45 protein-coding genes (2 of these 45 only partly in view) are annotated in these 57,671 nt (G+C 61.8%); 19 read left to right on the plus strand and 26 right to left on the minus strand.

All coding sequences use genetic code 11. From position 1 onward, the window contains the following. The 6 genes from ccoO to LCH97_RS08305 form a co-directional block, all read left to right on the plus strand. Positions 1–109, plus strand: the 3' portion of a protein-coding gene (gene ccoO, locus LCH97_RS08280) for a cytochrome-c oxidase, cbb3-type subunit II (protein WP_227304978.1). It extends 506 nt beyond the left edge of the window; 109 of the gene's 615 nt are visible here — the last part of the coding sequence; its start codon lies beyond the left edge, outside the window; it ends in the stop codon at positions 107–109. A gap of 3 nt (positions 110–112) precedes the next feature. Next, positions 113–295, plus strand: a complete 183-nt coding sequence (locus tag LCH97_RS08285) for a cbb3-type cytochrome c oxidase subunit 3 (protein ID WP_147684368.1) — start codon at positions 113–115, stop codon at positions 293–295. Beyond that, a complete protein-coding gene (gene ccoP, locus LCH97_RS08290; protein ID WP_227304981.1) occupies positions 292–1,206 on the plus strand; it encodes a cytochrome-c oxidase, cbb3-type subunit III in 915 nt (304 codons plus the stop codon). Before LCH97_RS08285 ends, ccoP begins: the two co-directional genes overlap by 4 nt. Before the next feature lie 150 nt (positions 1,207–1,356). Next, complete coding sequence (gene ccoG / locus LCH97_RS08295; RefSeq protein WP_227304984.1) at positions 1,357–2,775, plus strand: cytochrome c oxidase accessory protein CcoG; 1,419 nt, start codon at positions 1,357–1,359, stop codon at positions 2,773–2,775. Positions 2,776–2,778: 3 nt separating this feature from the next. Continuing rightward, positions 2,779–3,303 (plus strand): FixH family protein, encoded by a 525-nt coding sequence (locus LCH97_RS08300; RefSeq protein WP_227304987.1) that lies wholly within the window; start codon positions 2,779–2,781, stop codon positions 3,301–3,303. A gap of 10 nt (positions 3,304–3,313) precedes the next feature. After that, on the plus strand, positions 3,314–3,703 hold the full coding sequence (locus LCH97_RS08305) for a YbaY family lipoprotein (RefSeq protein ID WP_227304990.1): 390 nt from the start codon (positions 3,314–3,316) through the stop codon (positions 3,701–3,703). Positions 3,704–3,793: 90 nt separating this feature from the next. Here the strand turns inward: LCH97_RS08305 and LCH97_RS08310 are convergent, their stop codons facing one another. Beyond that, entirely contained in the window at positions 3,794–5,002 is a 1,209-nt protein-coding gene (locus LCH97_RS08310; protein ID WP_227304993.1) for an MFS transporter, read from the minus strand. Between the two features lie 91 nt (positions 5,003–5,093). Between LCH97_RS08310 and LCH97_RS08315 the strand changes: the two genes are divergently transcribed. Further along, positions 5,094–6,776 (plus strand): ABC transporter substrate-binding protein, encoded by a 1,683-nt coding sequence (locus LCH97_RS08315; protein ID WP_227304996.1) that lies wholly within the window; start codon positions 5,094–5,096, stop codon positions 6,774–6,776. A gap of 197 nt (positions 6,777–6,973) precedes the next feature. Here the strand turns inward: LCH97_RS08315 and LCH97_RS08320 are convergent, their stop codons facing one another. From LCH97_RS08320 to LCH97_RS08330, 3 genes are all read right to left on the minus strand, one after another. Continuing rightward, entirely contained in the window at positions 6,974–8,086 is a 1,113-nt protein-coding gene (locus LCH97_RS08320; protein WP_227304998.1) for an alpha-hydroxy acid oxidase, read from the minus strand. A 51-nt stretch (positions 8,087–8,137) separates the two neighbouring features. Further along, the gene (locus LCH97_RS08325) at positions 8,138–8,917 is read right to left on the minus strand and encodes a hypothetical protein (RefSeq protein ID WP_227305000.1); all 780 of its coding nucleotides are present in this window, start codon (positions 8,915–8,917) and stop codon (positions 8,138–8,140) included. Positions 8,918–8,994: 77 nt separating this feature from the next. Further along, positions 8,995–10,383 carry a tryptophanase gene (locus LCH97_RS08330; RefSeq protein WP_227305002.1) on the minus strand — a complete coding sequence of 463 codons (1,389 nt, stop codon included), beginning with the start codon at positions 10,381–10,383 and terminating at the stop codon, positions 8,995–8,997. A gap of 630 nt (positions 10,384–11,013) precedes the next feature. Here LCH97_RS08330 and LCH97_RS08335 point away from each other — a divergent pair. Then, positions 11,014–12,384, plus strand: coding sequence for a peptide MFS transporter (locus LCH97_RS08335; protein ID WP_227305003.1), 1,371 nt, complete (start codon positions 11,014–11,016; stop codon positions 12,382–12,384). A 77-nt stretch (positions 12,385–12,461) separates the two neighbouring features. Here the strand turns inward: LCH97_RS08335 and LCH97_RS08340 are convergent, their stop codons facing one another. The 3 genes from LCH97_RS08340 to LCH97_RS08350 form a co-directional block, all read right to left on the minus strand. Continuing rightward, a complete protein-coding gene (locus tag LCH97_RS08340; RefSeq protein ID WP_227305006.1) occupies positions 12,462–13,139 on the minus strand; it encodes a TIGR01621 family pseudouridine synthase in 678 nt (225 codons plus the stop codon). Positions 13,140–13,211: 72 nt separating this feature from the next. Continuing rightward, positions 13,212–13,658, minus strand: a complete 447-nt coding sequence (locus LCH97_RS08345; RefSeq protein WP_227305008.1) for a GNAT family N-acetyltransferase — start codon at positions 13,656–13,658, stop codon at positions 13,212–13,214. Next, on the minus strand, positions 13,655–14,140 hold the full coding sequence (locus LCH97_RS08350; RefSeq protein ID WP_227305010.1) for an acyl-CoA thioesterase: 486 nt from the start codon (positions 14,138–14,140) through the stop codon (positions 13,655–13,657). Before LCH97_RS08350 ends, LCH97_RS08345 begins: the two co-directional genes overlap by 4 nt. Before the next feature lie 74 nt (positions 14,141–14,214). On the opposite strand from LCH97_RS08350, the gene LCH97_RS08355 reads away from it, so the two are divergent. The 3 genes from LCH97_RS08355 to LCH97_RS08365 all read left to right on the plus strand — a co-directional run bounded on the left by LCH97_RS08355 (position 14,215) and on the right by LCH97_RS08365 (position 16,993). After that, positions 14,215–15,975, plus strand: a complete 1,761-nt coding sequence (locus LCH97_RS08355) for an ABC transporter ATP-binding protein (RefSeq protein WP_227305013.1) — start codon at positions 14,215–14,217, stop codon at positions 15,973–15,975. 93 nt (positions 15,976–16,068) lie between these two features. Next, positions 16,069–16,677, plus strand: coding sequence for a putative metalloprotease CJM1_0395 family protein (locus LCH97_RS08360; protein ID WP_227305017.1), 609 nt, complete (start codon positions 16,069–16,071; stop codon positions 16,675–16,677). 4 nt (positions 16,678–16,681) lie between these two features. Then, positions 16,682–16,993 carry a YciI family protein gene (locus LCH97_RS08365; protein WP_227305020.1) on the plus strand — a complete coding sequence of 104 codons (312 nt, stop codon included), beginning with the start codon at positions 16,682–16,684 and terminating at the stop codon, positions 16,991–16,993. Between the two features lie 39 nt (positions 16,994–17,032). On the opposite strand, the gene LCH97_RS08370 is transcribed toward LCH97_RS08365, so the two are convergent. Continuing rightward, positions 17,033–19,363 (minus strand): cation-translocating P-type ATPase, encoded by a 2,331-nt coding sequence (locus LCH97_RS08370; RefSeq protein WP_227305023.1) that lies wholly within the window; start codon positions 19,361–19,363, stop codon positions 17,033–17,035. A gap of 77 nt (positions 19,364–19,440) precedes the next feature. Between LCH97_RS08370 and cadR the strand changes: the two genes are divergently transcribed. The 3 genes from cadR (at position 19,441) to LCH97_RS08385 (ending at position 21,985) form a co-directional block, all read left to right on the plus strand. Beyond that, entirely contained in the window at positions 19,441–19,872 is a 432-nt protein-coding gene (cadR, locus tag LCH97_RS08375; protein ID WP_227305026.1) for a Cd(II)/Pb(II)-responsive transcriptional regulator, read from the plus strand. 375 nt (positions 19,873–20,247) lie between these two features. Then, the gene (locus LCH97_RS08380; RefSeq protein WP_227305029.1) at positions 20,248–21,153 is read left to right on the plus strand and encodes a LysR family transcriptional regulator; all 906 of its coding nucleotides are present in this window, start codon (positions 20,248–20,250) and stop codon (positions 21,151–21,153) included. Then, on the plus strand, positions 21,137–21,985 hold the full coding sequence (locus LCH97_RS08385; protein WP_227305032.1) for a hypothetical protein: 849 nt from the start codon (positions 21,137–21,139) through the stop codon (positions 21,983–21,985). The genes LCH97_RS08380 and LCH97_RS08385 overlap by 17 nt, the downstream gene beginning before the upstream one ends. 70 nt (positions 21,986–22,055) lie before the next feature. Here the strand turns inward: LCH97_RS08385 and sucD are convergent, their stop codons facing one another. From sucD to LCH97_RS08445, 12 genes are all read right to left on the minus strand, one after another. After that, the gene (gene sucD, locus LCH97_RS08390; RefSeq protein ID WP_017506953.1) at positions 22,056–22,940 is read right to left on the minus strand and encodes a succinate--CoA ligase subunit alpha; all 885 of its coding nucleotides are present in this window, start codon (positions 22,938–22,940) and stop codon (positions 22,056–22,058) included. A gap of 27 nt (positions 22,941–22,967) precedes the next feature. Further along, positions 22,968–24,137: an ADP-forming succinate--CoA ligase subunit beta gene (sucC, locus tag LCH97_RS08395; protein WP_227305035.1), complete on the minus strand. Its 1,170-nt coding sequence runs from the start codon at positions 24,135–24,137 to the stop codon at positions 22,968–22,970. A gap of 178 nt (positions 24,138–24,315) precedes the next feature. Next, the gene (lpdA, locus tag LCH97_RS08400) at positions 24,316–25,749 is read right to left on the minus strand and encodes a dihydrolipoyl dehydrogenase (RefSeq protein ID WP_227305038.1); all 1,434 of its coding nucleotides are present in this window, start codon (positions 25,747–25,749) and stop codon (positions 24,316–24,318) included. A gap of 99 nt (positions 25,750–25,848) precedes the next feature. Beyond that, on the minus strand, positions 25,849–27,099 hold the full coding sequence (gene odhB / locus LCH97_RS08405) for a 2-oxoglutarate dehydrogenase complex dihydrolipoyllysine-residue succinyltransferase (protein ID WP_227305041.1): 1,251 nt from the start codon (positions 27,097–27,099) through the stop codon (positions 25,849–25,851). Positions 27,100–27,153: 54 nt separating this feature from the next. Beyond that, positions 27,154–29,982: a 2-oxoglutarate dehydrogenase E1 component gene (locus LCH97_RS08410; protein WP_227305044.1), complete on the minus strand. Its 2,829-nt coding sequence runs from the start codon at positions 29,980–29,982 to the stop codon at positions 27,154–27,156. 144 nt (positions 29,983–30,126) lie between these two features. After that, a complete protein-coding gene (gene gltA, locus LCH97_RS08415) occupies positions 30,127–31,416 on the minus strand; it encodes a citrate synthase (RefSeq protein ID WP_227305046.1) in 1,290 nt (429 codons plus the stop codon). Between the two features lie 57 nt (positions 31,417–31,473). Continuing rightward, the gene (locus tag LCH97_RS08420; protein ID WP_147684414.1) at positions 31,474–31,722 is read right to left on the minus strand and encodes a succinate dehydrogenase assembly factor 2; all 249 of its coding nucleotides are present in this window, start codon (positions 31,720–31,722) and stop codon (positions 31,474–31,476) included. Further along, positions 31,719–32,423, minus strand: a complete 705-nt coding sequence (locus tag LCH97_RS08425; protein ID WP_017506946.1) for a succinate dehydrogenase iron-sulfur subunit — start codon at positions 32,421–32,423, stop codon at positions 31,719–31,721. Before LCH97_RS08425 ends, LCH97_RS08420 begins: the two co-directional genes overlap by 4 nt. A 20-nt stretch (positions 32,424–32,443) precedes the next feature. After that, the gene (gene sdhA, locus LCH97_RS08430; protein WP_026107609.1) at positions 32,444–34,210 is read right to left on the minus strand and encodes a succinate dehydrogenase flavoprotein subunit; all 1,767 of its coding nucleotides are present in this window, start codon (positions 34,208–34,210) and stop codon (positions 32,444–32,446) included. Then, a complete protein-coding gene (sdhD, locus tag LCH97_RS08435; RefSeq protein WP_147692516.1) occupies positions 34,210–34,554 on the minus strand; it encodes a succinate dehydrogenase, hydrophobic membrane anchor protein in 345 nt (114 codons plus the stop codon). The genes sdhA and sdhD overlap by 1 nt, the downstream gene beginning before the upstream one ends. Beyond that, positions 34,548–34,922 (minus strand): succinate dehydrogenase, cytochrome b556 subunit, encoded by a 375-nt coding sequence (gene sdhC / locus LCH97_RS08440; RefSeq protein ID WP_026107608.1) that lies wholly within the window; start codon positions 34,920–34,922, stop codon positions 34,548–34,550. Before sdhC ends, sdhD begins: the two co-directional genes overlap by 7 nt. Positions 34,923–35,144: 222 nt before the next feature. Then, a complete protein-coding gene (locus LCH97_RS08445) occupies positions 35,145–35,873 on the minus strand; it encodes a GntR family transcriptional regulator (RefSeq protein ID WP_147684422.1) in 729 nt (242 codons plus the stop codon). Positions 35,874–36,084: 211 nt separating this feature from the next. Between LCH97_RS08445 and LCH97_RS08450 the strand changes: the two genes are divergently transcribed. The 5 genes from LCH97_RS08450 (at position 36,085) to LCH97_RS08470 (ending at position 42,661) form a co-directional block, all read left to right on the plus strand. Next, a complete protein-coding gene (locus LCH97_RS08450; protein ID WP_227305050.1) occupies positions 36,085–37,065 on the plus strand; it encodes a malate dehydrogenase in 981 nt (326 codons plus the stop codon). A 108-nt stretch (positions 37,066–37,173) separates the two neighbouring features. Further along, positions 37,174–38,278, plus strand: a protein-coding gene (prfB, locus tag LCH97_RS08455; RefSeq protein WP_227305294.1) for a peptide chain release factor 2 whose coding sequence is annotated in 2 segments (ribosomal slippage) — positions 37,174–37,254 and positions 37,256–38,278 — 1,104 coding nt in all. Because the reading frame shifts where the segments join, the coding sequence is not laid out codon by codon here. Positions 38,279–38,338: 60 nt separating this feature from the next. Beyond that, the gene (gene lysS / locus LCH97_RS08460; RefSeq protein ID WP_227305055.1) at positions 38,339–39,847 is read left to right on the plus strand and encodes a lysine--tRNA ligase; all 1,509 of its coding nucleotides are present in this window, start codon (positions 38,339–38,341) and stop codon (positions 39,845–39,847) included. Between the two features lie 641 nt (positions 39,848–40,488). Further along, positions 40,489–41,421, plus strand: coding sequence for an IS5 family transposase (locus LCH97_RS08465; protein WP_227301451.1), 933 nt, complete (start codon positions 40,489–40,491; stop codon positions 41,419–41,421). Positions 41,422–42,154: 733 nt separating this feature from the next. Then, positions 42,155–42,661 carry a hypothetical protein gene (locus LCH97_RS08470; RefSeq protein ID WP_227305058.1) on the plus strand — a complete coding sequence of 169 codons (507 nt, stop codon included), beginning with the start codon at positions 42,155–42,157 and terminating at the stop codon, positions 42,659–42,661. Positions 42,662–42,820: 159 nt separating this feature from the next. Here LCH97_RS08470 and LCH97_RS08475 read toward each other — a convergent pair whose 3' ends face one another. The 6 genes from LCH97_RS08475 to LCH97_RS08500 all read right to left on the minus strand — a co-directional run. Then, positions 42,821–44,008 (minus strand): diguanylate cyclase, encoded by a 1,188-nt coding sequence (locus tag LCH97_RS08475; protein WP_227305062.1) that lies wholly within the window; start codon positions 44,006–44,008, stop codon positions 42,821–42,823. A gap of 508 nt (positions 44,009–44,516) precedes the next feature. After that, complete coding sequence (locus tag LCH97_RS08480; RefSeq protein ID WP_227305066.1) at positions 44,517–46,589, minus strand: biotin/lipoyl-binding protein; 2,073 nt, start codon at positions 46,587–46,589, stop codon at positions 44,517–44,519. Positions 46,590–46,630: 41 nt separating this feature from the next. Then, complete coding sequence (locus LCH97_RS08485; RefSeq protein WP_227305069.1) at positions 46,631–47,977, minus strand: efflux RND transporter periplasmic adaptor subunit; 1,347 nt, start codon at positions 47,975–47,977, stop codon at positions 46,631–46,633. Between the two features lie 53 nt (positions 47,978–48,030). Beyond that, positions 48,031–48,786, minus strand: a complete 756-nt coding sequence (locus LCH97_RS08490; RefSeq protein WP_227305072.1) for an efflux RND transporter periplasmic adaptor subunit — start codon at positions 48,784–48,786, stop codon at positions 48,031–48,033. Continuing rightward, on the minus strand, positions 48,786–50,300 hold the full coding sequence (locus tag LCH97_RS08495; protein ID WP_227305076.1) for a TolC family protein: 1,515 nt from the start codon (positions 50,298–50,300) through the stop codon (positions 48,786–48,788). Before LCH97_RS08495 ends, LCH97_RS08490 begins: the two co-directional genes overlap by 1 nt. 43 nt (positions 50,301–50,343) lie before the next feature. Next, positions 50,344–57,671, minus strand: the 3' portion of a protein-coding gene (locus LCH97_RS08500) for an Ig-like domain-containing protein (protein ID WP_227305079.1). It continues 2,269 nt past the right edge of the window; 7,328 of the gene's 9,597 nt are visible here — the last part of the coding sequence; its start codon lies beyond the right edge, outside the window; the stop codon is at positions 50,344–50,346.

Raw genomic sequence — 57,671 nt, forward strand, 5'->3', positions numbered from 1 at the left:
CGACAAGGAAATTGCCGAGGCGAAAGCCCAGGTAGAGGGCAAGTCCGAGCTGGATGCGCTGATTACCTACCTGCAAGGCCTGGGCCTTGCACTGAAGAACGCGCGTTAAGCCATGGACTGGACTAATCTGGGGCGCATCCTGTTCACGGTATTCTGCTTTACCGTGTTTATCGTGATTGCATTGGGTGCCTTCGGTAAAAAAGCCAAGAAGCGTTATGACGAAGCGGCCAACCTCGTGATGGACGAGGACGACACGCCAGCAGCGGATAACGCTTCCAACGGAGCGAAGCAATGAGTGATTTTGTGAGTGATTTCTGGGGCGTATATATCGCCGTAGTGGTGATTGTGGGTCTGGTGGGCTTGACCTTCCTGCTGTTCTCGCAATCGAAAACCACTGTCAAGAAAGGTGAAGAAGTTCAGATCACCGGCCATATCTGGGACGATGACCTGGCTGAATACAACAACCCGCTGCCACGCTGGTGGATGTTGATGTTCTATCTGACCCTGATCTTTGCTGCAGTTTACCTGGTACTGTACCCGGGCCTGGGTACCTGGAAGGGTATTCGCGGCTGGACTTCGGTAGGCCAGTACAAAGAAGAGAAAGCCGTTGCAGAAGCCAAATACCAGCCGCTGTACGACAAGTACCTGAAACAGGACATCAAGGCTGTCGCTGCCGATCCGGAAGCACAAGCCATGGGCAAACGCCTGTTCCAGACCTACTGCGTACAGTGCCACGGCTCTGATGCACGCGGTGCCAAAGGCTTCCCGAACCTGACGGACAGCGACTGGCTGTATGGTGGTGACCCGAAAACCATCCACACCACTATCGCAGGTGGCCGTCAGGGCCAGATGCCGGCCTTCGGCGCTGCATTCGGTGAAGAAAAGGTGAAAGACGTTGCCAACTACGCTATGTCGCTGTCCGGCAAGAAACACGATGCCGACCGCGCTGCGCGTGGCAAGGAAACCTTCGCTGCCATTTGCTCGGCCTGCCACGGTGCAGACGGTAAAGGTAACCAGGCGATGGGTGCTCCTAACCTGACCGACAATGTATGGCTGTATGGTGGTACCGAAAAAACCATCATCGAAACCGTTACCAACGGCCGCAACAACCAGATGCCAGCCTGGAAAGACTTCCTGGGTGATGGCAAGGTTCACCTGCTGACCGCTTACGTTTATGGCTTGTCCAATAACGCCAAAGCCCAGTAATTGACCCTGCTCAATACTGCCCGCGCAAGCGGGCAGTATCTTTTGTGCTAACATTTTATTTGTTTGTGAATTGTTTTAGCATCAAGCATGCTTCATAAAGACCCTAGAATAAGCTGGGTGCTTTATGAAGCGTTCTCCAAGGAAAGCCAGATGAGCGACAAGCTGAAAGATATCGGGGTCAAGGTAGAAAAGCCCCAGGGTGAAACGGTTTCGCTGTATGCAGCGCAAAAGAAGATCTACCCGCGCAGCGCAAAAGGTGTATTTGCCAACTGGCGCATCCTGTTTGTGATTGCTACCCAGCTGGTGTATTTCGGCCTGCCATGGCTGCAGTGGAATGGCCGCCAGGCCGTACTGTTTGACCTGGTCAGCCGCAAGTTCTACCTGTTTGGCCTCACCATCATGCCGCAAGACTTTGTCTATCTGGCTGCCCTGCTGATGTGCTGTGCCTTCGGCCTGTTTACCTGGACCACCATCGCCGGCCGCCTCTGGTGTGGTTACTCCTGCCCGCAGACGGTGTATACCGAGATCATGCTGTGGATCGAGGAAAAAATCGAAGGCGACCGCAATAAACGCATCAAACTGGATAAAGAACCATGGAGCCTGCGCAAACTGCGCATCAAAGGCACCTCGCACGGCATCATGATCCTGTTCTCGCTGTGGACCGGCTTTACCCTGGTGGGCTACTTCACGCCGATGCAAGACCTGCTCAAGGCCATGCCTACGTTCAACTACGGTACGTGGGAAACCTTCTGGATGTTCTTCTACGCCGGCTTTACCTACCTGCTGGCCGCCCATATGCGCGAACAGGTATGCATGTACATGTGCCCGTACGCCCGCTTCCAGAGCGCCATGTTCGATGAAGACACGCTGATCATCTCCTACGACGAAAAACGCGGCGAGCCACGCGGCGCGCGTAAAAAAGGCCAGGAGCAAGCCAACCTGGGCGACTGCATCAACTGTGGTATCTGCGTACAAGTCTGCCCTACCGGCATCGACATCCGTAACGGCCTGCAATACGAGTGCATCGGCTGTGCCGCCTGTATCGACGCCTGCGACGAAGTCATGGTGAAGATAGGCAGCCCCAAAGGCCTGATCCGCTACACCACAGAAGCTGCCCTGGAAGGCAAATACCCGGAAAGCGCCATTGTTTCTCGCCTGAAACGGCCACGGGTCGTGATGTACATGCTGGTGCTGTCGGTCATCTTCATTGCCGCCATCGCCTCGCTCAGCATGCGCAAACCGTTCAAGGTGGATATCATTCGGGATCGCGCATCCTTGGTACGTGAAACCAACGACGGCCTGCTGGAAAACACCTACAGCATCCGTATCATGAACGTATCGGAACAAGTGCAGACATTCCGCATCAAAGTGGAAGGTCTGGAAGGAATCAAACTGGTTAGCGAGCACCCGCAAATCCGTGTAGAAGGCATGAGCAACGAGCTGGTGTCGGTACGCGCCCAGGTTGCGCCGGAAATTGCCACCAAAGGCAGCCACGAGATTCACTTCACCATCGAGTCGCTGACCAACGAGGCCAGCATTGAAGAGAAATCCAGCTTTATCGGGGAATAAGGCATGCAAAACCACACCGGGGCCCCGCGCCCCTGGTACAAAGACCGCTGGCCATGGCTACTCATGGCCGGCCCTTTCCTGGCTGTCGTCGCCGGTATCATCACCTTCCGCATCGCTGTTGTAACGGCCGATGACATGGTGACCGACGACTACTACAAGCGCGGCAAGGACATCAATCTGGAGCTGGGCCGCGACAAGGCGGCCATCGAGCTGGGTATCGATGCACAAGCCATGTTCAGTGACGACGGTCAGTCGGTACGCGTCCTGACCACCAGCAAGACACCCCTGCAGGGCGACCTTGTCCTTACCCTGCTGCACCCTACCCGCCAGCAAGACGACCAGCACGTCACCCTGGCCCGTCAGGGCGACAATATCTACCAGGCCCGCATCAATGCCGGCAATGCCAAGCACTGGTATGTGCGCCTGGAAGACAAAGCCGGCAAGTGGCGCTTGCAAGGCGAGTGGCGCCCAGGCGAAAGTGCCATGGTGCAACTGGGCAACCCCAAACTGGAACAGCCAGCACAATGAGGAGCGCAGCATGAGCCGGATCAACCGACGTCATCTTTTACTCGGCCTGGCCACCAGTACCCTGGCAGCCTGCGCCACCCGCCCGGGCATGGGCTATGTCAACGGTAGCGCTTTCTACCTGGAACGCATCGCCTACCCGCAAGACAAGACCACGCTGCGCGTACGTTTGCTGGATGTCACCAGCGGCGCCCCCGCCGTGCTGGCCGAGCAGACACTGGAAAAGGTCGCCACGCCCATCGCCTTCTCGCTGTGCTACGACTACGCCGCCATCAAGCCCGGCCGCCAGTACGCAGTGGACGCCCGCCTGTTTGTCGATGGCGAGCTGCGCATGCAGGCCGCCGAGCCGGTAGCCAACCTGGCCAACAAGCTGGATATCCGCCTGGTGATGGTGGGTCAGTAAGCCCGCCACGCAGCGCAAAAGGCAGCCACCAGGCTGCCTTTTTCATTGTCTGGGCCAAGGCAAGGTTGGCCGCAAGCTGCCCGACCAGCCTCACACCACCCGGTACACCGCGCCCAGCCGGCAACACAGCGCCGCCAGCAAAGACAATACTGCTGCGGCCAACATCAGCTGCGTCAGCGGCCAGCTGCCAGCCAGGGCGCCGGACAACCACAGCGTCAGCGGCATCAATAGCTTGAACAGCGAACCGGTGATGCCCGACACGCGGCCGATCAGCGCCAGCGGCGTGCTTTCCTGCCGGTAGCTCCACACGCAGACATTGCCGCACACCACCACAAAGCTGCTGGCCAGCATCACCAGCCCCAGCAGCCATACCTGCTGCAGCGTGGCCAGCGCCACCATGCCCAGCCCTTCCAGCGCAAAGGCCAGCATTACTACCCGCCCCAAACCCAAGCGCTGCCGCAGCCACGTAACGCTGAAACCGGCGGCAATGCCCCCGACGCCGGCCACGCCGTACAGCACGCCCAGCTGCGCCGGGCTCAGCCCCAAGCTGTCGCGCAGGCGGAACAGCTGCAACACCTCGGCCATGCCGCTGGCGCCATTGGCCAGCACCACCGCCCACGCCAGCTGCCACAGCGGGCGGTTGGCACGCAGCGCCGCCCAGCCTGCGGCCAACTCGCTAGCAAAATGGCGCTCGCCAGCAGCCTGCGGCGGCGTGGCCGGTACCCGCAACAGCGCCAGCGACGACAGCACGAACAGCAGCGCCGGCAGCCACAAGCCCCACGCCAACGAAGCAAAGGCAATCAGCAGGCCAGACAGCATCGGCCCGGTGACGGCAAACAGGTTGAACAGCGTATTCAGGTAGCTGGTGGCCGGCATCAGCAAAGCCGGCGGCACGCTGTGCTTCACCAGGCCAAAGCGGCAGATGGCGGTGATGTAATTGCACAGCATCATCACAAAAGCCAGCGGATAAAACCCCCACACCAGCAGCCAGCCCTGCGCCAGCAAACCGCCCGCCAGCCCCAGCAGCAGCGCCATCACTAGCAAGCTGCGCTGCGCCCAGCGCCGGCAGCACACGCGGTCTACCCACACGCCGATGAACACCGCCAGCAGCAGGTTGGGCAGAAACTCCACCGCGCGCAGCTGGCTCATCGCGTTCAGCGAATGCGTCAGCTCGTACAAGATCAGCGGCAAGGCCAGCTGATAGATCTGGCTGCCCAGTGCCAGAAACAGCGTACTGGCAAACAGCCCCACAAATACCGGCTGCTGCCACAGCCCCCCGCCCTGCCCTGCTTGTTGCATGCTGCACTCCTGATGATCGATATGGCTGGACAGCATGCCGGCAAAAAGCGGAAGCTAAACAGGAGACAAATCAACACGGTGTTCCGCTTTTATGCACAAAGCCCGTCAGTACTACCAGCGCCTGTACCATGCCCGCCACGGCCAGAGCGGCCCGGCGCGGCTGGAACAGGTGGCCGAGCAGCTGTGCTGCAGCCCGCGCCACGCCCGTGCCGTGCTGGCCACGCTGGCCGCGCACGGCTGGCTGCAATGGCAGGCTGGGCGCGGGCGCGGCCAACTGTCGCAGCTGCAGTTCCACACCCACCCGGCCACGCTGGAGGCCGACGCGCTGCAGCAACACCTGGCGCGCGGCGACATCGAAAGCGCCATGCAGCAGCTCACCCCCGCCAGCCGGCAACGGCTGGGCGAGCTGCTGCCTGCCTACCTGGGCGTGCAGCCCGGCAGCGAGCAGCGGCTGCGCATCCCGTTTTACCGGCCGCTGCACAGCCTGGACCCGGTGCAGATCAACCGCCGCACCGAGTGCCACCTGATCCGCCAGCTGTTCGACGGCCTGACCTGCTACCAACGCGACAGCGGCCGCATCGAGCCGGCGCTGGCGCACCACTGGCAGCACGACGCCAGCCTGCAGCAGTGGCGCTTCGTGCTGCGCCCCGGCGTACTGTTCCACCACGGCCGGCCGCTGGAGGGCGAAGACGTGCGCCAGACGCTGTACCGCCTGCGCGACGAGCCCGGCCCGTTCCAGCGCCTGTTCGCCCATGTGCAGTCGGTGCAGCTGCCCGCGCCGCGTGAGGTACACGTCACGCTGTCGCAACCGGATGCGCTGCTGCCGCACCGGCTAGCCGACCATTGCGCGGTGATCCTGCCGCGCGAACGTTGGCCGCAAGCCGACTTTGGCCGCCTGCCCAGCGGCACCGGCCCGTTCCGCCTCAGCATCAACAACGCCCACCGCGCCACGCTGCGCGCCTTCGAGCGCTACTGGCAGGCACGACCGCTGCTGGACGAAGTGGACATCTGGGTGGTGAACGACGACGCCACCCGCGCCCGGCTGGACGTGCGGCTGGGCTACCACGGCCAGACGCCGCCGCAGGGGCAGTACACGCTGCAAGCCGAGCCCGGCTGCAGCTATGTGTGCGCCAACCCGGACACGCTGGACGCCGGCCAGCGTGCCGCCCTCGCCGCCTGGCTGCACCCGGCGCACTGGCCCGCCGACCTGGGCGGCCAACGTGCGCTGGGCATGCTGGCGCAATGGCAGCACTGGCCGGCGCCGCAGGCGGCCCCGCGACCGGCGCTGCCGCCACGCTTGCGGCTGGTCACCTACAAGCTGGCCACCCACATCGGGCTGGCCGAGCACGTGTGTGCCCGGCTGGCCGCCGCCGGCTGCCAGGTCACGCTGCAGGTGCTGGATTTCCCCGAGTTTGCGGCCAACCACTGGCGCCACAGCGCCGACCTGATGCTGACCGGCGAGGTGCTGGGCGACGACCTAGACTACAGCTGCTACCAGTGGTTGGCCGGCGCATCCGGCTTTCACCCCTGGCTTAGCGACGCCACCCGCCACGCGCTGCACACGTGGGTTGGCCGCAGCCAGGCCGAGCCGGACAGCGCCACGCGTTGGCAGCACTACGCCGCCGCCGCCAGCCTGCTGGTGCGTGAGCACGCGCTGATCCCGCTGCAGCACAGCACCATGCGGCTGGAGTTCGACCCGCAGCTGCGCGGTATCGCGCTATCGCAATGCGGCTGGATGGACTTCCGCCAGCTGTGGTTCGACAGCGCGGCGTGAGGCTGCATAGCGGCAAGGTTGGCCGCAGGCGGGTAGCAGCGCATGAGAGCGGGCATGCGGATGACGGCAGCCAGGGGCCGCACCACTCAGGCGGCGGCCATCGCGCAAGCTTGCGGCGCTGGCAAAGCACAAGGGCAAGCCTGCGGCTTGCCCTTGCTGTTATCCACGCGGCCAAGCTTTGCCGCCAGCCACCCGCACTACGCGGCAGGCGGCGCCGGCCACAGGCAGTGCGGGCCGATGTCGGCCAGCGTGCGGCAGCCGGTCAGCGCCATGGTCACCTCCAGCTCTTCGTGCAGCGTACGCAGCAAGTGGGCCACGCCCAGCGCGCCGGCCACTGCCAGCGCGTGGATAAACGGGCGACCGATCAACACCGCGCTGGCGCCCAGCGCCAAGGCCTTGAATACGTCGCTGCCGCGACGGATACCCCCGTCCAGCAGCAGCGGCACGCGGCCCTGCACCACGGCGGCAATCGCAGGCAGTGCGTCCAGCGCAGCTGGTACCGTGTCCAGCACGCGGCCGCCGTGGTTGGACACAATCAAGCCGTCCACACCGTGTTGCAACGCCAGCTCGGCGTCGTGCGGCGACAGGATGCCTTTCAGCAAGATGGGCAAGCGGGTCTGGCTGCGCAGCCAGGCGATGTCGGCCCAGCGCGGAGCGATGGCCATCATGCCGTCGAACACCCCGCTCTGCCCGGCGGCCAGCGCCGGTTGGTACGGCGCCATGCCGGCGAGGTTCACCGCCGCCACGCCGTCGGGCAGGGCAAAGCCGGCACGCTGCTCGGCGTTGCGCACGCCGGCCAGCGGCGCGTCCACCGTCAACACCAGCGCGCGATAGCCGGCGGCTTCGGCGCGCTGCACCAGCTGTGCCACCACGGCGCGGTCGTGCTGCCAGTACAGCTGGAACCACAAGGGCGATGGCGCGGCCGCGGCGATGTCTTCCAGCGCCGTGCTGGCCAGCGTGCTCACCAGCATGCTGCTGCCCATCACGCTGGCGGCGTAAGCGGCGCTGCGCTCGGCGTCGGGGTGTACCAGTTTCTGGTAGGCCACCGGCGCCAGCAAAATCGGCATGGCCAGCTCCAGCTCCAGCCCCGGCAGACGGCAGCGGCTGTGGCCGCCCTGCACGTCGGCCAGCACACGGGGGTGCAGGCGGTGGCGGGCAAAGGCCTGCAGGTTGGCCGCATGGCTCAGTTCGTCGGCGGCGGCGCTATCGATATAGGCGCGGGCGTTGGCCGACATCATGCGCTGGGCGTAGCGCTGGTAGTCGGCGGCGGACACCAGGTCGGCGGGGATATGGTCCAGATGCGGGGTCATGGCGGTAAGGCAGCAGGCAAAGCGCCACCCTACCCCAGATGGGAATAACTATCAATCACTCAATACCGACAGCGGCAGCGGCTGGTCGGTAGCGCAGTCGTACAGCAGGTCGGTGACGCGGCCAGCCGGCAGGCAGCCGTAGCGCTGCGGTGCCACGATCATCAGCAAGCCATGGTCGGCCGGGCGCGGCAGCCAGCGCTCGTTATCGCTGATGGTGACCGCCCCTACGCCAAAGCGGCGCAGCATGGGCAGCGAATAACTCCAGGCCTTGTACTGGCGCATGATGCGGGGAAAGTGGCGGTAGCCGTAGCTGGTGATCTGCGCATCGACACCAATGCGGGCAAAGAAAGCCAGCTCGCGCTGGCGGGCTTCTTTTACCTCGGCGGCAAAACGCTGCCGCGCCTCGGCCTGGCGCTGCGGCGCAAAGCGCGCCAGATAGCTATCGCGCTGGCGGTGTGCCTCGTCCATACCACCATGAAAAGCCAGCACCGCGTGGTAACCCAGCTCGCGCTGGCTGGCGGCGGTAAACACGTAGTTGGCGCAAGACGAATTGCAGTAACGCGGCACGTACACGCGCAAGCGGTGCTGCGCCACCCACTCGCCCAGCGCCAGCCCCAGGTTGAACGCGCCGCCGCTACTGCTGATCACCAGCGTGTGCGGCTTCACCGTCGCCGCATCGTATAGCGTAAACAGGCGCTGGTTGGCCGCCGCCGATAGCTCGCCGTCGTACACCAGCGCGTCGCCCGCGTAAGACAGCGTAACGCTGGTTTGCGCCAGCGCCTTCGCAGCCAGTAATGCGGCCAACAGCGCCGCAATGATCCTGATATGCATGCCCTTGCCTCCTGCCAGCACTATACAAGCACAAGAAAAACCCCGCTGCGTGCAGCGGGGTGTGGGCAGGTAAGGGCTTACAGCGGATGCAGGCGCGCGGTGAAGTGGCGCAGGATAGGCGGCTCGTAATCAAAACCCAGGCCACGGATGCTGCTGGCACGCTGCTGGATGTCGATCAGGCAGTCGGCGATGTAGTCCATGTGGTCGTTGGTGTACACGCGGCGCGGGATGGTCAGGCGCAGCAGCTCGAACGGCGACGGTTCCTGCTCGCCGGTAGCCGGGTTGCGGCCCAGCAGCAGCGAGCCGATTTCCACGCCGCGGATGCCGCCTTCCAGGTACAGCTCGCACGCCAGCGCGTGCGCCGGAAACTGCCCGGCCGGGATGTGCGGCAGCAGCTTTTTGGCGTCCACAAACACGGCGTGGCCACCGGTAGGCGTCTGGATAGGGATACCGCCTGCGGCCAACCTGTCGCCCAGATAGGCAACCTGGCCGATACGGTAGGCCAGATAGCCTTCGTCCATGCCTTCTTTCAGGCCCACCGCCAGCGCGGCCATGTCGCGGCCGGCCAGGCCGCCGTAGGTGACAAAGCCTTCCATCGCCACGCAGCGTACCTGCACGCTGCGGAACAGGTCTTCGTCATCCTTGAAGCAGCACAGGCCGCCGATGTTCACCAGCGCGTCCTTCTTGGCCGACATGGTGAACATGTCACCGTGGCTGAACATCTCGTACACGATGGCCGGTACCGACATGTTGGCGTAGTCCGGGTCGCGCTGCTGGATGAACCAGGCGTTTTCGGCAAAGCGCGCCGCGTCGATGATCACCGGTATGCCGTGGCGGCGCGCCAGCGCGGCCGACTCGCGGATGCTGGCCATGCTCACTGGCTGGCCACCGGCGCTATTGCAGGTCACGGTGATGATCAGGCCGGCCACGTTGGCCGCGCCGTGCTCTTCGATCAGCGCCGCCAGGCGCGGCAGGTCGAAGTCACCTTTCCAGTCGTAGGCAGTGGTGGTGTCCAGCGCCTGCGGCGTCAGCACGTTGATGGCACGGGCGCCGGCAATTTCGACGTGCGCCTTGGTGGTATCAAAGTGATAGTTGGACAAAAACACCGGCTGCTGACTGCCGCAGCGTTTTACCAGCTCGGGGAACAGTATCTGCTCGGCGCCACGGCCCTGGTGGGTGGGCATGGTGTGCGCGTAGCCGAACACCTCTTTCACCGTGGCTTCCAGCTCGTAGAAGTTGCGGCTACCGGCGTAGGCTTCGTCGCCCATCATCACGCCGGCCCACTGGCGGTCCGACATGGCGCCGGTGCCGCTGTCGGTCAGTAGGTCGATGTATACGTCTTCACCGCGCAGCAGGAAGGGGTTCCAGCCGGCAGCGGCCAGTGCCTCGCGGCGGTATTCGGGCGTGGTCTGTTTGATGGGCTCTACCATCTTGATGCGGAAAGGTTCGGGGATGCGTCGTGCCATGTTGATGCTCCATGCCTGCGGCCAACCTTGCAGACGCAGCGGCCACAAACGCACGCCATCAAGGCGTGCACGGGCGACGCGACGGCACACTGCGGGCGCGGCAACAGCGCGCAGCAACGCAGCGTGGCAAGGCCACAGGTGTCGATTGATTGTTTAGATTGGCTTTAAAACAGACGGACAGCCGGGTGGCTGCCAAGGGGCATCAGGCGCGGGGAAAGTCGTTGGCCAGTACAACGTCGAGGTTATACCAGTTAGGCAGCAGGCTGCGGCAAGTGCTGCTTGCTGCGGGGCAAACTAGCGGTTTCATGCACGTTCTCCAGTGTGTCGGGTGGCCGCGCGGGCCACACTGCAGCGTACGCCAGCTGCTGCCAGCCAGCAAGATTTATCGATGTTACAGCGCAGCAATTCGATAACGAAACAGATTGATCCGTACTGGAATAATTACACTATACGAATATGCATAACGAGTAAGTTTCATCTATTTATTACAATATAACGCCATAAATGTTCATTTATGCGCATTTTTCTATTGCATTAACGCCAAAGCATCAGCACAATCCGACCCCTTGCCAAAGTCCGCCATATAAAAACAGGGCTGTGCACCTCACTCACCACTAGAGAAAGACCCTCATGTACCGACAACACCCTCGCGGTCTGTACCTGCTGTTCGTGACCGAAATGTGGGAACGCTTCAGCTACTACGGCATGCGCGCCATCTTCGTGCTGTTCATGGTCAAGGCGCTGATGTTCGACAAGGCCTACGCCTCCGAAATCTACGGCAGCTACACCGGCCTGGTGTACTTTGCACCGCTGCTGGGCGGCTACATTGCCGACCGCTACTGGGGCAACCGCCGCGCCATCGTCAGCGGTGCGCTGCTGATGGCTGCCGGCCAGTTTTCCATGTTCTTTGCCGCCACGCTGTACCAGCAGCCGGCTACCGCCACCCCGCTGATGTTTGGCGGCCTGGCGCTGCTGATTGCGGGTAATGGCCTGTTCAAGCCGAATATTTCGTCCATGGTGGGCCAGCTGTACCCTGCCGGCGACAAGCGTGTGGATTCCGCTTTCACGCTGTTCTACATGGGCATTAACGCCGGCGCGCTGCTGGCGCCGCTGGTGTGCGGCACGCTGGGCGATACCGGCCACCCGGCCGATTTCAAATGGGGCTTCCTGGCCGCCGGCATCGGCATGCTGGTGTCGCTGGCGCTGTTCCTGAGTTTCCGTAACCGCTACCTGGTGACACCGGAAGGCGCGGCCATCGGCCTGCCGCCCAAGCGCCATCATGAAAGCGGCGAGAAAATCCGCCATGCCCCGCTGACGCGCGAAGAAAAAGACCGCCTGGCGGTGATCATGCTGCTGTCGGCGTTTGTGATCTTCTTCTGGTCTGCCTTCGAGCAGGCCGGCGCCTCGCTGACCTTCTTTGCCGAAGAGCAGACCAACCGCCAGCTGCTGGGCTGGACGGTACCGGCGTCGTTCTTCCAGAGCATCAACCCGGTGGTGATCGTGGTGTGCGCACCGCTGTTTGCCTGGCTGTGGCTGACGCTGGGCAAGAAGGGCCTGGAGCCGAACTCGCCGATGAAAATGGCCATCGGCTTGCTGCTGCTGGCCATCGGTTACCTGATCATTGCCTTGGGTGTGACCGGCCTGGAGCCGGGCGTGAAAGTAAGCATGCTGTGGCTGATCAGCCTGTACAGCATCCACACCTTCGGCGAGCTGTGCCTGTCGCCTATCGGCCTGTCGCTGGTGGTGAAGCTGTCGCCGGCACGCCTGGTGTCGATGATGATGGGCGTGTGGTTCCTGTCCAGCGCGCTGGCCAACAAGTTTGCCGGCGTACTGTCCGGCTTGTACCCGGAGCCGGGCAAGCCGCTGCCGGTATTCATGGGCTACACCGTGTCCAACCTGCACGACTTCTTCATGCTGTTCGTGCTGATGGCTGGCGGCGCTGCGCTGGTGCTGTTCCTGCTGTCGGGCAAGCTGAAGAAAATGATGCACGGTCTGGGTTAATCACAAGCCACCTGCAAAAAAGCCGGTTCGCGCACGCGACCGGCTTTTTTCATGTCTGCCTCGACGCGAGCAAACGCTTACAGCACCGGCCACGGCAGGCCGGCCGGCGGGTTGGCCGCCAGGTAGTCGGCCAGTGCGTCTTGCGGCCAACGTTCGCCCCACCCCGGTGGGCACACAAAGCGGTGCGTTTCGCCCGCCAGCGTGAAGGCCAACGCGTAGGCGTGCAGGTAGCCACGGTCGGCGGCGCTGCCACCGTATAGCGCATCGCCCAGGATGGGCGCGCCCAGCGACTTCATCGCCACGCGCAACTGGTGGGTCTTGCCGGTGCGCGGGCGCAGCACGAACAGGCGCAGGCCGGGCGCCAGGCTGTAGCTGAAAAACTGGGTTACGGCAGGGTTGGCCGCGCTCTTGCACAGCTTCCAGGCGCCGCCACGGCCCTTGTCCATATCGCCCTTGATCAGGCCCTGCTTGCGTGCCGGCTTGGCGTCGGACAGCGCCAGGTAGTACTTCTCCACCTCGCGCCCGGCAAAAGCCGCGCCCAGCTCGGCGGCAGCGGCCTGGCTGCGCGCCACCACGATCAGGCCGCTGGTGATGCGGTCCAGGCGGTGTACCGGCCACAGCGCGTCGTCTTGCAGGCCATCGCGCAGCGCATCCATCAGGCCGGGGGCGTCGTCTTCGCGGTGAAAGCTGACGCCCGGTGCCTTGTGAATCACGTAAAACTGCGGGTGGGTATGAACGAGCTGGTAGGCAGACATGGCAGGCTTTCGGTAATGAGGCGCGCATTGTAGGGTAAAGCGGCAGCCATCCCAAGCCGGTACGCTACGGTATCAGCCGGCTCTGGCTTGCGGCCCTGGCCACTCCAGATTGAGAAAATCCGGCTCCATACCGGCGATGTGGTAGCCCATTTCGGCATAAAAGGCGCGCACCGGTTTGTCGTCGCGCAGGCAGCTTAGCGTGACGCGGCCGCTACTGAGGCCATGCAAATGCGCCAGCACGCGCCGCCCCATGCCCTGGCGGCGCCACTGATCCAGCACCACCAGCAAGTGTACATGCAGGCCATAATCGCGGCGCGACAGGCTCAGCAAGGCCACCTCCTGGCCCTGGTGGCGGTACCAGAATAGCGTCCCGGCGGTAAAACTCTGCTCGAAGCCCTGCCGCTGCAACACCGGATCCCAGCCGGCGCAGCGGCTGAGCTTGCCCTGCATACCGGCGCAGTAGATGGCGTAGGCGCGCGGCTTGTCCAGCGCCGTCAGCGGGATCAGGCCGTCATTCATGCATGGCCTGCCTGCTGCATGCGTTGCTCGGCTTCCAGCCGCATCTGCTTGCGGATTTCGGCTTCGCGAAAGCGCTTTTTATGGGTGTCGCTCTCCAGCGCTAGCGCCGGCACCGGCATGGCTTTGCCGTCCGCCCAGGCCACCATGGTGAAGTAGCAGCTATTGGTATGGCGCACGGTACGCTGCTGGATGTTTTCGGCTACCACCTTGATGCCTACTTCCATGGAGGTGCGGCCAACGTGGTTCACGCTGGCCAGAAAGGTAACCATCTCGCCCACGTGGATGGGCTGCTTGAACAGCACCTGGTCTACCGACAGCGTCACCACATAACAGCCGGCGTAGCGGCTGGCGCAGGCGTAGGCCACCTGGTCCAGCAGTTTCAGCAGTACACCACCATGCACGTTGCCGGAAAAATTGGCCATGTCAGGCGTCATCAGCACCGACATGGTGAGCTCGCGCTGGTTAACAGAGTGTTCAGTCATTGCTACTTATTCCCATTTCATTCTTGTTGCATGGCGGCGTACAATCGCCGGTCCCCTCATACCACCCAGATACCATGTCATCCCTGTCACGGCTCTTCCATTATGCCCGCCAGTATCGGCGGGATGCTTATCTTGCCTCGGCATTTTCTGCCATCAACAAGTTTTTCGATATCCTGCCCGAAGTACTGATCGGCGTGGCCGTCGATGTGGTGGTCAGCAAACAGGATTCCTTTCTGGCGCGCCTGGGCATTACCGACAGCTTTGACCAGCTGTTGTGGCTGGGCGGGCTCACGGTACTGATCTGGGCGGGCGAATCACTATTCGAGTACCTGTACCAGCTGCGCTGGCGCAACCTGGCGCAAAACCTGCAGCACGTACTGCGCCTGGACGCCTACGGCCATGTACAAAAGCTGCCACTGTCTTACTTTGAAGACAAGCGTACCGGCAGCCTGATGTCCATCCTGAACGACGACATCAACCAGATGGAGCGCTTTCTCAACGGTGGCGCCAACAGCATCATTCAGGTGGTGTGCTCTTCCATTATGGTGGGTGCCGTGTTTTTTTACCTGGCACCGCAGCTGGCCATGCTGGCGCTGTTCCCGGTACCGCTGATTCTGGTGGGCACGTTCTGGTTCCAGAAACGCATTGCCCCGCGCTATAGCGCCGTGCGCGAAGCCGCCGGGGTGATCAACGGCCGCCTCAGCAACAACCTGCTGGGTATTGCCACCATCAAGGCGTTTACCGCCGAAGCGTTTGAAGCCGAACATATCCGCCAGGCCAGCGAGCACTACCGCCAGACCAACGCAGCGGCCATCCGCCTGTCGTCGGCCATTATCCCGGTGATCCGCATGGCCATTCTGGCCGGCTTCGTGGTAACGCTGGTGTACGGCGGCTGGCTGGCGCTACACGGCGAAATCGGTGTTGGCAGCTACTCGGTGCTGGTATACCTCACCCAGCGCCTGCTATGGCCACTGGTGGGGCTGGCCGATATTGCCGACCTGTACCAGCGCTCGATGACCGCCATCGACCGTGTGCTTGACGTGCTCTCCACACCCGTCTCGATACCGTACGACGGCAGAGCGCTGCCAACCGCTACAGTATCCGGCAGCCTGGCTTTCGAAAACCTGTCATTCGGCTACGGCGACCTCACCGTACTGCACAACGTGTCGCTTACCGTGCCTGCCGGCCGCACCGTGGCTTTTGTGGGTGCCACTGGCTCGGGCAAGAGCACGCTGGTCAAACTGTTACTGCGTTTTTATGAGGCACCGGCCGGGGCGATCAAGCTGGATGGGCACGATATTCGCGAGCTGTCGCTCACCGACCTGCGCCGCCAGATTGGCTACGTCAGCCAGGATGTATTCCTGACCGATGGCAGCGTGGCCGACAATATTGCCTACGGCATGGGCGAGGTTGGCCGCAGCGCCATCGAGGCGGCTGCCCGCGCCGCCGAGGCGCACGAGTTCATCGCCCGCCTGCCGCAGGGCTACGACACCCCGGTGGGAGAACGCGGCCAGAAGCTATCCGGCGGCCAGCGCCAACGCCTGGCCCTGGCGCGCGCCATCCTGAAAGACCCGCGCATCCTGATACTGGACGAAGCCACCAGCGCGGTGGACAACGAAACCGAAGCCGCCATCCAGCGTTCGCTGGACGTGGTATCGCGCGGGCGCACCACACTGGTGATTGCCCACCGTCTGTCTACCGTGCGCCACGCCGACTGCATCCACGTGATGGAGCACGGCCAGATTGTGGAATCGGGCACCCACGCGCTGCTGCTGGCGCAGAACGGCAGCTACGCCGCACTGTGGCGCTTGCAAACGGGCGAGCGGCAAAGCTGAGCTGCCTACACACTGCCCTACTCGGCCTGCTGCTTACAGCAGGCCGTTTTTTATGGTCTATGCTTATAGGCAACAGCGTATCACCCGATAAAAATGAGTATCAGCGCCACCTCTGCGGCCAACTATGGCAGCGCCTACAGCCCCCCAGCCAGCAGGCTGGCGGCTAGCTGCGACCCGGGTTGCCAGTGCAGCCGCTGCCTGGCTAGCAGCATAACGGGCCAGCAAGCCAGCGCCGGTAGTGGCGCCGGCCGCAGCCAGAACGGTACGGCTGCCTTGAGTGAAGAGGAAGAAAAACAGGTCACGCAGCTGAAGGCCCGCGACAGCGAAGTGCGCGCCCACGAACAAGCCCACATGGCTGCCGCCGGCGGTGTCAGCGTTAGCGCCCCTAGCTACAGCTACCAGCAAGGGCCGGATGGGCAGCGTTACGCGGTGGGTGGCCACGTCAACATCGACGTTAGCCGGGGGCGTACGCCGGAAGATACCCTGCGCAAGGCCCAGGCCGTACAGCGTGCCGCGCTGGCACCTGCCGAGCCATCCGGCCAAGATCAGGCCGTAGCGGCACAAGCGCGGCAGATGGCGCTACAGGCCATGGCCGAGCAAGCCGCCGCGCAGCGCGGTAGCAGCCCGCTGCAACAGACTTACCAGCCGCAAGACAGCACGGCCCCCGCCCTGCAAGGTCGCGGCATTGATACACAGGCATGACACCATGCATCACTACCTTTACCTGCTACGCCCCACCCGCCCCGATATGCTGCGCGCCGGTTTGAGCGACCACGAGGCCGAGTGCATCAGCCAGCACACCTGCTACCTGGACGACCTGTGCCTGGCAGGCAAGGTCACCCTGTTCGGCCGCACCACAGCCGATGATGCCCAGGCGTTTGCCATGGTGCTGGTAATGACGGGGATAGAAAGCGAGGCACGCGCCATCATGCAAGCCGACCCGGTGGTAAGCGGCGGGGTGATGGTGGCCGAGCTCTACCCTTTCCGCGTTACCGGCATGCGTGGCATGAAGGTGTAGCGGCCAGCTAGCCAAGCCGCCACACCGCCAGCGCTGGCTCTAGCTTGCTTGCCTTACCCGCGCCAGGCGCAGGCCGTTGAAAATGACCAGCAGGCTGGCACCCACGTCGGCAAACACCGCCATCCACAGCGTGGCCACACCGGCCAGCGCCAGCACAAAGAACAGCAGCTTGATGGCCAGTGCCAGCACGATATTGGCACGCAGCACCGCCATGCTGCGCCGGGCGTGGGCAAACAGCTGCGGCAGCTTGTCGAGGCGGTCTTCCATCAGCGCCACCTGCGCGGTTTCCAGCGCGGTATCCGAACCAGCGGCCCCCATGGCGATACCCAGCTCGGCCTGCGCCAGCGCGGGCGCATCGTTTACGCCATCCCCCACCATGGCCACCGGCCCCTGCTGCGCCAGGCGGCGGATATGCGCCAGCTTGTCGTCCGGCAGCAGGCCACCCAGCGCCTCGGCGATGCCGACCTGCGCTGCCGTGCGGCCAACTACCGCCTGCTGGTCGCCAGACAAAACGGTAAGCGTGATGCCCATCTGCTGCAGCTGTGCTACCGCCGCCACAGCATCGGGGCGCAGCGCGTCGGCCACCAGCAGCAGCGCTTGCGGTGTGCCATCACGGCACAGCCACATCTCGCCACTGCCCTCGGGCACGAGCGGCAACCACGGCGCGATATCCGCCCCCAGCCGCGCCAGCAGGCGGCGGTTACCCAGCGCCCAGCGCTGGCCGTTAACAGTGGCCTGCACCCCCTCACCCGCTGTCTCTTGCAAGCCATTGGCGGCTAGCAAGGGCAAGCCCTTCGCCGCCTGCATAACAGCACGCGCCAGCGGGTGGGTGGAGTGCGCTTCCAGGCTAGCGGCCACTTGCAGCACGGCATCGCGGCCCATATCGGGCTGTAACAGCAATACCTCCTCCACTGCCGGCTCGCCACGGGTCAGCGTGCCGGTCTTGTCCAGCGCCAGGTAACGAATGCGCGCCGCCGCCTCCAGCGCCACGCCGCCCTTGACCAGCATGCCGCGCCGCGCCGCCGACGATAGCGCCGACACCAACGTAACCGGCGTGGCAATCACCAGCGCGCACGGGCAGGCAATCACCAGCAACACCAGCGCCTGGTACAACGCCGCCTGCCAGGTCATCACGCCGGCCAGCGGCAGGCCCAGCGCCAGCAGCACCGCTACCGCCACCACAATCGGCGTATACACCGCGGCAAAACGGTCGATGAAGCGCTGGGTCGCCGCCTTGCCAGCCTGCGCATCGCGCACACTACGGATGATGCGCGCCAGTACGCTTCCGTCGGCAGCCGCGGTGACCTGCACCTGTACCAGCCCCTGACCGTTGATGGCGCCGGCAAACACGGCATCGCCCTCGCCCTTATCCAGCGGCAGGCTTTCGCCGGTAATCGGCGCTTCGTTGAAGTCGCTACGGCCGCTAACAATCACGCCATCCAGTGGCACGCGCTCACCGGGGCGTACGCGTACCACGCGGCCAACTTGCAGGCTGTCACTGGGGACAGCTTGCCATTGGCCCTCTACTTCTACCCAGGCGGTGTCGGGCTTTAGCGCCATCAGGCTGCGCACTGCCTCGCCAGCGCGCGCCAGCGACAGCGCCTCCAGCTTTTCCGACAGCGCAAACAGGAACAGCACCATCGCGGCTTCCGGCCACTGTTGCAGCACCATGGCGCCGACCACGGCCAGGCTCATCAGGAAATAGATATTGAGCGTGCGCAGCTTCAGCGCGTACCAGCCTTTGCGTGCCGTGGTACGACCACCGGCCAGCATCGAGACAATGGCCAGCGCTGCCACCCACCAGGCACCATCGCTGGTACCGGCCAGCACGGCGCCTTCGGCCGCTGCAGCCAGCAGGCCTGCCAGCCATAGTTGGCCGCGGCTTTCTACCGGCGGCGCTGCGGGGGTGTCGGCCTCTTCCGCGCTTAGCAGCCGTGGCGGCATGCCGGTACTGGCAATGGCGGCCTGCACCTGCGCCAGGCTGGCGTCGCGCTGGTGCACGGTCACCGTGCGCTCGATGTAGTTAAAGTCCACGCGCAATACACCGTCGATATTGGCCAGCACCTTGTCCACCAGTCGCCCCTCGGTGGGGCAATCCATGGCCGGAATCGCCAGCCGCCAGGCGCTGCTACCGGCCGGTACGTCGGCGGGCTGAGGTGCGGCAGTTAACGTGCTGCTGCAGGCGTCGCCACTGCAGCAGGCAGCCTGCGCATGGTCGTGGCTGTGATCATGACTATGACTGTGGTCGTGGTCGTGGTCGTGGTCGTGGTCGTGGTCGTGGTCGTGGTCGTGGTCGTGGTCGGCAGCGTGCGGCTGCGCCACGGTGACGGGAATGATTTTGCTGCCGGGTTTGGGTTGATACAGGGCCATGCTGGTCTCCACAAAAGCGTGCTTGTGCTATTGCAAACCCTGTAGCTACTATAAGGTCAAGCCCTGAGGAGAAAATGATGCAAATCGGCGAACTGGCAAAACGCACCGGCTGCGAGAGTGAAACCATCCGCTACTACGAGCGCGAAGGTTTGCTGCCGGCACCGGCACGTAGCAGCAGCGGCTACCGCCGCTACGAACAGCGCCACCTGGAACAGCTGGCCTTTATTCTGCACTGCCGCTCGCTGGGCATGCCGCTGGCCGATATCCGCCTGCTGGCCGGTTTTCACCAGCAACCGGCCGCCGAGCCGTGCGATCGCGTCAATGCCCTGATCGACCAGCAAATCAGCCGCGTACACAGCCAGATAGAAGCGCTACAGCGCCTGGAACAGCAGCTACTGCAGCTGCGTGCCCGCTGCGATAGCCCGCATACCCTGGCCGACTGCGGCATTCTGAAAACACTGGATGACGCGGCTAGCGGCGAAGCCTGCGCTTGCCACGACACGCCTTAGCCAGCTTGGCCGCACAGCGTGCCACACAAAACCGGCAGGCAAAAAAAAAGCCGGCTTGATAGCCGGCCGAACAACGCTCGTAAGGGGAAAACAGAGGATTCACCTCGTACACAATCCCCGGATGTACGAGGCACCAGATAATCCTGAACCAGCACTAGGCTGGTGCCTGTACCAAAAGTGGCAGAGCCACCTGTGGCAGACAGCGGGTGTCTCGCAGCCGCGTCGGGAGGAGAATCCTTGGCAGCCTTAAGCGGTCAACACCTGCTGTGTTTACGAGCCACAACACAACACAGAGAGTGATACGGAGTATACGTAGGTTTATTACATTCTAAAAATGAATTAAAATTATTAAAACTATTCTTTTTTGGAATGAAAATGGACATCAAGGCGCTGCGCTATTTTGCCGAGCTGGTACGCCAGCAGAACTTCACCCGGGCGGCAGAGGCACTGTTTGTCACCCAGCCCACCATCAGCAAAATGGTGAAGCAGCTTGAAGAAGAACTGGGCACGCCTTTGCTGATCCGCGAGGGCAAGAGTTTTCAGCTGACCGATGCCGGCCGCGTGGTGTACCTGCGCGGGCAAGACGTACTGGCGGCGCAGCTGCGCCTGAAAAACGCGCTGGCCGACCTGGCCTCGCTGGCGCGCGGCGAGCTGGTGGTAGGTTTACCCCCCATGGCCGGCGGTGCTTTCTTTGCACCGGTGGTGGGCGCATTTCGCGACCGTTACCCAGGGGTTGAGCTGAAAATGGTAGAAGACGGCGCCCTGGCGATTGAAAGCAGCATCCGTTCGGGCAATCTGGAAATCGGTGCCGCCGTCTTGCCAGTAGACCACCATACGTTCAACAGCCTGAGCCTGGTACGCGACCGCCTGTGCCTGGTAGCACCAGCCGGTAGCCCGTGGCACGGGCGTAGCTTCGTGACACTGCCTGATGTAGCGGATCAGCCCATCGTGTTTTACCCGGAAGACTTCTCGCTCACCACCCGCATCAGCGATGCCTTCCGCACCACGGGCAAAACCATCAATATCGCCGGGCGCAGTGCACACTGGGATTTTATCGTTGCCATGGTGGAAGCTAGACTGGGTATTGCGCTGCTGCCCCAGGCCATTGCCAGCCAGCTGGAGCCGCACCGCTTCGATGTGATCCCTGTAGATGATGAGCGCATCATCTGGCACATCGGCCTGATCTGGAAAAAAGATAGCTATCTGTCTCACGCAGCCCGGGCCTGGATCACACTGACCCGTGAACTGTTACTGGATAGCCATCATGCCAGCCCGCCTTAAGCTGTTGTTATCTGGTCTACTCATTGGGGCCGCTTGCCACGCCGCCCCGGTAATCATCAACTACCCCATCCTGCCCGCCAAGGGCGACCCGCAGCTGCACTACATGCTGTCTTTGCTCAAGCTGGCCTGCAATAAAGCGGCGGCCAACTGCCTGCTACGCCCGGGTCCCGCCATGGTTCAAGGCCGCGCCATACAGGAGCTACAGCGCAAGCAAAGCCGTATCGATGTCATGTGGACCATGACCAGCCATGACCGCGAGCGTCTGCTATTACCTATCCGCATCCCGCTGGATAAAGGCCTGATAGGCTGGCGCATCGCACTTGTGCCGCCAGGCAAAGGCCACCTGCTGGCCGACGTGAACAGCCTGAAAGCCCTGGCCAGATTCACCGCCGGCCAGGAGCACGACTGGCCGGACACCGCCATTTTACAAGCCGCCGGGCTGCCGGTAGTCAGCACGCCGGACTACGAACCCTTGTTCTCCATGCTGGCGAAACACCGCTTCGATTACTTTCCGCGCAGCGTGATCGAAATTCTGGACGAACAGCAGACACACGCCGACCTGCAACTGGAAATCGACCCGCACCTTTTGCTGCACTACCCTACGGCTTTCTATTTCTTCATCACCCCGAACCGCCCCAGGCTGGCACACATGCTGCGGGATGGCCTGCAGCAAGCCGTGAACGACGGTAGCTTCGATACACTGTTCCAGCAGTACCATGGCCATACGCTACAGGCACTACAACTGGACAAACGCCAGATTATCCACCTGCCCAACCCCTTGCTGCCGCCCGATACACCGCTGGCACAGAAGAACCTGTGGTACCAACCGTAAAGGTTGGCCGCAGGCAATAAAAAACGCCACCGCATGCGGTGGCGTTGTGCTGTTCTGACAGGCAGAAAGCTTAGATCATGCCCTTGCTTTTCAGCAGTTCGAACATGGTCTTGCCGATTTCGGCCGGGCTGCGGGTGTAGGCGATGCCTGCACGCTCGAAAGCCTTGAACTTCTCTTCGGCAGTACCTTTGCCGCCAGAGATGATGGCGCCAGCGTGGCCCATGCGTTTGCCTTTTGGTGCGGTAACACCGGCGATGTAACCTACTACCGGCTTGGTCACGTACTGCTTGGCAAACTCGGCAGCTTCTTCTTCGGCGGAACCACCGATTTCACCGATCATCACGATAGCGTCGGTGTCCGGATCGTCCTGGAACAGGCGCAGGGCGTCGATGTGGCTGGTACCCGGGATAGGGTCGCCGCCGATACCGATGCAAGTGGACTGGCCCAGACCCAAAGCGGTAGTTTGTGCCACAGCTTCGTAAGTCAGGGTGCCGGAACGGGATACGATACCGATACGACCCGGGTTGTGGATGTGCCACGGCATGATGCCGATCTTGCACTCGCCCGGAGTGATGATACCTGGGCAGTTCGGGCCGATCAGGCGGATGCCGGCTTCGTCCACGGCTTTTTTCACGTACAGCATGTCCAGGGTAGGCACGCCTTCGGTGATGCACACGATCAGCTTAACGCCGCTTTCTACCGCTTCCAGGATGGAATCCTTGGCGAAAGCTGCCGGTACGTAGATAACCGAAGCGTCAGCCTGGGTTTCGCGTACAGCGTCTTTCATGGTGTTGAACACCGGCAGGCCCAGGTGCTCGCTGCCACCTTTGCCCGGGGTTACACCGCCAACCACCTTGGTGCCTACTTTCAGCGCCTGTTCGGCGTGGAAAGTACCGTTTTTGCCGGTGAAGCCTTGCACCAGCACTTTCGTATCTTTGTTTACCAATACGCTCATTTTGAAATCCTTATGCGGTGCAGGTGATTACAGGGCGGCAACAGCAGCAACGATCTTCTCGGCTGCGTCGTTCAGGCCCTGGGCGGAGGTCAGTTTCAGACCGGAATCGTCCAGGATCTTGGCACCCAGCTCGGCGTTGTTGCCTTCCAGGCGCACAACTACCGGTACGGTCACGTTCACTTCTTTCACGGCAGCGATAATCGCTTCGGCAATCATGTCGCAACGTACGATGCCGCCGAAGATGTTGATCAGCACGCCTTGTACCGAGGTATCAGCCAGGATCAGCTTGAACGCTTCGATCACGCGCTCTTTGGTAGCGCCGCCGCCCACGTCCAGGAAGTTGGCAGGCTGGCCGCCTTTGAGCTTGATGATGTCCATGGTAGCCATGGCCAGACCGGCGCCGTTTACCATGCAGCCGATGTTGCCTTCCAGCGCTACGTAGTTCAGGTCGAATTCGGAAGCTTTCACTTCGCGTTCGTTTTCCTGCGACTTGTCGCGTTGGGCCAGCAGCGCCGGGTGACGGTACAGGGCGTTGGAGTCCAGGTTGATCTTGCCGTCTACGCAAGCCAGTTCGCCGTTTTCGCGCAGCGCCAGCGGGTTCACTTCGAACAGGGCAAAGTCGTTTTCAACGAAAGCGTTGTAAGCACCCAGCATCAGTTTGCTGAATGCGGCGATCTGCGAACCGGACAGGCCCAGGGCGAAAGCCGCATCGCGGGTCTGGAACGGCTGCATGCCTACCAGCGGGTCCACTTCGATCTTGATGATCTTTTCTGGGGTTTCTTCGGCTACTTTTTCGATCTCCACGCCGCCTTCGGTGGACACCATGAATACCACGCGCTGGGAACCGCGATCTACGACGGCGCCCAGGTACAGTTCGCGCTGTACCGGGTACATGTCTTCACATACCAGCAAGCTGTTTACCGGCTGGCCGGCTGCGTCGGTCTGATAGGTTACCAGGTTGGTACCGATCAGGGTTTTGGCTACTTCGGCAGCTTCTTCGCGGGTTTTCACCACTTTTACGCCACCGGCTTTGCCGCGGCCACCAGCGTGGACCTGGGCTTTTACAACGGCAAATTTACCGCCCAACTGGTCGTAGGCAGCAGCGGCTTCTTCCGGTGTGGTGGCCAGAATGCCTTTTTGCACCGGCAGGCCGTATTTGGCCAACAGCTCTTTCGCTTGGTATTCGTGCAGGTTCATTAAGTTTCCTTTCGGGTGGATAGTTGGCTGGCTTTGCGGCCAACCTTGCTATGCCTGAGATGTCGCGATTGTACCGCCTGGGCTACAAGCGGTGTGTTCTATCGATATCGGCAACAAAACCATAGAGGCAGCCGGCCGGCACTTTACCTTGAAAGTGCCCTGCCTGCTGCCTGTTCTTTTAGCCGTGCAGCGCGCGCTTGTCGGCGGCCAGGGCGGCTTCGTGTACCACTTCGGACAGACTCGGGTGGGCATGGACAATGCGAGCCAGGTCTTCGCTGGCAGCTTTGAACTCCATGGATACCACGCCTTCTGTCACCAGCTCGGACACCATCGGGCCGATCATGTGCAGGCCCAGGATACGGTCGGTCTTGGCGCAAGCCAGGATCTTGACGGTACCTTGTGCCTGGCCCAGACCCAGCGCACGGCCGTTGGCCGCAAAACCGGAAGTGCCTTTCTTGTACTCGATGCCTTCAGCTTTCAGCTGCTCTTCGGTCTTGCCGACCCAGGCGATTTCCGGGCTGGTGTAGATCACCCATGGAATCACGCCAAAGTCTACGTGCGGCTTCTGGCCGGCGATACGCTCGGCTACGGCCACGCCTTCTTCCGACGCTTTGTGCGCCAGCATCGGGCCGCGTACCACGTCGCCAATTGCCCATACGTTAGGCAGGTTGGTGTGGCAGTGGTCGTCTACCACGATGAAACCGCGGTCGTCCATTTGCAGGTTCACGTTGGCGCCACCCAGGCCCTGGGTGTTCGGCACACGGCCGATGGACACGATCAGCTTGTCGAACTCGGCTTTTACGGCTTCGCCGTTCAGCTCGTAGTTCACCACCACGCCGTTGTCAGCCTTGGTGATTTCGCCAATTTTCACGCCCAGCTTGATATCTAGGCCGGTGTCTTTGGTCAGGGTCTTGAAGGCTTCTTTGGCGATCTGCTGGTCGGCAGCGCCCAGGAAGGTCGGTGCGGCTTCCAGAATGGTGACGTCGGCGCCCAGGCGCTTCCATACCGAACCCATTTCCAGGCCGATCACACCGGCGCCGATCACGCCCAGGCGTGCCGGTACAGCGGTCAGCGCCAGTGCGCCTTCGTTGTCCAGAACGATCTGGTTGTCGGTAGCCAGGCCAGGCAGCTGGCGCGGGCTGGAACCGGTAGCAATGATGACGTGGGTGGCTTCCAAGGTATCGACCTCGGCGCCGTTATCGGCAACCTCGATCACCCATTTTTCGTTCTGGCGGGCTTTCAGCGTGGCCAGACCGTGGATATTGGCAACCTTGTTCTTTTTGAACAGGAAGCTGATACCACCGGCGTTCTTGGTGATGATGTCGTTCTTGCGGGCCAGCATTTTGGCCACGTCCATCTGCGCGCCTTCTACGCTGATACCGTGCTTGGCAAAGTCGTGCTGTACGGCGTGGAAGTTTTCCGACGACTGCAGCAGGGCTTTGGACGGGATGCAGCCTACGTTCAGGCAGGTACCACCCAGCGAAGGCTTGCCTTCCGGGTTTTTAGTAGCGTCTACGCAAGCGGTGCTAAAGCCCAGCTGGGCTGCACGGATGGCAGCTACATAGCCGCCAGGGCCGCCGCCGATCACTACTACGTCGAATTGTTGGGACATGGTGTTCTCTATCCTGTAGCAAGTTGGCCGCAGGCGGCCAGCTTGCCAGTTCGTCGTGAATGGCGGATGACAGGCTGCGCCTGCCTCCGCCTGCGGTGATTACAGATCCAGGATCAGGCGAGCCGGATCTTCGATGGCGTCCTTGATGGCAACCAACGACAGCACGGCTTCGCGGCCGTCGATGATGCGGTGGTCGTAGGACTGCGCCAGATACATCATCGGGCGTACCACAACCTGGCCGTTTTCTACCACAGCGCGCTCTTTGGTAGCGTGCATGCCCAGAATGGCGGATTGCGGCGGGTTGATGATCGGGGTGGACATCATGGAGCCGAAGGTACCGCCGTTGGAGATGGTGTAGGTGCCACCAGTCAGCTCGTCAACGGTCAGCTTGCCTTCCTGCGCGCGCTTGCCGAAGTCGGCGATCTGTTTCTCGATGTCGGCCAGGCTCAGCTGGTCGGCGTTACGGATCACCGGTACCACCAGGCCACGCGGGCTGCCCACTGCCACGCCGATGTCGAAGTAGCCGTGATAGATGATGTTGTTGCCATCTACCGACGCGTTCACGATCGGGTATTTCTTCAGGGCGGCAACAGCGGCTTTCACAAAGAAGCCCATAAAGCCCAGCTTCACGCCGTGCTCTTTTTCGAACTTGTCTTTGTACTTGTTGCGCAGGTCCATCAGCGGCTTCATGTTCACTTCGTTGAAAGTGGTCAGAATCGCGTTGGTTTGCTGCGACAGGATCAGACGCTCGGCTACACGCTGGCGCAGACGGGACATCGGCACGCTCTGTTCCGGACGGCCGGAAGTCAGCGCGGCAGCGTTAACAGCCGGGGTGGACGACAGGGCAACGCCAGCGGACGGTGCGGCAGCGGCGATCACCGGGCCAGACTGGGCCGGGGCAGCAGCCGGTTTGGCGGCAGCCACGTCTTCTTTCAGGATACGGCCGTCACGGCCGGAGCCGGCTACGTCGGCCAGGTTCACACCGGTTTCGGCGGCCAGTTTGGCAGCGGACGGCATGGCAGCACCGCCGGTGGCAGCAGCCTGTACCGGGGCGGCAGCCGGAGCAGCAGCCGGTGCGGCGGCGGCAGGCGCGGATGCACCAGCAGTAGCTTCGGTATCGATATGGGCAATCAGCTGGCCGGAGGTCACGGTGGCGCCATCCTGCTCGATGATTTTCACGATTACGCCTGCCAGTGGCGCTGGCAGTTCCAGTACCACTTTGTCTGTTTCCAGATCGATCAGGTTTTCATCGCGGGCTACGGCCTGGCCTACTTGCTTGTGCCAGGTCATCAGGGTGGCTTCGGACACGGATTCCGGGAGCTGGGGGACTTTGACTTCGATAATGGCCATTGTTCTTCTCCGTTGTGGGGCGGCTTGCTGCCGCCCCGTTCTTTTGTGCAGGTGTTATTTGTTCAGCGAAAACGCTTCTTCGACGAAGGACTTGAGCTGGGCAACGTGCTTGCTCATATAGCCTACGGCTGGGGATGCCGACGATGGGCGACCGGCAAAGTCCAGCGTCTGCTTGGCTTGCAGCAGGCCTTCCAGGCGGTGGCGGATCTGGTACCAGGCACCCTGGTTACGCGGCTCTTCCTGTACCCACAGCAGCTCTTTCACGTGCGAGAACTGGGCCAGCTCGGCTTGCAGCAGCTCGGTCGGGAACGGATACAGCTGTTCGATACGGATGATGGCCACGTCTTCTTCCATGCCACGCTCTTTGCGGCCGTTGACCAGGTCGTAGTACACCTGGCCAGCGCACAGCAGTACGCGTTTCACCTTTTTCGGGTCCTGGATGCTGGCGTCGCCGATCACCGGGCGGAAAGAGCCCTGGGTGATGGTTTCGATCGGGCTCATCGAGTCTTTGTAGCGCAGCAGGCGCTTGGACAGGAAGATCACCAGCGGCTTGCGATACGGGCGCAGTACCTGGCGACGCAGCATGTGGAACATCTGCGCAGCTTCGGACGGCATCACGATCTGCATATTGTGCTCGGCGCACAGCTGCAGCCAGCGTTCCAGACGGGCGGAGGAGTGCTCCGGGCCTTGGCCATCGTAGCCGTGCGGCAGGATGGTGGTCAGGCCGCACAGACGGCCCCATTTGGTTTCGCCAGAGGAGATGAACTGGTCAATGGCTACCTGGGCGCCGTTGGCGAAGTCGCCGAACTGGGCTTCCCAGATCACCAGCTGGTCCGGGGCGGAGCAGGCATAGCCGTACTCGTAGGCCAGTACCGCTTCTTCGTTCAGGATCGAGTCGATCACACGGAAGTCGGCCTGGTTTTCGCTCATATTGGCCAGCGGGATGTAGGTGCCTTGGTCCCACTTTTCACGGTTCTGGTCGTGCAGTACCGAGTGGCGGTGCGAGAAGGTACCGCGGCCCGAGTCTTCACCCGAGATGCGTACGGCGTAGCCGTTGGTTACCAGGCTGGCGTAGGCCAGGGTCTCTGCCATACCCCAGTCCAGCGGCTGCTCGCCACGCGCCATGGCTTGGCGGGCTTCGATAACGCGCTTCACGGTAGGGTGCGGCTTGAAGTCGGCCGGTACGTGGGTGAATTTTTCGGCCAGACGCTGTACGTCGGCTTGCTGCAGGCTGGTATCGGTAGGGTGAGCCCAGTGGGTGCCCTGATACTGGCTCCAGTCCAGCGCGTGTTCGCGGCGGTAGTTGGACAGTACGGTCTGCTCGACGTGTTCGCCCTTGTCCAGCGCGTCACGGTAAGCGCGGATCAGGTCGTCGGCGGCTTCGGCCTTCAGTACACCTTCGGCTACCAGGCGCTGTGCGTACATGGCGCGCACACCGGCGTGCTTGGCGATGCGCTTGTACATCATCGGCTGGGTCAGGAACGGATCGTCGCCTTCGTTGTGGCCCAGCTTGCGGTAGCACACCAGGTCGATAACCACGTCCTTCTTGAACTGCATGCGGTATTCCAGCGCAGCCTGCATCACGTAGCAGACGGCTTCCGGATCGTCACCGTTCACGTGGAAGATCGGTGCCTCGATCATCTTGGCCACGTCGGTACAGTACAGGGTGGAACGCATGTCGCGGGTATCGGAGGTGGTAAAGCCTACCTGGTTGTTGATCACCAGGTGGATGGTACCGCCGGTACGATAGCCACGGGTTTGCGACAGGTTGAAGGTGCCCTGGTTCACGCCCAGGCCGGCAAAGGCGGAGTCACCGTGAATCAGCAGCGGCACGACCGATTTGCCTTCCACGTCGTTGCGGCGCTCCTGGCGGGCGCGCACGGAACCTTCTACTACCGGGTTCACGATCTCGAGGTGGGACGGGTTAAACGCCAGCGATACGTGCATCGGGCCGTTGGCGGTAGGGATGTCGGACGAGAAGCCCATGTGGTACTTCACGTCGCCCGAGGCCAGCTCTTGTGCGGCCTTGCCTTCGAACTCGGCAAACAGGTCACGCGGCAGCTTGCCCAGGGTGTTTACCAGCACGTTCAGGCGGCCACGGTGGGCCATGCCGATAATCAGCTCTTCTACGCCGTAGGCACTACCGTTCTGGATCAGGTGGTCCAGCGCGGCGATGGCGGATTCGCCACCTTCCAGCGAGAAGCGCTTCTGGCCTACATAGCGGGTATGCAGGTAGCGTTCCAGCGTTTCTGCTGCAGTGATCTGCTTCAGAATGCGTTGTTTTTTCTCTGCGTTGTAACGCGGGGTGGACAGGTCGCCTTCAAAGCGCTTCTGTACCCAGTGTTTTTCTTCAGAGGTGGTGATGTGCATGTATTCCACGCCCACATTGCCGCCGTAGGTCTGTTTCAGACGGGCGAGAATGTCGGACAGTGGCAGCTTTTGCGGGGCAACCAGCGAACCTACATTGAACTGCACAGCCATATCGGCGTCGGACAGGCCATGTTGAGCCGGGTCCAGCTCACGCATGGTCGCCTGGTCCATACGCTTGAGCGGGTCCAGGTTAGCCTGGCGGGAACCCAGTACGCGCCAAGCCGAAATCAGCTTCAGTACGCCTACCTGCTTTTGCATGGACTCCCAGTTGGCCACATCGCTGCTGCGCTGGCCAGCCAGCGGCTTCTTGGCCAGCTGGATGAACGACTCCTGGATAGGCTGATGCGCTACGTCGCGCTCTGCCGCACCCGGTGCCATTGCCAGCTTATCGAAGTAATCCCGCCATTCCGCCGGAACCACGTTCGGATCAGCGAGATACTGTTCGTACAGTTCCTCGATGAACGGTGCATTTCCACCAAACAGGTGGGAATGACTGTACATGGATTGCATCATTATTCGACCCTTTTGTCTGCGTTGCTGCTTTGCAAAAACCGTTTTGACAAAAAGAGCTATGTGATTGCCCACACGCCTCTTTTTGACAGAACGCTCTCCACCGCAAAAAGGTTGGCCGCATAGCGGCCAACCTTTTGTTAGCGATTAACGCTGTTCCTGCGGGATGTAGTCGCGGCGCTGGGCACCGGTGTACAGCTGACGCGGACGGCCGATCTTCATTGCCGGGTCGGCAATCATTTCAGCCCAGTGGGAGATCCAGCCCACGGTACGTGCCAGGGCGAAGATCGGGGTGAACATGGATACCGGGATACCGATAGCCGACAGCACGATACCGGAGTAGAAGTCTACGTTCGGGTACAGTTTGCGCTCGATGAAGTACGGGTCTTCCAGGGCGATTTTTTCCAGCGCCATGGCCAGTTTGAACTTCGGATCGTTGTGCAGGCCCAGCTCGTTCAGCACTTCGTCGCAGGTCTCTTTCATGATGGCTGCGCGCGGGTCCATGTTTTTGTACACGCGGTGACCAAAACCCATCAGTTTGTGGGTCTTGTTCTTCACGCCTTCCATGAACGCCGGTACGTTTTCTACCGAACCGATTTCGTCCAGCATCTTCAGTACAGCCTCGTTGGCGCCACCGTGGGACGGGCCCCACAGGCAAGCGATACCGGCGGCGATACATGCGAACGGGTTGGCACCGGAGGAGCCAGCCAGACGTACGGTAGAGGTAGAAGCGTTCTGCTCGTGGTCGGCGTGCAGGGTGAAGATGCGATCCAGGGCCAGGGCCAGGGTCTTGTTCACCTTGTACTCTTCGCACGGCGTAGAGAACATCATGTGCAGGAAGTTCTCGGCGTAGGTCAGGCCGTTTTTCGGGTACGAGAACGGCAGGCCCTTGTTGTAGCGGTACGCCTGGGCTGCAATGTTAGGCAGCTTGGCGATCAGGCGGTGAGCCGAGATCTTGCGGTGTTCCGGGTTATTGATGTCCAGCGAGTCGTGATAGAACGCAGACAGCGCGCCAACCACACCCACCATCACGGCCATCGGGTGGGCATCACGACGGAAGCCTTTGAACAGGCTCATCAGTTGGTCGTGCAGCATGTTGTGGCGCATGATGCCGCGCTCGAATACCTTGCGCTCTTCTGCGGTAGGCAGTTCGCCATTCAGCAGCAGGTAGCACACTTCCAGGTAGTCGCTCTTTTCGGCCAACTGTTCGATAGGGTAACCACGGTAGTACAGCTGACCCAGGTCACCATCGATAAAGGTGATTTGCGACTCGCAGCTGGCGGTAGCCAGGAAGCCGGGGTCAAAGGTGAACATACCGGTTTTGGAGAACGAGCGGATATCGACTACGTCCGGACCCAGGGTACCTTTCAGTACCGGCATCTCCAGATTGTCTTTACCGTCGTTGTAGGTGAGCGTCACTTTACGATTGTTTTCCACAGCAATACTCCCAGTTCAGTTTGTGGTCGTTGTAATTTGTTTTGCTGCTTGCAGGCCTTAAACCGCCCGCAAAATCCCGATGATGTGTGCCAGCTCGGGATCGTCTACTTCCGCTTTGCCGTTTACGTAGTCCAGGAAGTCGTTATCGCCCAGCTCCAGGCACTTCCTGTACGCGGCAAGCTCGGCCATGGTGAGCTGGTCAAAACCATTGGCCAGAAAACGCTCCAGCACAATGTCCAGTTCCAGCAAACCACGGCGCGAGCGCCAGCGGATCCGTTTTATTTCAACCGGATCGATGTCGGTCATACGGCACGCTTAACCATCATGTCTTTGATCTTGCCGATCGCCTTGGTCGGGTTCAGACCTTTCGGGCACACATCCACGCAGTTCATGATGGTGTGGCAACGGAACAGGCGATACGGGTCTTCCAGGTTGTCCAGACGCTCGTTGGTCGCCAGATCGCGGGTGTCCGCGATAAAGCGGTAGGCGGCCAGCAGGCCGGCCGGGCCAACGAATTTGTCCGGGTTCCACCAGAAAGACGGGCAGGAAGTAGAACAACAGGCGCACAGAATGCACTCGTACAGGCCGTCCAGCTCCAGACGGTCTTCCGGCGATTGCAGGCGCTCGCGCTCTGGCGGTGGCGTGTCGTTGATCACGTAAGGCTTGATCGAGTGGTACTGCTTGAAGAACTGGGTCATGTCCACGATCAGGTCGCGGATAACCGGCAGGCCAGGCAGCGGGCGCAGCTCGATAGGCTGTTTCAGGTCAGCCCAGTTGGTGACGCAAGCCAGGCCGTTCTTGCCGTTGATGTTCATGGCGTCAGAGCCACAAATACCTTCGCGGCAGGAGCGACGGAACGACAGGGTGTCGTCCATGGCTTTGAGCTTCACGATCACGTCCAGCAGTTTTACGTCGTTCGGGCCCAGCTCGATCTCGTAATCCTGCATGTACGGCTTGGCGTCCTTGTCAGGATCGTAGCGGTAAATGGAAAAACGGGCTTTGGTCATCTTGATCTCCTGGTCGCCGCTTAGAAAGTACGCTCTTTCGGCGGGATGTAATCCACCGACAACGGTTTGGTGTGCACGGGCTTGTAGGTCAGGCGACGGTCATCGCCGTAGTACAGGGTGTGCTTCATCCATACCTCGTCGTCGCGCTGCTGGAAGTCAGCGTGGGCGTGGGCACCACGGGACTCTTTACGCGCATCGGCGGAGATCAGGGTAGCCACAGCCACTTCGATCAGGTTTTCCAGCTCCAGCGCCTCGACACGTGCGGTGTTGAAGACTTTGGATTTGTCCTTGATCTGGATGCGTTTTACGCGCTCGGCCACTTCCTGGATTTCCTTCACGCCCAGTGCCAGGTTTTCCGAGTTACGGAATACGGCAGCACGTGCCTGAACGGTACGCTGCATGGCGGTACGTACTTCGGTCACGTCTTCGCCGTTGGTCTGGTTGTCCAGGCGGCTGATACGTGCCAGGGAACGCTCGGCGGCGTTGGCCGGCAGCGGTTTCCAGGTAGGCATTTCGTTGCGGATGAACTCGACCATGCTGTCGCCGGCCGATTTGCCGAATACCACCAGGTCCAGCAGGGAGTTGGTACCCAGACGGTTGGCACCGTGTACGGATGCGCAAGCGCATTCGCCGGCGGCATAGAAGCCGTTAACGCGTGCTTCCGGGTTGTCACCTTGCGGGATCACCACTTCGCCACGGTAGTTGGTCGGAATACCGCCCATCATGTAGTGGCAAGTCGGGATAACCGGAATCGGCTCTTTGATCGGGTCTACGCCGGCAAACTTGATGGCAATCTCGCGAATGCCTGGCAAGCGCTGTTTGATGATGTCCGGGCCCAGATGGTCCAGTTTCAGCAGCACGTAGTCCTTGTTCGGGCCGCAACCACGGCCTTCCAGCACTTCCTGCTCCATGGAGCGGGCCACGAAGTCGCGCGGGGCCAGATCTTTCAGGTTAGGTGCGTAGCGCTCCATGAAGCGCTCGCCGTTGGCGTTCAGCAGGATACCGCCTTCGCCACGTACACCTTCGGTAATCAGTACACCGGCACCGGCTACGCCGGTCGGGTGGAACTGCCAGAATTCCATGTCTTCCAGCGGGATGCCTGCGCGAACGCACATACCCAGGCCGTCACCGGTGTTGATGAAGGCGTTGGTGGAAGCGGCGTAGATACGGCCGGCGCCACCGGTAGCAAACAGCACGGCTTTGGCATGGAAAATGTAAACCTCGCCGGTTTCCATTTCCAGGGCGGTAACACCCACCACATCGCCAGCTTCGTCACGGATCAGGTCCAGCGCCATCCACTCGACAAAGAACTGGGTATTGGCGCGCACGTTACGCTGGTACAGCGTGTGCAGCATGGCATGGCCGGTACGGTCGGCAGCGGCACAGGCGCGCTGAACCGGGGTTTCGCCGTTGTTCTGGGTGTGGCCGCCAAACGGGCGCTGGTAAATCTTGCCGTTTTCCAGACGGTCGAACGGCATGCCGAAGTGTTCCAGCTCGATCACGGCTTCCGGTGCCTTGCGGCACATGAATTCGATGGCATCCTGGTCACCCAGCCAGTCCGACCCTTTTACGGTGTCGTACATATGCCATTCCCAGCGGTCTTCCTGCACGTTGCCCAGCGAGGCGGAGATACCACCTTGAGCAGCAACAGTGTGCGAGCGGGTCGGGAATACTTTGGAAAGTACGGCAGTTTTCAGGCCGGACTCAGACAGTTGCAGGGCAGCACGCATACCTGCGCCGCCGCCGCCAACAATTACTGCATCAAATCGACGAACGGGTACAGTCATTACAGCCCCCATACAACCTTAAGCGAATAAATAAAACAGGACACCAGCCACACTGCCGTTACGGAGTGCAGGGTCAGGCGAACGCCTACCGGCTTGATGTAGTCCATCCACAGGTCACGAATACCTACCCAGGCGTGCAGGAACAGCGCCAGCAGGGTAGTTTGGGTCAGAACCTTTACCCAGGTCAGGCTGAACAGGGCTTTCCAGCCTTCGTAGCCAGCCGGCATGGCCAGCAGGAACAGCACCAGCATGACGGTGTAAGCCAGCATGATCACGGCAGTAACACGCTGCATGATCCAGTCGCGCAGGCCGTAGTGAGCACCAACGACGTTGCGGTTTACCATAGGATGGCCCCCAGAATCACAGTCAGAGACAGGCTGACTACCAGCACCAGCTTGGCAGTAGCGCGTGCGGTCTGCAGTTCCAGACCTTTATGAATATCGAGCAGCAGGAAACGGATGCCGGCTACTGCGTGATGCAGGAATGCCCACAGGAAGCCGATCAGGATCAGTTTCATCAGGGGATGGGCAACTACGGCGCGATAGCTGTCGAAGGTTTCTGCGGAACTGAGCGAACCGCTCAGAAGATAGATCAGGAGTGGCAGCGAGAAAAACAGTGCCACACCGCTGATTCGGTGCAGGATCGAGACGATGCCCGGAAGAGGCAGCCTGATCTTGCCCAGATCTAAGTGCTTAGGTCGTTGCTTCTGCATAGAGCTTCCTTGGATGTGCATGTACCAAGTGGTTATACCCGGCCCCCACCATGGTTGCAGGGGCCATCGGAACGGGAGCCGGCACTGCACCCCCACCCATCAAAACATGTCGAACCGATGCTGCAGGTGCAACATGTCCCAGAGATTCTATCAAAACCGCGCCCTGCTGCGGACGCCAAACAGTCTGACAAAGACCATCCAGCCACAAAACCAGCCCCATAATCAGGGATTTCCCTGACGTATCAGGCCAAATTTGTCTGTCACACACCAGCGCTCGCGCCACTCCACCGGCACGCCCTGCATATCGCAAGACAGCCGCAGATACTGCAGTAGCGGCACACCGTCCGCCACGGACAACAGCTGCATTTCTTCGCGCCCGGGCAAAATCGCCCGCCACTGCTCGGCCTGCACCCGTAAGCGCACGCCAAAGTGCTGCTGCAGTAGCGACCACACACCGGGCATCTGGCGCAGCCAGCGCGTATCGATGGCATCAAACCGTTCTACCGGCAGCATCACATCATCCAGCGCCACCACCTGCCCCTGCATGCGCCACAGCATGCGGATACGGTGCAAAGGTGCACTGCGGCGCAAGCCCATGGCTGCGGCCAACTCCTCATGCGCGTGCACACGGCTGACACCCAGAAACTCGCGTAGCAGGCGGTCCGGCTTTTCAGCCAGCAAACCTGGCGACACCATCGCCAGGCCGGCCCAGTCATCCAGCGGTGCCGACACAAAGGTGCCCCTGCCCTGCTGGCGGTATAGCACACCGTCGTTGACCAGTTCGGTCAAAGCCTTGCGTACCGTGCCCTGGCTTACCGCAAACTGGTCTGCCAGGTCCCATTCGCTGGGTAGCAGCTCGTTACTGGCCCACTCCCCCTCGGCAATACGTTCTAGCACCTGCAGCTTTACCTGCTGGTAAAGCGGTAATCGATGTAGCGACTTTGCGTGCATGTGTTCTTTTTAACATCAAATAAATCAAGCGTAAAGGTTAGTCTTATATAAGACACAAGACAAGCCAAAATCATGCTGCGCCGCACCACCTGCCTTGATACCCACAAATTGAACTTGGCGTGCTACACTCGAAGCCAGTATTGCAAAGCAGCATGCGCAAGGAAGAGCATGCGCTACGCATCCATCGCCAAGTCCAAAGGAGAGTACATCGATGAAAGCCCCCGTTCGCGTTGCCGTTACTGGTGCAGCCGGTCAGATTGGTTACAGCCTGTTGTTCCGCATTGCCAGTGGCGAAATGCTGGGTAAAGACCAACCGGTCATCCTGCAGCTGCTGGACCTGCCACAGGCACAAACCGCTGTAAAAGGCGTGATGATGGAGCTGGAAGACTGCGCCTTCCCGCTGCTGGCCGGCATGGTCGCTACCGATGACCCGGAAGTGGCTTTCAAGGATGCACAAGTAGCCCTGCTGGTAGGCGCACGCCCACGCAGCAAAGGCATGGAACGCAAAGACCTGCTGACCGCCAACGCCGAGATCTTCACCGTACAAGGTGCAGCCCTGAACAAAGTGGCTGACCGCAACGTGAAAGTACTGGTAGTAGGCAACCCGGCCAACACCAACGCTTACATCGCCATGAAGTCGGCTCCGGACCTGAACCCGAACAACTTCACCGCCATGTTGCGCCTGGACCACAACCGCGCCCTGTCGCAACTGGCTGCCAAAACCGGCAAAGCCGTGGCCGACATCGAAAAACTGGCCGTATGGGGCAACCACTCCCCAACCATGTACGCTGACTACCGCTACGCCACCATCAATGGCGAATCGGTAAAAGACATGATCAACGACCACGAATGGAACCGCGACGTGTTCCTGCCGACCGTAGGCAAACGTGGCGCCGCCATTATCGAAGCCCGTGGCCTGTCGTCTGCTGCCTCTGCGGCCAACGCTGCCATCGACCACATCCGCGACTGGGTACTGGGCACCAACGGCAAATGGGTTACCATGGGTATCCCGTCCGACGGTTCCTACGGCATCCCGAAAGACGTGATGTTCGGCTTCCCGGTAACCTGCGAAAACGGCCAGTACACCATCGTACAAGGCCTGGAAATCGACGAATTCAGCCGTAGCTGCATCAACGTTACCCTGAACGAACTGGAAGAAGAGCGCGCCGGCGTAGCCCACCTGCTGGGTTAATGAGCTAGCCGTTCAGCCCAAAGCGCACCGCAAGGTGCGCTTTTTGTCTTTACTGAAATACCCTGTCATCTTGTTTATATTGCTCTTTTTGGAGGTCGCAATACCATGATTGAAGCTGAAGTACTCAATCAAATTCAGGCTCAGATCGACGATCTGACTACCCGCAACACCGATATCCGGGGGTATCTTTGACTACGACGGTAAAAAAGACCGTCTGGAAGAAGTAAGCCGCCTCACCGAAGACCCCGATATCTGGAACGACCCCAAAAAGGCACAAGAACTCGGCCGTGAACGCAAGCAGCTGGAAGACGTGGTACTGGTGATCGAAGGCATCGCCAACACCCTGGCCGACTGCGGCGAGCTGTTTGAAATGGGCAAGGCCGAAGAAGACGACGACACCATCCTGGCGGTAAAAGCCGACCTGGACGCCGTGGAAGAAAAGCTGGCCAAGCTGGAATTCCGCCGCATGTTCCACGACCCGATGGACCCGAACAACTGCTTCCTGGACATCCAGGCCGGCGCCGGCGGCACCGAAGCGCAAGACTGGGCAGGCATGCTGCTGCGCATGTACGTGCGCTACGCCGAACGCAAGGGCTTCAAGGTAGAGATCCTGGAAGAATCCGAAGGCGAAGTGGCCGGCATCAGCAGCGCCACCATCAAGATCGAAGGCGAATACGCCTACGGCCTGCTGCGTACCGAAGTAGGCGTACACCGCCTGGTACGCGTGTCGCCGTTCGACTCCAACGCGCGCCGCCACACCTCGTTCTGCTCCGTGTTTGTGTACCCGGAAGTGGACGACAGCTTCGAGATCACCATCAACCCGGCCGATGTGCGTACCGACACCTACCGCGCCAGCGGTGCCGGTGGCCAGCACATCAACAAAACCGACTCCGCCGTACGCCTGACCCACGCCCCTACCGGCATTGTGGTGCAGTGCCAGAACGACCGTTCGCAGCACCGCAACCGTGACGAAGCCTGGCAGATGCTGCGCGCCAAGCTGTACGAGCGCGAACTGAAACTGCGTAACGAAGCCAAGCAATCGCTGGAAGACAGCAAGACCGACGTAGGTTGGGGTCACCAGATCCGCTCCTACGTATTCGACCAGTCGCGCATCAAGGATCTGCGCACCAGCTACGAGGTAGGCAACATCAAAGCCGTCATGGACGGCGACCTCGACGGCTTTATCGAAGCCAGCCTGAAACAAGGCGTGTAAGCCATACCCAAGGTTGGCCGCAGGACAGCGGCCAACCTTTTACATTAACGGAGATCCCCCATGTCGGAACAAGAATCCAGCCTGCAGCAGCACGACGAAAACCACATCATGGCCGAGCGCCGTGAAAAACTGAAAGCCATCCGCGAAGCCGGTGTGGCCTTCCCCAACGACTTCAAGCGCGAACACCTCAGCGGCGACCTGCACGCTGCCTACAACGACAAGAGCAAAGAAGAGCTCGAGCCGCTGAACATCCAGGTAGCCGTTGCCGGCCGCATGATGCTCAAGCGCGTAATGGGCAAAGCCAGCTTCGCCACCCTGCAAGACGTGGCCGGCCAGATTCAGCTGTACATCAACGACCAGGGCGTAGGCGCCGACATCCACGCCGCCTTCAAACACTGGGACATGGGCGATATCCTGTCCGCCAAAGGCACCCTATTCAAAACCAACAAAGGCGAGCTGTCGGTAAACGTATCCGAGCTGCGCCTGCTGTCCAAATCGCTGCGCCCGCTGCCGGACAAGTTCCACGGCATGACCGACCAGGAACAGAAATACCGCCAGCGCTACGTTGACCTGATCATGAGCGAAGAGAGCCGCAGCACCTTCATCAAGCGCTCCAAGATCGTACAAACCGTGCGCGACGTGATGGTAGGCCAAGGCTACCTGGAAGTAGAAACCCCGATGATGCACCCCATCCCGGGCGGCGCCGCAGCCAAGCCGTTTGTCACCCACCACAACGCCCTGGACATGCCGCTGTACCTGCGCATCGCCCCGGAGCTGTACCTGAAACGCCTGGTGGTAGGTGGCCTGGAGCGCGTGTTCGAGATCAACCGCAACTTCCGTAACGAGGGGATGAGCACACGCCACAACCCCGAGTTCACCATGATCGAATTCTACGAAGCCTACAGCGACTACCAGCGCATGATGGAGATGACCGAAAACATCATCCGCCAATGCGCCATCACCGCCACCGGCAGCACCACCGTCACCTACGGTGGCAAAGAAGTCGACCTGGGCAAGCCGTTTGACCGCTTCACCATCGTGGGCGCCATCCAGCACTACAACCCGCAATACACCAACGAACAGCTGGCCGACGCCGAATGGGTTGCCGCCGAGATCAAGCGCCTGGGCGGCAAGCTGCCACCGGCACCTGGCCTGGGTAGCCTGCAACTGGCGCTGTTTGAAGAATGTGCGGAAAGCCTGCTGTGGAACCCGACGTTCATCATCGACTACCCGGTGGAAGTGTCCCCGCTGGCACGCGGCTCCGACGCCGACGCCAACATCACCGAGCGCTTCGAGCTGTTCATCGTGGGCCGCGAACACGCCAACGGCTACTCCGAGTTGAACGACCCGGAAGACCAGGCTAACCGCTTCCTGTCCCAGGTAGCACAGAAAGACGCCGGCGACGACGAAGCCATGCACTTTGACGCCGACTACATCCGCGCCATGGAATACGGCCTGCCACCAACCGGCGGCTGCGGCATCGGCATCGACCGCCTGGTGATGCTGCTAACCGACGCCCCGTCCATCCGCGACGTGATCCTGTTCCCGCAAATGCGCCACGAAGCCTAAGCCTTACCTGCCAAGGCCAGCACCCAACCCCGCCTCGCCCCGTGCGACGCGGGGTTTTTCGTGCCCGGATTCTGCTGCGGCAAGCCGCCCTAATGCAGCCTAAGAGCGGGCAGCCATGCAGTAGCGTTCTACCCCCTACGCCACCAGCCTGCCCTACACGGGCATTTTTGTTACTGTCGGCCACTGCGGCCAACCTTACCGGCGATACCGCTAGCACCCCTGCACGCGCCTGCCAGCTGTGCCTTCTCTGCAGCACAACCATGTCGATATGTTGCGCATTCCACGTTAGGCTCATGACAATAAAAAACTGTTTATGGCAATATAACGAAACTGGAATATGCTTTAGCGTTATTGATAGCACCGCATGCAGATCAAAAACGTGGATGCAAAAGCCTTTCACGGTAAGGGCTTCAGACTTCATCCCCGGTGTTGGTTTCTTGGATGTGTGGGGCCGAGGCGGGCTGCCCATTAGCCGATGCGCTAGCGGACTGCGAACGGCCGGAAGTGGTAGTTTCTTACGCTTTCGGTTTCCGGGCGTAGGCCGCCTTAAACGTTATTTGCAGTCTTACCGAGATCATCTAGAGAGTGGATGGGCTTTGTTGCACAAATCAGTGCTTGCGTCCGTCCGGTAGAATGACCGCATGAGCAAGCCCCTTCCTCCCAAGTACCAAACCATCAACTGGCAGTCATACAACCAGTCCCTCAAGCAACGAGGGCAGCTCCTTCTCTGGCTCGACAAAGGCATGAACTGGTTGGCACCGGCTACCGGCAGGCGGGGACGGCAGCTAACTTTTTCTGATGCTGCCATCCAGTTCTGTCTCACCATCAAATGCCTCTTTGGCCTGGCGCTACGGCAAGCCACAGGTATGGTCGAAAGTATGTTGCGCCTGGCTGGCCTTGACTGGGCCGTCCCCGACTTCAGCACGCTTTCCCGCCGCCAGAAAGACCTGCAAGTCCGCATCCCGGTACAGAAAAAGCAAGGTTGTCTGCATCTCTTGGTGGATAGCACCGGCATCAAGATGATGGGTGAAGGCGAGTGGAAGGTGAAAAAGCATGGCGCTGATTACCGCCGCCAATGGCGCAAGCTGCATCTGGGCATAGATGCGCAAACGCTGGAAATCCGGGCAATGGAAGTGACCGACAATCGCACTGGAGATGCCACGATGCTGCCAGAGCTGCTATCGCAAATTCCGGCGGGAGAGGGACTGGTAACCGTCACCACGGATGGGGCGTACGACACACGCCTATGTTACGCAGCGATTGCAGAGCGTGGGGCGGCAGCCATCATTCCCCCACGTCGAAATGGCCAATTCTGGAAAGGGAATTTACGGGGCAATCAGGCTCGCAATGAGTCGCTACGAGCGGTGAAGTATCTGGGGCGCGCGCTCTGGAAAAAGTGGAGTGGCTACCATCGCCGCAGCTTGGTCGAAACGAAGATGCACTGTTTCAAATTGCTGGCAGATCGGGTTAAGTCACGGGACTTTGACCGGCAAGTAGCGGAGCTTCAAATCTGTGCAGCGATTCTGAATCGCTTCACAGCACTGGGCACGCCGCAAACGGTCCGTATGGGATAAATCCGTCTGGGGATTGGGGTAGTTCGACCTACGGCTGATTTGTGCAACAAAGCCGCTCCACGTTAGGCGTTTAGCTCCATCGCCATGAACCGTGTTTCGCACTACCTCCCCTCTCGGGCGTCGCCTTGGCTGCTGCGCACATCGGAGCCTTTGGCATCCTCAACGCTCTGGGCTGGTTGCCTCTTGGCTGGCTGTGGTGGCTTGGACTTTTTGGCTTTGTTGGTTTAGTCACAAGAGGGGAAGGTGTCTACATTGTCAATTAAACAACTCCATGCGGCTAGGCGATGCACGTCCTTGTTCGCCATCCACCAGCAAGTAGCCCGGATAAGGCGCAGCCGCATCCGGGGAAGAACCAGATACCCAAGGTTGGCCGCATTCTGTCAGATGACCAAGTGACAGCACCAAGACAATCAACCCCGAATGCGCCGTTAGCTTATCCGGGCTACTGGCTGCGCGCTCGAGCCTGTCCGTAATTCTGTGTAAACCAGTCGTTTTCCACCCATCCTTCGAAAGGCAGCTTTGGCCTAACTACTGCCAGAGCCACTAACTAATCCGCACCTAACAAAATCGGCCCACCAGCGGATCATTCTCCGCCACTCGTCCAGATACCCGATGCAGCCCATGCGGCCAACCTTATTCCGCCATAACCTGCACACCCAGCCATCCCGCCAACCACCTGCCAACCGCAGCGCCATCGCGTATGCTGTCGGCGTTCCTTTGATGGTGCATACCGATGACGCAAGCGCTTCGTCTGGCCGCGCTGGCCCTGTGGCTGGCCAGCCTGCTGTGGCCGGCGGCTATCTCGCCACACGGCGATACGCTGCTGGGTATCCAGCTACTGGCTAGCGGCACGCTGCTGCTGGCGGTGTGGCTGCCGCTTACCTTGCTGAGCTCCCCCTGGCTATGGCTGGGGGTGCTCAGTAACGGGCTGATGCTGGCCGAGTTGCGCCACCAGCGGCAGCCACTGCGGCCAACTACCGGCCTGGGCGCGCTGCTGCTGTTGCTGGCGGTGGCGGTGCATAACGTGATGCTGATCCGGCCGCTGGTGGCGCTGCTGCCCAGCCTGCGGCTGCACGGTGCGTATTACCTGTGGGCGGCGAGCTTTGTGTTGTTGGCGCTGGCGGCGGTAAGCGAGCACCCGGCGCTGGCGCGGGGGGTGCTGTGGCGCAGTGTGCTATTGCTGGCGATCGCGCTGCTGACCGGCGTGGCCGGTGTGGTAGCGATCGTGCTGTGGCATTGACAAAGGTTGGCCGCAGGCCGGCTCCGGGTTGGCAATACCGCCAGCGGCCGGCGCAGCCGCCACCCGCAAGGCGCATTGCGCGGCCGGTGGCCCACTGGCCCGCCCCGTGCGGGGCGGCCCTGCGTTGATCACCCGCCGGTGCCCGGCGCTGCGGCAGTACTACGCCGGCTGCAGCATCGGCAGCGTCAGCTGGCCATCGTGCTGGTACGCACGGTTGCGGCCAGCGTGTTTGGCGGCGTACAGCGCCTGGTCGGCGTGCTGGTAGGCGCGCAGGTAGTCACTACCCCCGTGCAAGGGGCTGATGCCGATGCTGAGGGTGAAGTCGCCGCCCTGCCCGGCTATGGTTTGCTGCAGCTGGCGGATGAAGTTGGCCGCACGCTGCGGGTTGCCGTGTAGCAGTACGGCCAGCTCGTCCCCGCCCAGGCGGCCGGCCAGCTCGCCTGCGGCCAACTGCGCTTGCAGCAGGCCGCCCAGCAAGGCCAGTGTGCGATCGCCAGCGTGGTGGCCCTGGCTGTCGTTGATGTGCTTGAAGTGGTCGATATCGATCAGCAGCAACATATGTTGTGGCGGCTGGCTTTCGGGCAGTTGTTTCAGCGTGTGTTCAAAGGCGTGGCGGCTGGCCAGGCCAGACAGGCTGTCGGTATTGGCGCGTTGCGCCAGGGTGGCCTGCGTGGCGAGCAACGCCGTTTCTAGACGGGCGTGTACCAGAATCAGGTCGGTGAGGCTGCGCATGATGGACACCATCAAGGACAGCAACACCACCAGCCCCACCAGCGTATCGTGCGCTTCCACCTGGCCGGACAGCGATTGGCGGATGTCGTCGTACACGCGCCAGCCTTGCAGCGCGGCCAACAGCGCCAGGCCCCACAGCAAGGCCCGCAAGGGGTGGGCATACGGGCGCGACCGTCTGGCCAGCCATACTTGTGGCCATAGCCATAGCAGCTGCAGCAAGGAGCTACCGTTGACGGTGGCACGGCGCAAAGCTACATCGTCCACCCACCCTATCGCGGCAAGCTGTACCAGCAAACCCAGGCTGGCAATGGCGTAACCCCCCCAGGCCGGCAGCAGGCGGGCATCGTCAAAAAAGCGGCGCAAGCCGTGCTCGTAAGCCAGCGGGCTAAGCGTGAGCAGTAGTGTGCTGGCCAGCAGAATGGCATCGTAGGGCAGCAGGAAAAATACCAGCATCACCAGATAGGCCAGGCCGAGCAAGCCTTCGCTCCATGCCCAGAACTGAAACCCCGGTGCCGTCTGGCGATGGCGCCAGACGTAGCGCAGCATACCGCCAAGCCAGCAATGCAGCAGCGCCCCGAATAGCACCAGCAGCAGCATCTGCTCGTTGCTGAACATGCCTCCCCCTCCATTACACGTATTGATGAGCCCGCCGCCATCTCATCATGTGCTTACCGTTTTGGCGAGCAGGCAAATCAATGACCGTTCATTTCATGCATATTCATTAAATGAAATAGCCTCAATAGCACTTTCAGTTACAAATAAGCGGGCAGTCGAGCCACTTGCCCAGCAGCTGGGCAAGTACCGTAACGCACACCCACCACTACCGCACTCGGCGCCAGGGCGCATGAAAAAACCCGGCCAGTAGGCCGGGGTACATAATGGATAACAGAAGCTGTGTGCCAAAAGGCCGCCAATACCGGGGGAAAAAGCAAAGCGGGCCTGTGCTGCTGGCCTGGCTAATACCTTGAAAGATACGCTGCCAGCAGCCCAAGCCCCGGCCTGCCGACCAGGCGTTTGTCTTTCTTCCGCTATGGCATTGCGCAATCGGGCTGGCCAGCCACAAGCCGCTGCCGCTAGCCAAGCACAACGGTGCAAGCAGGCGTCCGGCTGGACGGGCTATCGGCTATAGCCCGGCTTCGCGCTGCAATACTGCCATGGCGCCATGCCACCAGCGCTGTACCAGGCTTTGGCGCTGGCCCTGCAGCCACACCTGCCCGCTTTGCTCCTGTGGCCATGTTTGCGGGCCCTGGCACTGTACCAACCGGATACGGAACTGGGCGGTAAGCGGCTGCAGGCTGTCGTGGTGCCAGTGGCTGGCAATGGCACCGCCGTGCAGGGAAGCCAGCACCGGTTTGTCCAGCGCAGGCACCGGCAGCTGATCTATGCTGCCGATCCGGCACGCTACGCGGCTGGTTTCGGCACTATCGCTGATAAAAACTGCCCGGCCATCTACCTGCACACGGCTACGGTCTTCATCATTCACAAACGCATCACCTTGCAGCGGGCCGGCACCAACGATAGCCAGCAGGCGCTCGCCTGGCGGGATAAATGTGCCGGCCTGCAGCGCATCGCTCATGTCACGCACTACCCCTGCGTGTGGCGCCAGCACTTGCAGCCTGCTCGCCTGGCGTTGCAGCTGCTCTTCCTTGGTTTGCGCCAGCTGCCATGCCTTGCTCAGGGCGGCCCCTTCCGCCATGAGCTGGTCGGCAAATGGCTGCTGCGCCACACGCCAGCGCAGCGCTTCAGCATCTGCTTGCGCCTGGCGCAGCTGCTGTTGCAGCTCGCTAGACTGCAAGCCCAGCAATAGCTGGCCAGGCCGAACCTGCTGGCCATCGCGTACGGCTACATGTGCTACTTCTGCGCTGCTTTCGGCTGGGGCATACAGCTCACTCACGCGCGCCGCGCCCATTACTGCGGGGGCGGAAAGCTCGGCACGCCAGGGGAAAACCAGGCCGACCAATAGCAAAACCAGCACAGCGGCACTGCGATAAGTGGCTTTCTGCCAGCGTAGCTCGCGACGGCGCTGCCACCATACAGCAAGCTCGCTCCAGAGCGGATAGGCAATAAACCAGCCCAGCTCCACCACAAACAGCACCAGACCCAGCGCCTTGAAAAAGTAGTGGTAAACCAGCAGGGCGATACCCAGAAACAGCACCAGGCGGTAAAGCCATGTGGCAAAGGCAAACAGAGTCAGCAGCTGCTGCCTGCCCGGTGACAATGGTTCGGGAGGCAGATCATCCAGCCCTAGCAGCTGCCGACGTAGCCAGTAGCGACCAAAGGCAAAGGCGCGGGCGTGCAAATTGGGCATGTCTAGCCAGTCTGACAGCAAGAAATAGCCGTCAAAGCGCATGAAGGGGCTGGCATTAATCGCCAGCGTGGCTACCCAGGTGGTGGTAGCCAGCATAAAAGCACCGGCACGCAACGGGCCATCCGGTAACAGGCTCCAGCACAGGGTGGCCAGCACGGCCAGCACCAGCTCGGCCAGCATGCCCGCCGCACCGATATGCAGGCGCTGGCGACGCGATGGCAGCTTCCAGGACTCGTTGGTATCGGTGTAAAGCACAGGAAACATCACCAGAAACGCCACCCCCATGGCAGGCACGCGGCAACCGTAGCGGTGTGCTGTCAGGGCGTGGCCAAACTCGTGCAGGACTTTGGCAAACGACAGCGATACGCCGATACCCAGCAACCCTGCCAGCCCCTGATAGCTGGCAAAGGTATTCAGGAAAGCATCCCAGCGCTGCGAAACCAGAAACAAGCCCAGCACCAGCGCCAGTAGCACACCCTGCCAGAACGCCGGGTGAAACACATAGGCAAAGGCAGGAGCCAGCTTGTCCAGCAATGCCGCAGGCCTGAGCAAGGGGATGCGGAAAAAAAGATAGTGTTTCAGCAACCACATGGCCGGTTTTAATCGCTGCTGTGCGGCCAACCCGGACAGCCTGGCCGTATCGGCGGCGCTGCCGGCCTGCAACAGCTGGTGCTGCTGCAGGAATGCCAGCACATCCTCGATATCGCGGGTGTCCAGCTGCAGCGTGGTTTCCTGGTGGATGGCATCCAGAATGCGCCCGGCGTCCGCCAGCGCCCAGCGCGACACGATTTCGAATGCCGGCCAGCCCAGGCGATAAAACCGGTTTACCGCCACATCGTGCAATACCCAGCCCGGGCTGCCATCCGGTGCCGGCGCGGCATCATGCAAGCTCAAATCCTGGCGCAGAGCGGGCCATGCTTGTGGCTGCATTACCAGCCCACCCATTGACGTAGCCATACCAGAGGCCGCCGAAGCGCATAGTAGGACAATGGCACCCAGCTACCATAAATGCGGGCCGTACCTACTTGCCCGATGCGCGGGCGCTCACCGGTGTCTAGCAGACGGGCGTAAAGGCGGTAAGCCAGGATGCCGTCTTCGCCCACCTCGGCCCGGTAGGCCACCCGGCTCACCACCGCATCATATGCCTGGGTGGGGCTGGCGCTGGGGAACAGCCGCAGGGACATGCCGGGCACCACTCGCAGGGTTTCTGTCGCCGGTAGCCAGGCGGTAACTTCCACCTTGGCCGGGTCGGCCAGCTGCATCACGCGCTCGCCTGGCGATACCGCCTTGCCCAGCCAGTCGTTACGATCGGAATACACGATTACCCCGTCACGCGGGGCTTTGACATGGATGCGCGCCAGCTGGCGGGAGGTGTAATCGGCCTCGATGCGCTTTTGCTCAAGGCGGGCTTGTTCGCTGGCCATATCCAGCCGTGCCTTGTCTTCGGTTACCGCCAGCTGTGCCTGCTGGCGATAGCTCTCCGCTGCAGCCTCTTGCGCCTTGCTTGCCAGGGCCAGCTGGCCAGACAGCACGGTGGCATCCAGACTGAACAGCGCGGCGCCAGCCTTCACCGGCTGGTTGGGTTGCACATCAATGCGCTCTATCACGCCAGCCAGCGGCGCCCGCATCAGCAACGCCGCCTGCGGGGTGACCTCGCTACGTGCCAGTACGCTCAGCCGCACCGGCAGACACGCCAGCAGCAGCAGGCCCAGCAATACCCGCCGCCGCATCACCGGCATATGGCGCCATTGCAGCACGCGGTGGCGCAAGGTTGGCCTGGCAGCAAAGTGTTGCAAGGCATGCGCATAACCATGGGCCAGCTCGGCGGCAAGGGTTTGCTCATACTCGCTCCACTCGCTGTCGCGAGCCAGCAGCAAGACGCCAGCGTCGGCGCCACCCGGTATCTGTAAACGCAGTACCAGCGCATGGGGTGGGAGCCAGCTGGACCAGTCGGCACCCAGTGCGGGCGGCAGCTGCCCGGCAGTCAGCGTCATTAACGCCCCGCCTGCGGGAAGTGCGCGGCATACGCTATCCAGCCATTGCGCGTACGGCGCGGTACTTTCCACGCCGGCCAAGCCGGAAAGTGCACGCACCCCAGGCAGGCTGTGCGGGTGCCACCAGGCAGCCTGCCGGAATGGCAACAGCTGCAAGGTTTCATTCACCATGACAAAACCGACGACGGCCTCGGTTTGGGCATCCCTTGCCCGGTGTAGCAAATGCAGCAAGGTAGCCAGTGGCCGCGCGGTATCGATAACAGGAGGGGGTAAAGGGTTCATGCGCCCACCCGGGCATCGCCCTGCATCCCGTACAACAAGGTTGGCCGCATCATTTACTTGGGCACCGCGAAAGTTGCCCAGCCACTCATACCGGGCAGCAGTGCAGCATCCTGGGCTTCGATACGGCCACTAGCCGCAATAGACTGGCTTACCGGGTCGATACGCGCCCCCAGGCGCACGATGCTGGCCGGGAAGCTGCGCCCCAGCTCATCCACTTGCACGGTAAAGCGCTGCCCCGGCTTGAGCCACGCCAGCCAGCGCGACGGCACCAGCATGCGCAGCTCCAGCGGGCCACTATCCACAATATCCATCACTGCCATGCCGGTATTCAGGTACTGGTAAGGCGCAGCAGTACGCTTGGCCACCCTGCCGGCGAAAGGCGCCACAATCACGCACTTCTGTACCGTACTGCGCATATAGCTCAGCTCGGCGGCGCTTTCCTTGGCCTTACCCTGGGCCTGGGTCAGCTCCAGTGCACCGATAGAATTGAGCTCGGCCAGGCGGGTATTCACTTTCACCAGCTGCTGTGCCGCATCCAGCGAAGCTTGCGCCTTGTTCATCTGTGCACGGTAAGTACTGCAGTCGAATTCGACCAGCGTTTGGCCTTTACTGAAAGCCGCCCCCTCCTCCAGCGGCAAGCGCGCGATTTTGGCCGGCAGCTCGCTAGAGATGGTGACCGCCGCGCGGGACATGAGCTGGGCTCGAATACGGCCATCGGTTGCAGGCGCCGCTGCCGGGCTGGCGGCGATAGCCCCCTGAGATAGCAGGCCTAGCGCAGCCACCACGAAAAACCGGTTTGCCTGCCACATCAGATGCTCCCACTGGCCAGAGTCTGTTCTACATAGCGGCTGACGTTATCCAGCTCGCTGCCCAACACCGACACGTCATGGCTGCTTACCGCGGCCGGCAACGGGTCCAGCCCGATAGTGGCGGCAATCTGGCCGTAGGCATTTTGCAAATCACCATAGCCCTGGTACAAGCGCAGCTCGGACAATACGGCATTGGCGCTGGCCAGTATGGCGGGCAGCTTGCCTTGTGCGTTGCTTAAGGCGGCGTTATTGCTGTACTCCTGCAGCCGCCGCTCTACCGCATACATGTCTTGCTCCAGGGCAAACTGACGCTCGCGCCCCTGGTAATCCAGCCAGGCAACGTGTACCTGGGTCAGCACGGCCATGTTCAGTGCCATGCGCTGCTCCCGCGCCAACTGCAGCTGCGCGTCGGCGCTGCCGCGTATGGTTTTGGCGTTCAGCACATTCAGCAGGTTCCAGCTCACACGCAGGCCGGCATCTCCCCAGCCCTGGTTCACCAGGAACTTGTTATCGTCGTAATGCGCCCCCAGGCTAAGCTCTACACCCGGCAGCAGCTTGGCCACGGCTTTCTTGGTCTCCAGTACACCGATACGCTCGTTGTAGCGGGCCTCCATCACCTCAGGCCGGTTGCCCAGCGCCATTTCCTCCATTTTTTCCAGCGACAAACCCAGCTTGGGCTTATCCAGCAAAGCAGGCTCAACCACACTGAAACGCTGGCCAGGGGAAAGGTTCATGATGGCCGCCAGCCTGGGCTTGGCTTGTACCAGGGCATTGCGTATCTGTGTCATCTGGCGGATCACATCCAGCAGCTGGCGCTGATAGCCAAGCGACTCCTGCGGAGAGCGCAGCTTTTCCTGCTCGACCTTGCGCGCATCCGCCAGCGCCGCCTCTGCCTCTAGCAGCAAGGCACTGATTTTCGGCTCCAGCCGTTGTGCGCCAACGGCTTGCCAATAAGCTTGCCTGGCTTGCTGCAACAGCTGGTGTGCCACTTTGCGCTTGCGCTCTTGCATGATCAGGCGGCGGTCGGCCTGCTGCTGCGCACCGTAATAACTGACCCCGAAATCCAGCACATTCCAGGTCAGGCCCAGATCGGCATTGATGCGGGTGCGCTCGCTGGAAATGGAAGGCACCAGCGACTGCTTACCGGTAAGCACATCTTGCGAGGACGAGGCTGCGTCGCTATCGCGTTGGTTATACCCTGCCCCCAGCGCCAGCTTGGGTAGCAGATCAAGATTACTCAAGTCGAGCTGGCGCTGCGCCAGCGCTTCTTCCATCAGTTTGACGCGATAGTCCAGGTTGTACTTCAGTGCACGGGCCATGACCTCTTGCAGGGCGATATCGCCTTTTACCGGCTCCTGCACCGCAAACAGGGTTGCCCTGTCGGTGCTGACACCTTCTGCACGCTCGCTGGCTGTCAACGGTTGCGGCAAGACAGCGCACCCGGCAAGCATGAGGGTGGCAATGGCCAAGCTGCTCAAAACAAAGCGCTTGGGGCGTGGAGTAGTCTGGTTCATGGGCTGGCTTCCTTTGCATGCATTTGCTTGTGTTTTCATGTCATTACCCTTCACGAGTCACCACCTTGGCTGCGGCGTGCAACAGCGCATTGACTGCCTGGCCAAATCCTTTACTGCCTTGCTGTGCCAGCTGTTCGACCAGTGCCGGCTTGCCATCCGGCGCCGCATCAGGCCGCGCGCGTGACACCGGGCTGGTCGCGCTGCGCTGGGCAGGAGCTTCACCGGTATTGCCATTCCCCCCCGGGTCCAGCTTGATGCGAGCAACCCCCTGGTTGCCCTGGCTGTCGCGAACCGTCACCACGATATCCAGCGGCCGGGTAAACCCGGCTGGCAGCTGGCCGGAGAACTGGCCACTGACAGGGTCAAAACGGACCCATGCCGGCAGCGGCTGGCCGTTGCTTTGCCGTGCTTCCAGCGACAGACTGCTGCCGCTACGAACGCTGAACGTACCCTGTGGCAAAGTGAAACTGAAGCTTTGCTGCAGGGCTATCGACTGCGTCACCTGTGCAATACGCACTTCTATGGCCTGCGCCTGCCTTTCGTTGACCTCTACCGCAATCACCTGCACACCGGTACTGGCTACCAGGGTCTGGGGCAGGCCCAGCGCCTCGCTACCGTAAAGCGGCAAACTGGCCCGGCTAGCAGCATCACTGTCACTCACGCTGGCAAGCACCACTGTCTGGCTACTGGCCACGCTTTCCTGTACTGGCGCAGGGTCACTGCTGACCACCGGGGGCAAGTCGTCAGGTGCAACCACCACAGGTAGCAGGGTGTAACGCCCGCTTACCGTTCCGGCTACCGCATTGCCTGCCTTGTCCCGCACGCTGTTGCCATCGATACGAAGCAACAAATCACCGCTACCTGCAGCATTCGCTACCGACACCAGATAGGTTTTGCCATCCAGCCGCTGCACCCCTGCCAATACGCCGCTGGCTTCCCCGGCCAGGCTAAACGCGGATAAAGGAATGTCCTCTACCTCCTCGGCGAAAATGATTTGGTAGCGCAACGCGCTATTGCTGCTCGGGTTGGCATCCAGCAAGACCACCGTTGCGGTCGGCGCGGTGGTGTCGATGGTGACGCTGTAGGCGCTGGATTGGGCGCTGACGTTGCCGCTGCTGTCGGTGCTGGTGGCGCGCAGGCTGTGGCTGCCGCTACTCAGCGCCGTAGGCAGCGTGTAGCTCCAGGCCCCGCTACCGTTGGCCGTAGCGGTACCGACGGCATTGCCATCCACGTAGATCGTGACGGTGCTACCCGCTTCGGCGCTGCCTTGCACGGTGGGGGTGGTCTGGTTGGTGATGCCGTCGCTGGCGCTACTGCCGCTGTCGCTACCGGCACTCAGGCCGCTGATGGCCGGTGCGCTCGGCGCGGTGGTGTCGATGGTGACGCTGTAGGCGCTGGATTGGGCGCTGACGTTGCCGCTGCTGTCGGTGCTGGTGGCGCGCAGGCTATGGCTGCCGCTACCCAGTGCGGTAGGCAGCGTGTAGCTCCACGCCCCGCTACCGTTGGCCGTGGCGGTACCGACGGCGTTGCCATCCACGTAGATAGTCACCGTGCTACCGGCCTCGGCGCTGCCTTGCACGGTGGGGGTGGTCTGGTTGGTGATGCCGTCACTGGCGCTACTGCCGCTGTCGCTACCGGCACTCAGGCCGCTGATGGCCGGTGCGGTCGGCGCGGTGGTGTCGATGGTGACGCTGTAGGCGCTGGATTGGGCGCTGACGTTGCCGCTGCTGTCGGTGCTGGTGGCGCGCAGGCTATGGCTGCCGCTACCCAGTGCGGTAGGCAGCGTGTAGCTCCACGCCCCGCTACCGTTGGCCGTGGCGGTGCCGACGGCGTTGCCATCCACGTAGATAGTCACCGTGCTACCGGCCTCGGCACTACCTTGCACGGTGGGGGTGGTCTGGTTGGTGATGCCGTCACTGGCGCTACTGCCGCTGTCGCTACCGGCACTCAGGCCGCTGATGGCCGGGGCGCTCGGCGCAGTGGTGTCGATGGTGACGCTGTAGGCGCTGGATTGGGCGCTGACGTTGCCGCTGCTGTCGGTGCTGGTGGCGCGCAGGCTGTGGCTGCCGCTACCCAGTGCGGTAGGCAGCGTGTAGCTCCAGGCCCCGCTACCGTTGGCCGTGGCGGTACCGACGGCATTGCCATCCACGTAGATCGTGACGGTGCTACCCGCTTCGGCGCTGCCTTGCACGGTGGGGGTGGTCTGGTTGGTGATGCCGTCACTGGCGCTGCTGCCGCTGTCGCTACCGGCACTCAGGCCGCTGATGGCCGGTGCGCTCGGCGCAGTGGTGTCGATGGTGACGCTGTAGGCGCTGGATTGGGCGCTGACGTTGCCGCTGCTGTCGGTGCTGGTGGCGCGCAGGCTGTGGCTGCCGCTACCCAGTGCGGTAGGCAGCGTGTAGCTCCACGCCCCGCTACCGTTGGCCGTGGCGGTGCCAACGGCGTTGCCATCCACGTAGATAGTCACCGTGCTACCGGCCTCGGCGCTGCCTTGCACGGTAGGGGTGGTCTGGTTGGTGATGCCGTCGCTGGCGCTACTGCCGCTGTCGCTACCGGCACTCAGGCCGCTGATGGCCGGTGCGCTCGGCGCGGTGGTGTCGATGGTGACGCTGTAGGCGCTGGATTGGGCGCTGACGTTGCCGCTGCTGTCGGTGCTGGTGGCGCGCAGGCTGTGGCTGCCGCTACCCAGTGCGGTAGGCAGCGTGTAGCTCCACGCCCCGCTACCGTTGGCCGTGGCGGTACCGACGGCGTTGCCATCCACGTAGATAGTCACCGTGCTACCGGCCTCGGCGCTGCCTTGCACGGTGGGGGTGGTCTGGTTGGTGATGCCGTCGCTGGCGCTACTGCCGCTGTCGCTACCGGCACTCAGGCCGCTGATGGCCGGTGCGCTCGGCGCAGTGGTGTCGATGGTGACGCTGTAGGCGCTGGATTGGGCGCTGACGTTGCCGCTGCTGTCGGTGCTGGTGGCGCGCAGGCTGTGGCTGCCGCTACCCAGTGCGGTAGGCAGCGTGTAGCTCCACGCCCCGCTACCGTTGGCCGTGGCGGTACCGACGGCGTTGCCATCCACGTAGATAGTCACCGTGCTACCGGCCTCGGCGCTGCCTTGCACAGTGGGGGTGGTCTGGTTGGTGATGCCGTCACTGGCGCTACTGCCGCTGTCGCTACCGGCACTCAGGCCGCTGATGGCCGGTGCGCTCGGCGCGGTGGTGTCGATGGTGACGCTGTAGGCGCTGGATTGGGCGCTGACGTTGCCGCTGCTGTCGGTGCTGGTGGCGCGCAGGCTGTGGCTGCCGCTACCCAGTGCGGTAGGCAGCGTGTAGCTCCACGCCCCGCTACCGTTGGCCGTGGCGGTACCGACGGCGTTGCCATCCACGTAGATCGTGACGGTGCTACCCGCTTCGGCGCTGCCTTGCACGGTGGGGGTGGTCTGGTTGGTGATGCCGTCGCTGGCGCTACTGCCGCTGTCGCTACCGGCACTCAGGCCGCTGATGGCCGGTGCGCTCGGCGCGGTGGTGTCGATGGTGACGCTGTAGGCGCTGGATTGGGCGCTGACGTTGCCGCTGCTGTCGGTGCTGGTGGCGCGCAGGCTGTGGCTGCCGCTACTCAGCGCCGTAGGCAGCGTGTAGCTCCAGGCCCCGCTACCGTTGGCCGTGGCGGTACCGACGGCATTGCCATCCACGTAGATCGTGACGGTGCTACCCGCTTCGGCGCTGCCTTGCACGGTGGGGGTGGTCTGGTTGGTGATGCCGTCGCTGGCGCTACTGCCGCTGTCGCTACCGGCACTCAGGCCGCTGATGGCCGGTGCGCTCGGCGCGGTGGTGTCGATGGTGACGCTGTAGGCGCTGGATTGGGCGCTGACGTTGCCGCTGCTGTCGGTGCTGGTGGCGCGCAGGCTGTGGCTGCCGCTACCCAGTGCGGTAGGCAGCGTGTAGCTCCACGCCCCGCTACCGTTGGCCGTGGCGGTACCGACGGCGTTGCCATCCACGTAGATAGTCACCGTGCTACCGGCCTCGGCGCTGCCTTGCACGGTGGGGGTGGTCTGGTTGGTGATGCCGTCGCTGGCGCTACTGCCGCTGTCGCTACCGGCACTCAGGCCGCTGATGGCCGGTGCGCTCGGCGCAGTGGTGTCGATGGTGACGCTGTAGGCGCTGGATTGGGCGCTGACGTTGCCGCTGCTGTCGGTGCTGGTGGCGCGCAGGCTGTGGCTGCCGCTACCCAGTGCGGTAGGCAGCGTGTAGCTCCACGCCCCGCTACCGTTGGCCGTGGCGGTACCGACGGCGTTGCCATCCACGTAGATAGTCACCGTGCTACCGGCCTCGGCGCTGCCTTGCACAGTGGGGGTGGTCTGGTTGGTGATGCCGTCACTGGCGCTACTGCCGCTGTCGCTACCGGCACTCAGGCCGCTGATGGCCGGTGCGCTCGGCGCGGTGGTGTCGATGGTGACGCTGTAGGCGCTGGATTGGGCGCTGACGTTGCCGCTGCTGTCGGTGCTGGTGGCGCGCAGGCTGTGGCTGCCGCTACCCAGTGCGGTAGGCAGCGTGTAGCTCCACGCCCCGCTACCGTTGGCCGTGGCGGTACCGACGGCGTTGCCATCCACGTAGATCGTGACGGTGCTACCCGCTTCGGCGCTGCCTTGCACGGTGGGGGTGGTCTGGTTGGTGATGCCGTCGCTGGCGCTACTGCCGCTGTCGCTACCGGCACTCAGGCCGCTGATGGCCGGTGCGCTCGGCGCGGTGGTGTCGATGGTGACGCTGTAGGCGCTGGATTGGGCGCTGACGTTGCCGCTGCTGTCGGTGCTGGTGGCACGCAGGCTGTGGCTGCCGCTACCCAGTGCGCTAGGCAGCGTGTAGCTCCACGCCCCGCTACCGTTGGCCGTGGCGGTGCCAACGGCGTTGCCATCCACGTAGATAGTCACCGTGCTACCGGCCTCGGCGCTGCCTTGCACGGTAGGGGTGGTCTGGTTGGTGATGCCGTCACTGGCGCTGCTGCCGCTGTCGCTACCGGCACTCAGGCCGCTGATGGCCGGGGCGGTCGGCGCGGTGGTGTCGATGGTGACGCTGTAGGCGCTGGATTGGGCGCTGTTGACACTGCCAACGGCTGCCCGCACCGTAATGGCGTGGCTACCGCTGGCTAGCGCTGAAGGGATATTGAAGCTCCACGCCCCCAGCCCGCTGGCAGTTGTCGTACCTGCGGCGTTGCCATCGATATAAACGGTGACAGTACTGCCTGCTTGCGCACTGCCGGTTACCGTTGGCGTAGCGTTGCTGGTCTGGCCATCGCTATTGCTAGATCCCGTATCGGTAGCTGTCGTCAAACCCGCAATGGTAGGCGTAGGCAGCTGCATGGTGACGGAGCGCGTAGCAATACTACTGCTGACAGCACCATCGTTGACGCTAAAGCTGATGGTGCGATTGGTCGTATTGGGGGTAATGGCTGTGTCGGTATAACTGACGGCACGCAAAGCAGCCTGCCATTGCGCCAGGGTTGCGCTAGCACCGGCAGAGGTCAGCGTGAGCACACCGGTGCCAGCATTGTAGCTGGCGCTGATATTGCCAAAAGTGCTGCTATTGGTGTTCGAAAAGGCCAGTACATCCTCGCCGGCCTGAAAGCTGCCGCTTACCGAAACGGTTGCGCTGGCCAATGTAGCACTATCGCGGTCGGATAAGGTCACGCCACTATCCACCACAATTGCGCCCCCCCCCAAGACGAAGCTGGCACTGCCACCAGACCCGGTCACGACAGGTGTTTGCGCTATTGCGGTAAGCGTGATGGTTCGCGTCACCTGGGCGCTGTCTTTGCTACCGTCACTCACCACCACGCTGACGGTGCGGCTGGCTGTTACCGGCGTAATGGCGGTATCGGTATACGTGACTGCGCGCAATGCTGCCTGCCACTGCGCCAGAGTAGCCGTCGCCCCGCTAGAGGTAAGCGTTAGCACACCTGTGGCACTGTTATAACTTGCCGCGATATTGCCATACGTAGTGGCATTGGTATTACTGAATGCCAGGACATCTTCGGCACTCTGGAAGTTGGCCGCAATGCTTACCCTGGCCGTAGATAGCGTGGTGGAATCCAGGTCACTCAACACCAGCCCAGCATCGATGGCTACCGCTGTGGAGGCCGTATTATCGCCAGACACAAACGCGGCACTGCCACCACTGGCAGTAACAACGGGGGTCTGGTCGGTGGCGGCTACCGTTACAGTGCGGGTCACTGCCGCACTGGTTTTGCTACCGTCGTTTAGGGTAAAGCTGATGGTACGCGTAGCCGTATTGGGGGTGACGGCACTATTGCCATAAGTCACGGCCTGCAAGGCTGCACGCCACTGCGCCAGCGTAGCGGTAGCACCACTGGAGCTCAGCGTCAGTACACCTGTAGCAGCGTTATAACTGGCGCTGATGTTGCCAAAGGCCGACGCACTGGTATTACTGAAGGCCAAACTATCCTGCGCACTCTGGAAGTTCCCGCTGATACTGACTTGCGCACTGCTGAAAGCACTACTGTCCAGGTCGGCTACCGTCAGGCCACTATCGACCACCACTGGCGTAGAGGCTGCATTGTCAGCAGCTGTAAAGGCCGCACTGCCAGCCGAGGCGGTGAGTATCGGCGTCTGTGCCGTGGCAGTTACCGAGATGCTGCGAGTAACCACCGTACTGCTATTACTGCCGTCATTGATTTGCAGGCTGATGGTGCGCGTGGCTGTATTGGGGGAAATCGCGGTGCTGGTATAGGTTACCGCCCGCAAAGCGGCCTGCCACTGCGCCAGGGTAGCGGTAGCACCACTCGATGTCAGGGTCAGTACACCGGTCGCCGCGTTGTAGCTACCCGTGATATTGCCCATGGTGCTGCCATTATTGGTATACGCCAAGACATCCTGGCCACTCTGGAAGTTACCGGTGATGGCGACGGTACCACTGGCGATCGTCGGGCTGGCGGGGTCGGCCACCGTGATGGCGCTATCGACAGCAATTGGTGTGGAGCTGGTATTGTCACCCGAAACAAATGCCGCGCTACCACCGCTCAGGCCAATCGACGGCCCGGCCGCGAGCACATTCACGGTAGCAGCCAGCGACACGATACTTGTGTCTGCCCCGCCATTGGCCGTGCCGCCATTGTCCTTGATGCTGCCCAGGGTGATAACGCGGTTACCCGCCGTGGGGCTGGCACTACTGTCGCGGTAGGTCATGCCGTTGACGATGCCGGCGATTGTGCTGGTAGACAAACCCGCCCCGCTCACCAGCGTGACTGTCGCGGTACTACCCGACACCGATACGCTAACGCTCACCCCGTTACCGACAGTGGTCACACTGTTACCATGGGTCAGTGCCACATTGCTGCCATCAATAGCCAGAATTTCACTGCTGCCATCTG

The organism is Vogesella sp. XCS3 (assembly GCF_020616155.1).
In the GTDB taxonomy this organism is placed as follows: Bacteria; Pseudomonadota; Gammaproteobacteria; order Burkholderiales; family Chromobacteriaceae; genus Vogesella.

Bases quoted from the DNA above. Each gene is read 5' to 3' on its own strand.
- LCH97_RS08285 (WP_147684368.1), top strand. From the start codon at position 113: ATGGACTGGACTAATCTGGGGCGCATCCTGTTCACGGTATTCTGCTTT.
- ccoP (WP_227304981.1), top strand. From the start codon at position 292: ATGAGTGATTTTGTGAGTGATTTCTGGGGCGTATATATCGCCGTAGTG.
- ccoG (WP_227304984.1), top strand. From the start codon at position 1,357: ATGAGCGACAAGCTGAAAGATATCGGGGTCAAGGTAGAAAAGCCCCAG.
- LCH97_RS08300 (WP_227304987.1), top strand. From the start codon at position 2,779: ATGCAAAACCACACCGGGGCCCCGCGCCCCTGGTACAAAGACCGCTGG.
- LCH97_RS08305 (WP_227304990.1), top strand. From the start codon at position 3,314: ATGAGCCGGATCAACCGACGTCATCTTTTACTCGGCCTGGCCACCAGT.
- LCH97_RS08310 (WP_227304993.1), bottom strand. From the start codon at position 5,002: ATGCAACAAGCAGGGCAGGGCGGGGGGCTGTGGCAGCAGCCGGTATTT.
- LCH97_RS08315 (WP_227304996.1), top strand. From the start codon at position 5,094: ATGCACAAAGCCCGTCAGTACTACCAGCGCCTGTACCATGCCCGCCAC.
- LCH97_RS08320 (WP_227304998.1), bottom strand. From the start codon at position 8,086: ATGACCCCGCATCTGGACCATATCCCCGCCGACCTGGTGTCCGCCGCC.
- LCH97_RS08325 (WP_227305000.1), bottom strand. From the start codon at position 8,917: ATGCATATCAGGATCATTGCGGCGCTGTTGGCCGCATTACTGGCTGCG.
- LCH97_RS08330 (WP_227305002.1), bottom strand. From the start codon at position 10,383: ATGGCACGACGCATCCCCGAACCTTTCCGCATCAAGATGGTAGAGCCC.
- LCH97_RS08335 (WP_227305003.1), top strand. From the start codon at position 11,014: ATGTACCGACAACACCCTCGCGGTCTGTACCTGCTGTTCGTGACCGAA.
- LCH97_RS08340 (WP_227305006.1), bottom strand. From the start codon at position 13,139: ATGTCTGCCTACCAGCTCGTTCATACCCACCCGCAGTTTTACGTGATT.
- LCH97_RS08345 (WP_227305008.1), bottom strand. From the start codon at position 13,658: ATGAATGACGGCCTGATCCCGCTGACGGCGCTGGACAAGCCGCGCGCC.
- LCH97_RS08350 (WP_227305010.1), bottom strand. From the start codon at position 14,140: ATGACTGAACACTCTGTTAACCAGCGCGAGCTCACCATGTCGGTGCTG.
- LCH97_RS08355 (WP_227305013.1), top strand. From the start codon at position 14,215: ATGTCATCCCTGTCACGGCTCTTCCATTATGCCCGCCAGTATCGGCGG.
- LCH97_RS08360 (WP_227305017.1), top strand. From the start codon at position 16,069: ATGAGTATCAGCGCCACCTCTGCGGCCAACTATGGCAGCGCCTACAGC.
- LCH97_RS08365 (WP_227305020.1), top strand. From the start codon at position 16,682: ATGCATCACTACCTTTACCTGCTACGCCCCACCCGCCCCGATATGCTG.
- LCH97_RS08370 (WP_227305023.1), bottom strand. From the start codon at position 19,363: ATGGCCCTGTATCAACCCAAACCCGGCAGCAAAATCATTCCCGTCACC.
- cadR (WP_227305026.1), top strand. From the start codon at position 19,441: ATGCAAATCGGCGAACTGGCAAAACGCACCGGCTGCGAGAGTGAAACC.
- LCH97_RS08380 (WP_227305029.1), top strand. From the start codon at position 20,248: ATGGACATCAAGGCGCTGCGCTATTTTGCCGAGCTGGTACGCCAGCAG.
- LCH97_RS08385 (WP_227305032.1), top strand. From the start codon at position 21,137: ATGCCAGCCCGCCTTAAGCTGTTGTTATCTGGTCTACTCATTGGGGCC.
- sucD (WP_017506953.1), bottom strand. From the start codon at position 22,940: ATGAGCGTATTGGTAAACAAAGATACGAAAGTGCTGGTGCAAGGCTTC.
- sucC (WP_227305035.1), bottom strand. From the start codon at position 24,137: ATGAACCTGCACGAATACCAAGCGAAAGAGCTGTTGGCCAAATACGGC.
- lpdA (WP_227305038.1), bottom strand. From the start codon at position 25,749: ATGTCCCAACAATTCGACGTAGTAGTGATCGGCGGCGGCCCTGGCGGC.
- odhB (WP_227305041.1), bottom strand. From the start codon at position 27,099: ATGGCCATTATCGAAGTCAAAGTCCCCCAGCTCCCGGAATCCGTGTCC.
- LCH97_RS08410 (WP_227305044.1), bottom strand. From the start codon at position 29,982: ATGATGCAATCCATGTACAGTCATTCCCACCTGTTTGGTGGAAATGCA.
- LCH97_RS08420 (WP_147684414.1), bottom strand. From the start codon at position 31,722: ATGACCGACATCGATCCGGTTGAAATAAAACGGATCCGCTGGCGCTCG.
- LCH97_RS08425 (WP_017506946.1), bottom strand. From the start codon at position 32,423: ATGACCAAAGCCCGTTTTTCCATTTACCGCTACGATCCTGACAAGGAC.
- sdhA (WP_026107609.1), bottom strand. From the start codon at position 34,210: ATGACTGTACCCGTTCGTCGATTTGATGCAGTAATTGTTGGCGGCGGC.
- sdhD (WP_147692516.1), bottom strand. From the start codon at position 34,554: ATGGTAAACCGCAACGTCGTTGGTGCTCACTACGGCCTGCGCGACTGG.
- sdhC (WP_026107608.1), bottom strand. From the start codon at position 34,922: ATGCAGAAGCAACGACCTAAGCACTTAGATCTGGGCAAGATCAGGCTG.
- LCH97_RS08445 (WP_147684422.1), bottom strand. From the start codon at position 35,873: ATGCACGCAAAGTCGCTACATCGATTACCGCTTTACCAGCAGGTAAAG.
- LCH97_RS08450 (WP_227305050.1), top strand. From the start codon at position 36,085: ATGAAAGCCCCCGTTCGCGTTGCCGTTACTGGTGCAGCCGGTCAGATT.
- lysS (WP_227305055.1), top strand. From the start codon at position 38,339: ATGTCGGAACAAGAATCCAGCCTGCAGCAGCACGACGAAAACCACATC.
- LCH97_RS08465 (WP_227301451.1), top strand. From the start codon at position 40,489: ATGAGCAAGCCCCTTCCTCCCAAGTACCAAACCATCAACTGGCAGTCA.
- LCH97_RS08470 (WP_227305058.1), top strand. From the start codon at position 42,155: ATGACGCAAGCGCTTCGTCTGGCCGCGCTGGCCCTGTGGCTGGCCAGC.
- LCH97_RS08475 (WP_227305062.1), bottom strand. From the start codon at position 44,008: ATGTTCAGCAACGAGCAGATGCTGCTGCTGGTGCTATTCGGGGCGCTG.
- LCH97_RS08485 (WP_227305069.1), bottom strand. From the start codon at position 47,977: ATGAACCCTTTACCCCCTCCTGTTATCGATACCGCGCGGCCACTGGCT.
- LCH97_RS08490 (WP_227305072.1), bottom strand. From the start codon at position 48,786: ATGTGGCAGGCAAACCGGTTTTTCGTGGTGGCTGCGCTAGGCCTGCTA.
- LCH97_RS08495 (WP_227305076.1), bottom strand. From the start codon at position 50,300: ATGAACCAGACTACTCCACGCCCCAAGCGCTTTGTTTTGAGCAGCTTG.